35 protein-coding genes, 1 pseudogene and 1 riboswitch (1 of these 37 running past the window's edge) are annotated in these 54,044 nt (G+C 71.1%); of the genes and pseudogenes, 15 read left to right on the top strand and 21 right to left on the bottom strand.

The window, feature by feature from the left end:
- Positions 1 to 173: 173 nt before the first annotated feature.
- Together J2Z30_RS37890 and J2Z30_RS37885 are read right to left on the bottom strand one after the other, a co-directional pair.
- Positions 174 to 10,586, bottom strand: coding sequence for a non-ribosomal peptide synthetase (locus J2Z30_RS37890; RefSeq protein ID WP_209469006.1), 10,413 nt, complete (start codon positions 10,584 to 10,586; stop codon positions 174 to 176).
- Positions 10,583 to 15,286, bottom strand: a complete 4,704-nt coding sequence (locus J2Z30_RS37885; protein ID WP_245388883.1) for a non-ribosomal peptide synthetase — start codon at positions 15,284 to 15,286, stop codon at positions 10,583 to 10,585. The genes J2Z30_RS37890 and J2Z30_RS37885 overlap by 4 nt, the downstream gene beginning before the upstream one ends.
- Before the next feature lie 242 nt (positions 15,287 to 15,528).
- Between J2Z30_RS37885 and J2Z30_RS37880 the strand changes: the two genes are divergently transcribed.
- Complete coding sequence (locus tag J2Z30_RS37880) at positions 15,529 to 16,731, top strand: cytochrome P450 (protein ID WP_044568471.1); 1,203 nt, start codon at positions 15,529 to 15,531, stop codon at positions 16,729 to 16,731.
- Positions 16,732 to 16,893: 162 nt separating this feature from the next.
- Positions 16,894 to 17,250 (top strand): DUF779 domain-containing protein, encoded by a 357-nt coding sequence (locus J2Z30_RS37875; protein ID WP_020866974.1) that lies wholly within the window; start codon positions 16,894 to 16,896, stop codon positions 17,248 to 17,250.
- A gap of 54 nt (positions 17,251 to 17,304) precedes the next feature.
- Here the strand turns inward: J2Z30_RS37875 and J2Z30_RS37870 are convergent, their stop codons facing one another.
- Positions 17,305 to 19,605, bottom strand: a complete 2,301-nt coding sequence (locus J2Z30_RS37870; protein ID WP_044568472.1) for a putative bifunctional diguanylate cyclase/phosphodiesterase — start codon at positions 19,603 to 19,605, stop codon at positions 17,305 to 17,307.
- 702 nt (positions 19,606 to 20,307) lie between these two features.
- Here J2Z30_RS37870 and J2Z30_RS37865 point away from each other — a divergent pair.
- Together J2Z30_RS37865 and J2Z30_RS37860 are read left to right on the top strand one after the other, a co-directional pair.
- The gene (locus J2Z30_RS37865) at positions 20,308 to 22,131 is read left to right on the top strand and encodes a PucR family transcriptional regulator (protein WP_052701276.1); all 1,824 of its coding nucleotides are present in this window, start codon (positions 20,308 to 20,310) and stop codon (positions 22,129 to 22,131) included.
- 63 nt (positions 22,132 to 22,194) lie between these two features.
- Positions 22,195 to 22,827, top strand: coding sequence for an HhH-GDP family DNA glycosylase (locus J2Z30_RS37860; protein ID WP_044568473.1), 633 nt, complete (start codon positions 22,195 to 22,197; stop codon positions 22,825 to 22,827).
- Between the two features lie 19 nt (positions 22,828 to 22,846).
- Here J2Z30_RS37860 and J2Z30_RS37855 read toward each other — a convergent pair whose 3' ends face one another.
- Entirely contained in the window at positions 22,847 to 24,262 is a 1,416-nt protein-coding gene (locus tag J2Z30_RS37855) for a C39 family peptidase (RefSeq protein WP_044568474.1), read from the bottom strand.
- A gap of 172 nt (positions 24,263 to 24,434) precedes the next feature.
- On the opposite strand from J2Z30_RS37855, the gene J2Z30_RS37850 reads away from it, so the two are divergent.
- Together J2Z30_RS37850 and J2Z30_RS37845 are read left to right on the top strand one after the other, a co-directional pair.
- A complete protein-coding gene (locus J2Z30_RS37850; protein WP_044568475.1) occupies positions 24,435 to 25,064 on the top strand; it encodes a uridine kinase family protein in 630 nt (209 codons plus the stop codon).
- 400 nt (positions 25,065 to 25,464) lie between these two features.
- Positions 25,465 to 27,354 (top strand): AAA family ATPase, encoded by a 1,890-nt coding sequence (locus J2Z30_RS37845; protein ID WP_044568476.1) that lies wholly within the window; start codon positions 25,465 to 25,467, stop codon positions 27,352 to 27,354.
- Between the two features lie 273 nt (positions 27,355 to 27,627).
- On the opposite strand, the gene J2Z30_RS37840 is transcribed toward J2Z30_RS37845, so the two are convergent.
- The 11 genes from J2Z30_RS37840 to J2Z30_RS37790 form a co-directional block, all read right to left on the bottom strand.
- Positions 27,628 to 28,740 carry a hemolysin family protein gene (locus J2Z30_RS37840; protein ID WP_044568477.1) on the bottom strand — a complete coding sequence of 371 codons (1,113 nt, stop codon included), beginning with the start codon at positions 28,738 to 28,740 and terminating at the stop codon, positions 27,628 to 27,630.
- Entirely contained in the window at positions 28,737 to 30,101 is a 1,365-nt protein-coding gene (locus tag J2Z30_RS37835; protein ID WP_044581110.1) for a hemolysin family protein, read from the bottom strand. The genes J2Z30_RS37840 and J2Z30_RS37835 overlap by 4 nt, the downstream gene beginning before the upstream one ends.
- A 321-nt stretch (positions 30,102 to 30,422) precedes the next feature.
- Positions 30,423 to 30,878: a PH domain-containing protein gene (locus J2Z30_RS37830; protein ID WP_044568478.1), complete on the bottom strand. Its 456-nt coding sequence runs from the start codon at positions 30,876 to 30,878 to the stop codon at positions 30,423 to 30,425.
- A 74-nt stretch (positions 30,879 to 30,952) separates the two neighbouring features.
- Positions 30,953 to 31,801 carry an ATP phosphoribosyltransferase gene (gene hisG / locus J2Z30_RS37825; RefSeq protein ID WP_044568480.1) on the bottom strand — a complete coding sequence of 283 codons (849 nt, stop codon included), beginning with the start codon at positions 31,799 to 31,801 and terminating at the stop codon, positions 30,953 to 30,955.
- A 108-nt stretch (positions 31,802 to 31,909) separates the two neighbouring features.
- Positions 31,910 to 32,182 (bottom strand): phosphoribosyl-ATP diphosphatase, encoded by a 273-nt coding sequence (locus tag J2Z30_RS37820; RefSeq protein WP_044568481.1) that lies wholly within the window; start codon positions 32,180 to 32,182, stop codon positions 31,910 to 31,912.
- Positions 32,183 to 32,218: 36 nt separating this feature from the next.
- A complete protein-coding gene (gene ribH, locus J2Z30_RS37815; protein ID WP_020867014.1) occupies positions 32,219 to 32,704 on the bottom strand; it encodes a 6,7-dimethyl-8-ribityllumazine synthase in 486 nt (161 codons plus the stop codon).
- A gap of 66 nt (positions 32,705 to 32,770) precedes the next feature.
- Positions 32,771 to 34,108, bottom strand: a complete 1,338-nt coding sequence (locus tag J2Z30_RS37810) for a bifunctional 3,4-dihydroxy-2-butanone-4-phosphate synthase/GTP cyclohydrolase II (protein ID WP_245388881.1) — start codon at positions 34,106 to 34,108, stop codon at positions 32,771 to 32,773.
- Positions 34,105 to 34,737 carry a riboflavin synthase gene (locus tag J2Z30_RS37805; protein ID WP_044568483.1) on the bottom strand — a complete coding sequence of 211 codons (633 nt, stop codon included), beginning with the start codon at positions 34,735 to 34,737 and terminating at the stop codon, positions 34,105 to 34,107. The genes J2Z30_RS37810 and J2Z30_RS37805 overlap by 4 nt, the downstream gene beginning before the upstream one ends.
- A gap of 1 nt (position 34,738) precedes the next feature.
- Positions 34,739 to 35,863 (bottom strand): bifunctional diaminohydroxyphosphoribosylaminopyrimidine deaminase/5-amino-6-(5-phosphoribosylamino)uracil reductase RibD, encoded by a 1,125-nt coding sequence (gene ribD, locus J2Z30_RS37800; RefSeq protein ID WP_044568484.1) that lies wholly within the window; start codon positions 35,861 to 35,863, stop codon positions 34,739 to 34,741.
- A gap of 155 nt (positions 35,864 to 36,018) precedes the next feature.
- Positions 36,019 to 36,149, bottom strand: a riboswitch (FMN riboswitch).
- Positions 36,150 to 36,745: 596 nt separating this feature from the next.
- Positions 36,746 to 38,050: an alginate lyase family protein gene (locus J2Z30_RS37795; protein WP_044568485.1), complete on the bottom strand. Its 1,305-nt coding sequence runs from the start codon at positions 38,048 to 38,050 to the stop codon at positions 36,746 to 36,748.
- A gap of 140 nt (positions 38,051 to 38,190) precedes the next feature.
- Positions 38,191 to 39,417, bottom strand: a complete 1,227-nt coding sequence (locus tag J2Z30_RS37790; RefSeq protein WP_044568486.1) for an ROK family transcriptional regulator — start codon at positions 39,415 to 39,417, stop codon at positions 38,191 to 38,193.
- A gap of 193 nt (positions 39,418 to 39,610) precedes the next feature.
- On the opposite strand from J2Z30_RS37790, the gene J2Z30_RS37785 reads away from it, so the two are divergent.
- From J2Z30_RS37785 to J2Z30_RS37775, 3 genes are all read left to right on the top strand, one after another.
- On the top strand, positions 39,611 to 40,843 hold the full coding sequence (locus tag J2Z30_RS37785) for an MFS transporter (protein WP_044568487.1): 1,233 nt from the start codon (positions 39,611 to 39,613) through the stop codon (positions 40,841 to 40,843).
- Between the two features lie 90 nt (positions 40,844 to 40,933).
- On the top strand, positions 40,934 to 41,797 hold the full coding sequence (locus tag J2Z30_RS37780; protein ID WP_044568488.1) for an isocitrate lyase/PEP mutase family protein: 864 nt from the start codon (positions 40,934 to 40,936) through the stop codon (positions 41,795 to 41,797).
- Between the two features lie 69 nt (positions 41,798 to 41,866).
- On the top strand, positions 41,867 to 43,249 hold the full coding sequence (locus tag J2Z30_RS37775; protein ID WP_020867022.1) for a uracil-xanthine permease family protein: 1,383 nt from the start codon (positions 41,867 to 41,869) through the stop codon (positions 43,247 to 43,249).
- 185 nt (positions 43,250 to 43,434) lie between these two features.
- Here J2Z30_RS37775 and J2Z30_RS37770 read toward each other — a convergent pair whose 3' ends face one another.
- Positions 43,435 to 44,295 carry a helix-turn-helix transcriptional regulator gene (locus J2Z30_RS37770; protein WP_044568489.1) on the bottom strand — a complete coding sequence of 287 codons (861 nt, stop codon included), beginning with the start codon at positions 44,293 to 44,295 and terminating at the stop codon, positions 43,435 to 43,437.
- A gap of 128 nt (positions 44,296 to 44,423) precedes the next feature.
- On the opposite strand from J2Z30_RS37770, the gene J2Z30_RS37765 reads away from it, so the two are divergent.
- Both J2Z30_RS37765 and J2Z30_RS37760 read left to right on the top strand, forming a co-directional pair.
- A complete protein-coding gene (locus J2Z30_RS37765; protein WP_044581112.1) occupies positions 44,424 to 45,308 on the top strand; it encodes an NAD-dependent epimerase/dehydratase family protein in 885 nt (294 codons plus the stop codon).
- A gap of 88 nt (positions 45,309 to 45,396) precedes the next feature.
- Positions 45,397 to 46,110: a DUF5995 family protein gene (locus J2Z30_RS37760; protein WP_245388880.1), complete on the top strand. Its 714-nt coding sequence runs from the start codon at positions 45,397 to 45,399 to the stop codon at positions 46,108 to 46,110.
- A 40-nt stretch (positions 46,111 to 46,150) separates the two neighbouring features.
- On the opposite strand, the gene J2Z30_RS37755 is transcribed toward J2Z30_RS37760, so the two are convergent.
- The 3 genes from J2Z30_RS37755 to J2Z30_RS37745 form a co-directional block, all read right to left on the bottom strand.
- The gene (locus J2Z30_RS37755; protein ID WP_044568491.1) at positions 46,151 to 47,860 is read right to left on the bottom strand and encodes a flavin monoamine oxidase family protein; all 1,710 of its coding nucleotides are present in this window, start codon (positions 47,858 to 47,860) and stop codon (positions 46,151 to 46,153) included.
- Between the two features lie 66 nt (positions 47,861 to 47,926).
- Positions 47,927 to 48,724 (bottom strand): carbon-nitrogen hydrolase family protein, encoded by a 798-nt coding sequence (locus J2Z30_RS37750; RefSeq protein ID WP_044568492.1) that lies wholly within the window; start codon positions 48,722 to 48,724, stop codon positions 47,927 to 47,929.
- Between the two features lie 123 nt (positions 48,725 to 48,847).
- Positions 48,848 to 49,426: a TetR/AcrR family transcriptional regulator gene (locus J2Z30_RS37745; RefSeq protein ID WP_044568493.1), complete on the bottom strand. Its 579-nt coding sequence runs from the start codon at positions 49,424 to 49,426 to the stop codon at positions 48,848 to 48,850.
- 121 nt (positions 49,427 to 49,547) lie between these two features.
- Between J2Z30_RS37745 and J2Z30_RS37740 the strand changes: the two genes are divergently transcribed.
- The gene (locus tag J2Z30_RS37740) at positions 49,548 to 50,501 is read left to right on the top strand and encodes an alcohol dehydrogenase catalytic domain-containing protein (RefSeq protein ID WP_044581114.1); all 954 of its coding nucleotides are present in this window, start codon (positions 49,548 to 49,550) and stop codon (positions 50,499 to 50,501) included.
- Positions 50,502 to 50,611: 110 nt separating this feature from the next.
- Positions 50,612 to 50,921: pseudogene (locus J2Z30_RS37735) on the top strand (transposase); the annotation flags it as partial.
- 122 nt (positions 50,922 to 51,043) lie between these two features.
- On the opposite strand, the gene J2Z30_RS37730 reads toward J2Z30_RS37735, so the two are convergent.
- The gene (locus J2Z30_RS37730; RefSeq protein WP_044568494.1) at positions 51,044 to 51,499 is read right to left on the bottom strand and encodes an Lrp/AsnC family transcriptional regulator; all 456 of its coding nucleotides are present in this window, start codon (positions 51,497 to 51,499) and stop codon (positions 51,044 to 51,046) included.
- 10 nt (positions 51,500 to 51,509) lie between these two features.
- Positions 51,510 to 52,982 carry an amino acid permease gene (locus J2Z30_RS37725; protein WP_044568495.1) on the bottom strand — a complete coding sequence of 491 codons (1,473 nt, stop codon included), beginning with the start codon at positions 52,980 to 52,982 and terminating at the stop codon, positions 51,510 to 51,512.
- 300 nt (positions 52,983 to 53,282) lie between these two features.
- Here J2Z30_RS37725 and J2Z30_RS37720 point away from each other — a divergent pair, with 300 nt between their 5' ends.
- Positions 53,283 to 53,489, top strand: a complete 207-nt coding sequence (locus J2Z30_RS37720) for a hypothetical protein (RefSeq protein WP_044568497.1) — start codon at positions 53,283 to 53,285, stop codon at positions 53,487 to 53,489.
- A 107-nt stretch (positions 53,490 to 53,596) separates the two neighbouring features.
- A protein-coding gene (locus J2Z30_RS37715; protein WP_372453372.1) for a DUF2637 domain-containing protein crosses the window boundary here: on the top strand, positions 53,597 to 54,044 show its 5' portion. It continues 215 nt past the right edge of the window; only the first 448 of its 663 coding nucleotides appear in the window; the start codon lies at positions 53,597 to 53,599; the stop codon falls past the right edge of the window.

Here is a 54,044-nt window from a genome sequence, read left to right as displayed (position 1 = left end):
GCCCTCACCACCCACACCCAACACCACACCGGCGGCCGAACCCCCTCCGACCTCCCCCTCCTCACCCTCACCCAACACGACATCACCAACCTCGAGAGCGATCTCGAAGCCGAGTGGGCGGACCTGGAGGAGTGAGAGCCGCTCCGGGCCGGGGCGCCACGCCCCGGCCCGCGCTACGGCCGCGCGAGCCCCCGGGCGACAACGGGGCCGATGTGATTCAGTGCCCGCTGCGTCATCAGGTGGTCGTGCGTACTGGGCACATCGTGGGTCCGGATGTCTCCCTCGACGTACGGTGCCCAGGAATCAGCCGTACGCCATGCGGCGGTCCGGTGGTCGGTGGGTTCCTCCGTCGCGATGAAGAGGTCCATCTCCCCGTGGAACCGCCGAGGCCGGTGTTCCTTGGCGGCTCGCTCATGCTGGGCGTGGCTGTGGCACAGTGCCGTCAGGATCTCCTCGTCCAGGGAGTACGCCCCGTCCGCCAGGACGTCGAGGAACATTCCCCGGATATCGCGGTCTCCCGCCTCTGGCAGCGATTCCTCCGCAGGCACGGCCGCCAGGGGGTAGGTGTCGAGCACGGCCAGCAAGGCCACCTCCTCACCCTCCTCCTGGAGCCAGGTCGCGATCGCGTGGGCGACGATGCCGCCAAAGGACCAGCCGAGGAGGTGGTACGGGCCGTGTGGCCGCACGGTACGGATCTGACGCAGATAGTCCGCCGCGATCTCCTCGACCGTGGCGTGGGGTGTCTCCGTACCGGACAGCCCCCGGGCCTGGAGGCCGTAGACGGGGTGGTCGGCGTCGATATGGCGCAGCAGCCCGGAATAGGGCCAGCTGATCCCACCGGCCGGGTGGACGCAGAAGAGCGGTGCGCGGCTGCCGCGTGGCCGCAGCGGCAGCAGGACATCGAGGCCCTTCCCACCGTCGCCACTCCCCAGCCTGCTGGCCAGCCCGGCCACCGTCGGCGCCTCGAACACCATCCCGACCGACACCTCGACCCCAAGCTCCGACCGCACTCGCGACACCAACCGCGTCGCCAACAACGAATGCCCACCCAGATCGAAGAAACCCTCCTCCACCCCCACCCGCTCCACACCCAACACCTCAGCAAACAAACGACACAGCGCCCGCTCCACCGCCGTACGCGGCCCACCACCCCAACCAGAACCCCCAACCTCCGGCACCGGCAACCCCCGCCGATCCAACTTCCCATTCACCGTCACCGGCAACCGCTCCAACACCACCCACACACCCGGCACCATGAACTCCGGCAACCGCCCCCGCACAAACTCCCGCACCACCCCCACATCACACCCACCCCCACCCCCAGCAGGCACCACATACGCCACCAACCGCCGATCCCCCGGACGATCCTCACGCACCACCACCGCCACCTGACCCACCGACGGATGCGCACCCAGCACACCCTCCACCTCACCCAACTCAATCCGAAAACCCCGCACCTTCACCTGATCATCCACACGCCCCACAAACTCCAAAGCCCCATCCGACCGCCACCGCACCAAATCCCCCGTCCGATACATCCGCTCCCCCACCCCACCGAACGGATCCGACACAAACCGCTCCGCCGTCAACCCCGCACGCCCCACATAACCCCGCGCCAACCCCACACCCGCCACATACAGTTCGCCCACCACACCCACCGGCACCAAACCCAACCCACCATCCACCACATACACCCGCATACCGGCGACCGGTCCACCGATCGGGGGCACGTCCGGACCGGAGAGCTGGCCCGTGGCCGTGACATACACCGTGGCCTCGGTGGGGCCGTAGGCATTCACCATCCGCCGCCCGACGGACCACCGCTGGACCAGTTCCCCCGGACATGCCTCAATCCCGATGATCAAGGTGCGGAGGTCGGGGAACGCGCCATCGGGAATGCTGCCCAGCACGGTCGGCGACATGACGGTGTGGCTGATGCGTTGATCCCGCAGTACGACGGCCAAGTCCTCGCCCACCAGCGGCCGGGCGGGCGGAACGATCAATGTGGCCCCGGTGGCAACGGCCATGACCACCTCCATCATGGACACATCGAAACCGGGTGAGGCCAGTTGCAGGACCCGGCTCCCCTCGCCCACGTCGAACCGGTCGGCCTGGGTCAGCGCCAGGCTCGCGATTCCGGCATGCGGCACGGCGACCCCCTTGGGGGTGCCGGTGGAACCGGAGGTGTAGATGAGATAGGCCGGGTGCATGGGATGCAGAGGGTGCACACGATCCGCATCGGTGACATCGGAGCCGGACAGGGCTGCGATCGTGTCAGCGGTGAGCGAATCGTCGAGCACCACCCTAGGAACGTCGTCGCAACCCAGATCGCCGGGGGTGCGGCTGGTCGTCACCACCGCGAGAGGGCGCGCGTCGCGCAGCATGAAGCCGATACGGGACGGCGGGTACGCCATGTCGATCGGCAGATAGATGGCGCCCGACTTGAGGACCGCCACAACCGCGATAACCATGTCGAGCGAGCGGGACACCGCCACGGCCACCACCGCTTCCGGCCCGGCTCCACGCCCGATCAGATACCGGGCCAGCCGATTCGCCCGTACGTCGACTTCCTCGTAAGTGAGGCACTCGTCTCCCCATGCCAGGGCGGGTGCGTGGGGAGTGTGGACGGCTTGGGCGGTCAGCAAGGCGGGGAGGGTGGTGGTGGCGGCGGGTGAAGGGTGGGCGGCGGTGGAGTTGCCTTGGCGGAGGAGTGCAGCGCGCTCGTCGGTTTCCAGTAGGTCGATGTCGCTGACCGGCAGGTCGGGGTCGGTCAGGGCTGTCTCCAGCAGGCGACGCCACCGTTGGATGACCGACTCAATCGTCCGCTCGGTGAAGATGTCGGTGTTGTACTCCACCGTGATGTCCAGCCCAGCGGGCGCGCCATCGTCCGCATGACGCTCACCAACGCTGATCAGCAGATCCATCCGGGAAGTGTCCGCACCGACCTGCTCCACCCTGCCCTGCGCGCCCGGCAGGTCAAAACCGCTGTGTGCGGTGTTCTGCAGCGCCAGCATCACCTGGAACAAAGGATGATGCGCCAACGTCCGCGCCGGATTCAACGCCTCCACCAGATACTCAAACGGCACATCCTGATGCGCATACGCCTCCAGATCCACCGCCCGCACCCGCCCCAACAACTCCCGAAACCCAGGACGCCCCGACGTATCCACCCGCAACACCAACGTATTCACAAAAAACCCGACCAAATCCTCCAGCGCCTCATCCCCACGCCCGGCAATCACCGACCCCACCACCACATCCTCACCCGCACCCAACCGCGTCAACACCCCCGCAAGCCCCGCATGCAACGCCATGAACAACGTCGCACCCTCCACACCCGCCACCCCCACCAACCCACCATGCAACCACCCCGGCCACACAAACCCCACCGTCCCACCCCGATGACTCGCCACCACAGGACGCCGCCAATCACTGGGCAACGGAAGCCGCTCAGGCACACCCTCCAACTTGACACGCCAATAATCCAATTGCTCGGCCAACACACTGCCCGGCACATCAGCCGCACCGAGCACCTGGCGCTGCCAGAGCGCGTAGTCGGCATACTGCACCGGCAACGGCTCCCACCCCGGTGCCCGGCCCTCCCGCCGCGCGCCATAAGCGCGAACCACATCCCGCCACAAAGGCCCCAGCGACCACCCATCCGCGGCGATGTGATGCATCACCAACGCCAGCGTGCATCCAGACCCCGCCGAGGCAGACTCCCGCACCATCACCGCCCGCAGTGGCAGTTCCTCCCCCAGGTCGAAGGCGTGCCGCACCACCTCGGCAACCGCCCGCTCAGCCTCGGCCCGGCCGCCCGCAGTGGTCGTCTCCAGCCCCGGCCACCGCCGGCCCGCCTCCTCCACCGACAGCACCCGCTGACAGACCACCCCATCCACCTCGGTGAAGAGCGTCCGCAAGCTCTCATGCCGACCCACCACATCCCGCAACGCCCACCCCAGCGCCTCACCATCCACCTCACCCGACAACCGCACCACCAACGGAATGTTGTACGTAGCCGACCGGCCCTCCAACCGATACAGAAACCACAAACGACTCTGCGCGAACGACACCGGCAACCGCTCCGGCCGCCGATCACACCGCACCAACCCCGGCAGATCCCGATCCACCTGACCCACCGCACCCCCGGCCAGCCGACGCGCCAGCCCGGCCACCGTCGGGTCCTCGAACACCGCCCCTACGGGGAGCTCCATTCCCAGCTCCGACCGCACTCGCGACACCAACCGCGTAGCCAACAACGAATGCCCACCCAGATCGAAGAAACCCTCCTCCACCCCCACCCGCTCCACACCCAACACCTCAGCAAACAAACGACACAGCGCCCGCTCCACCGCCGTACACGGCCCACCACCCGAACCAGAACCCCCAACCTCCGGCACCGGCAACCCCCGCCGATCCAGCTTGCCGTTCACCGTCACCGGCAACCGCTCCAACACCACCCACACACCCGGCACCATGAACTCCGGCAACCGCCCCCGCACAAACTCCCGCACCACCCCCACATCACACCCCAGCCCACCCTCGGCAGGCACCACGTACGCAACCAACCGCCGATCCCCGGGACGGTCCTCACGCACCACCACCGCCACCTGACCCACCGACGGATGCGCACCCAGCACACCCTCCACCTCACCCAACTCAATCCGAAAACCCCGCACCTTCACCTGATCATCCACACGCCCCACAAACTCCAAAGCCCCATCCGACCGCCATCGGCCGAGGTCCCCGCTGCGGTACATCCGCGTTCCGGACCCGGACCCGCACCCGGACCCGCCCCCGCACCCGGGCCCGGCGAAGGGGCTCGCCACGAACCGCCCGGCCGTCAGCCCGGGACGGCCCAGATATCCCCTGGCCAGGCCCGCCCCGGCCAGGTAGATCTCCCCCGCCACTCCGGTCGGCAGCGGTCGCAGCCACGCGTCCAGGACATACACCTGGGCACCAACGACCGGTACGCCGATGGTGGGCGCGCCACCCGCCGACGCATGGCGTCCGGCTTCCAGGACACCTGCCGTGGCCCACACCGTCGCCTCGGTGGGGCCGTAGGCGTTCACCATCCGCCGCTCGGGCGCCCACCGTGCCACGAGTTCGGGGCCGCATGCCTCGCCGCCGACCAACAGCGTTCGCAGCGACGGGAGTTCGGATGTCGGCATACCGGCCAGAACGGTCGGCGAGATCAACGCATGGGTGATCCCACATCGCCGGATCATCCCGGCGAGCTCCTCACCCGCCAGGACCCCCGACCGCTCCGGAATGACCAGCGCACCCCCTGAGGCGCATGCCATCAGGAACTCCATCACGGAGGCGTCGAAGCTCGGCGACGCCAACTGCAGGATCCGCGCGGACGAGTCCAGAGCGAACCGTTCCACCTGGGCCGTTGCCAGCCCCGCGATGCCGGAGTGGGTGACCACCACGCCCTTGGGACGCCCGGTCGACCCCGATGTGTAGATCACGTAGGCCGCGGCGGTCAGGGGCACGGGCACTGCCGGGAAGGTGGTCGGCTGCCGGCGGATGTCGGACATCGTCTCCGCCGTGTCCGTCACCATGGTGGAGACGGCCGCACTCGGCAGTGAGTCCGCGAACGCGCTCCGCGTGACCACCGCGCTCACCGCGCTGTCTGCCAGGACGAAGGCGATCCACTCCGCCGGATAGGCGGGGTCGACCGGCAGGTATGCCGCGCCGGTCTTCAGCACGGCGAGTGCCCCGACCACCATGTCCACGGAACGGCCGAAGGCCAGGGCCACGCGCGATTCCGGCCCGATATCGCGCTGGGTGAGATGGTGGGCGAGTTGGCTGGCTCGGGCGTCGAGGTCCGCGTACGACAGGCGGAGCGCTCCGCACTCCACGGCGAGGGCGTCCGGGGACCTGCGCACCCGGTCCTCGAAGAGCGCACCGAACGACAGCCGTGGCAGATCCGGCTGTCCCGTGTCGTTCCATGCCACCAGGGTCCGGTGTCGCTCGGCGGCGTCCAGTATGTCGATGCGGCTGATCGGTGCGTCCGGGCGCGCCACCACCGCGTCCAGCACCCGCAGAAAGCGCTCGGCGAGCCCAGCGGCGGTCTCCCGGTCGAAGAGATCGACGGCGTACTCCAGCACCCCGTCGAGTCCGGTGTGCGTCCCACCGTGGCCCTGGCGTGCGTTGACCATGAAGGCCAGGTCGAACTTGGCCGTCCGCGCCTCCGGCCATTCCAACGTGGCCGTGGTGCCCGGAAGTGCGAAGTCCTGATCCCACGCGGTCTGCAACGCCAAGGACACCTGGAACAGCGGGTGGCGGGCGAGCGTGCGCTCCGGATTGAGCGCTTCGACCAGCTGCTCGAACGGCAGCTCCTGATGCGCGTAGGCCGCGAGGACGGTGTCGCGGACCCGTTCGAGGAGCGTCCGGAAGGATGGGTCGCCGGAGGTGTCCGCACGCAGCACCAGCGTGTTGACGAAGAAGCCGACGACGTCGTCCAGCGCATCGTCGGGACGTCCGGCGACGGGGCTGCCGATCGGAACGTCCGTGCCCGCCCCCAGACGGGTCAGCAGGGCCGCCACGGCCGCCTGAAGCACCATGAACACACTCGCGTCGGCCTCACGGGCCAGAGCCGCCAGTTCGCCGTGCGTCTCGGGGCCGACCTCGAACGCGACCCAGCGCCCTTGGTGGCTGGCCACCGGGGGGCGGGGCCGGTCAGTGGGCAGGGGAAGCTGTTCGGGAATGCCCGCGAGATGGGTGCGCCAGTAGGCCAGTTGGTCGGTCAGCACACTGCCCGGCGCATCAGCCGCACCGAGCACCTGGCGCTGCCAGAGCGTGTAGTCGGCGTACTGCACCGCAATCGGCTCCCACCCCGGTGCCCGGTCCTCCCGCCGCACCGCATACGCCCCGGCCACGTCCTGCCACAACGGCCCCAGCGACCACCCATCCGCCGCGATGTGATGCACGACCAGCGCCAGTGTGCATATGGGCTCCGGCGCGGACTCCCGCACCAGGACGGCCCGCAGCGGCAGTTCCTTCTCCAGGTCGAAGGCGTGCCGTACTACCTCGGCAACCGCCCGCTCGGCCTCGGCCCGGTCGCCCACCGTGACCGTCTCCAGGCCCGGCCACCGCCGGCCCGCCTCCTCCACCGACAGCACCCGCTGGCACGCCACCCCATCCACCTCGGTGAAGAGCGTCCGCAGGCTCTCATGCCGACCCACCACATCCCACAGCGCCCACCCCAGCGCCTCACCATCCACCTCACCCGACAAGCGCACCACCAGCGGAATGTTGTACGTAGCCGACCGGCCCTCCAACCGATACAGAAACCACAAACGGCCCTGGGCGAACGACACCGGCAACCGCTCCGGCCGCCGATCACACCGCACGAGCTCAGGCCGCTCCCGGCCCGCCTGACCCGCGCCCCTGGCCACCCGACGAGCCAGCCCGGCCACCGTCGGCGCCTCGAACACCATCCCGACCGGCACCTCGACCCCAAGCTCTGACCGCACTCGCGACACCAACCGCGTCGCCAGCAGCGAATGCCCACCCAGATCGAAGAAACCCTCCTCGATCCCCACCCGCTCCACACCCAACACCTCGGCAAACAAACGACACAGCACTTCCTCGGGCCCATCCCTGGGCGCGACGTACTCCGATCCACCACCACCCCGCGGAGCAGGCAGAGCCCGCCGGTCCAGCTTCCCGTTCGCCGTCACCGGCAGCCGGTCCAACACCACCCACACACCCGGCACCATGAACTCCGGCAACCGCCCCCGCACAAACTCCCGCACCACCCCCACATCACACCCACCCCCACCCCCAGCAGGGACCACATACGCCACCAACCGCCGATCCCCCGGACGATCCTCACGCACCACCACCGCCACCTGACCCACCGACGGATGCACACCCACCACACCCTCCACCTCACCCAACTCAATCCGGAAACCCCGCACCTTCACCTGATCATCCGCCCGGCCCACGAACACCAACCGGCCCTGCGCATCCCACCGCACCAGGTCCCCGGTCCGGTACATCCGCTCCCCAGCCGCGCCGAACGGATCCGCGACAAACCGCTCCGCTGTCAACCCCGCACGCCCCGCATAACCCCGCGCCAACCCCACACCCGCCACATACAGTTCGCCCACCACACCCACCGGCACCAAACCCAGCCCACCATCCAGCACATACACCCGCGTGCTGTCCGTACCACGGCCGATCGGTACCACCTCGGCGGCCGATCCGCCCCTCACCACCCGGTGGCAGGTGGCGATCATCGTGGTCTCGGTGGGGCCGTAGGCGTTCACCACGGCGGTGTCGGGGCAGGTGTCGGTCACCCGCCGCACCGCCGTGGGGGAAGCGGCCTCGCCACCCGTCCACACCTCCTGGACGTTCGCGAAGAAGTCGGGTGACTCATCGGCGAGGCTGTTGAACAGCGCTGTGGTCGCGAAGACGCCCGTGACGCCATGCTCGGCGATCACCTTGGCCATGGAGACGGTGTCGAGCGGGCCGTCGGGCATCAGGACGAGCTTGCCGCCACGGAGCAAGGGAACCCAGAGCTCATAGGTGGACGCGTCGAAGGCGAGGGGCGAGTGCACCAACACGCAGTCGTGTGCACTGCTGTCGAACGCCCGGTCGCGGGCCAGGGCCACCAGGGCTTGCTGCGTGATCACAACGCCCTTGGGGGTGCCGGTCGAGCCGGAGGTGTACATCACATACGCCGGATGCGATGGATGCAGCGGCGCCGGACGATCCGCGTCGGTCACCTCGCCATCTGGACAACCCACCACCTCACGTTCGGTCTCTGGATCATCCAGCACCACCACCGAAACACCCAACGACGGCAACCGGCCCGCCACCTCACCCGACGCCACCACCAGCACCGGCCCGGCATCCTCCACCATGAACCGCACCCGCTCCGCCGGAAACCCCGGATCCACCGGTACGTACGCGCCACCGGCCTTCAACACCGCCAGCAACACCACCACCAAATCAACCGAACGCGGCATCGCCACCGCCACCAACCGCTCCGGCCCCACCCCACACCCCACCAAAAACCGCGCCAACCGATCCGACCGCGACCCCAACTCCTCGAATGACAAAGCGGCTTCGCCACACACCACCGCGACCCGCTCACCCAGCATCCCCGGCACCGTCCCCGACGGCACCGTCCCGCCCCCGCCACTGCCCCAGCCCAACAACACCCCACGCTCCGCCGCCGACACCAACTCCACGCCACCCACACACCGCCCCGCATCCATCACCACTGCCTCCAACAAGGCGGACAGACGCCGCAGCACGCTCTCGACCGTGGCGCGGTCGAACACATCGGCGCGGTAGTCCAGTCGAAGACGCAGGCTCTCGCCGGGGAAGACGACCAGGCCGAGCGGGTAATGGGTGCCGTCGTGACCGCTGATGTCGGTCACCCGGAGGCCGGTTCCCGGTGGGCAGACGGCGCCCGGGTCCATGGGGTAGTTCTCCACGACGACGAGCGAGTCGAAGAGTCGTGGGTGCCCGGCCAGTTGGCACACCTCGGTGAGGCCGGTGTACTGGCGGTCCAGGAGACGGACATGCTCCTTCTGCACCCGGGCGAGCAGCGTGGCCAGGGTCTCGTCCTGGTCGAGTGTGATCCGCACCGGCACGGTGTTGATGAACAGTCCGACCATGCTCTCGACGCCCGGGAGCTCCGGTGGCCTCCCGGCCGTGGTGATACCGAAGACGACGTCGTCACGGCCGGTCAGGCGGTGCAGCATGATGGCCCAGGCGCCCTGGATGACGGTGCCGAGGGTCAACCCGTGGTCGCGTGCCCAGCCTTCCAGCCGCGCGGTGAGGTCACCGGGGAGTTCCAGTGCGACCCGGTCCCGCCGGGCCGAGCGTGCCGGGTTGGCGGCCGGGGCCAACAGAGTGGGTTCCTCGATCCCGGCCAGGGCCTGCCGCCACCCTTCCTCGGCGGCCCCCCGGTCCCGCGCCGCGAGCCAGGTGAGATAGTCCCGGTACGGGGTCACCGGCGGCAGGTGGCTGTCGTCGCCTTCGCGGGCGTAGAGCTCGAACAGTTCGTGGAGCAGGACGGGATAGGACCAGCCGTCGAGCAGGATGTGATGGTTGGTGAGCGCCAGAAGGTGGCGGTCGGTGCCGATACGGATCAGGGTGAAGCGGAGCAACGGGGGGTCGGTGGGGTCGAACCGATGGTTTCGCACGCCGTCCAGGACACGCTCGCATGCGGCGTGGCGCTCGGCATCGGCATCGGCATCGGCATGGGCTTCGGCTTCGGCGGTTTCGGTGAGGTCGATCTCCTCCCACGGCAGCTCGATCTCGCGGGGGATAACCTGGACGGGCTGGTCCATCCCTTCGTGCAGAAAAGCGGCGCGGAGGTTCTGGTGGCGGTCCAGGAGCGTTTCTGCCGCCGCCCGCAGCGCGGCGGGGCGCAGATGCCCGTCCAGCCGGAGGACGACCTGGACCGTGTACCCGTCGCCACCGCTCCCGTCATGGACACCGTGGACGCCGTGGACGGTTTTGACGTCATGGGCGGCGTGGACGTCATGCACGGCGTGGAAGAGCAGCCCTTCTTGCAGGGGCGACAGCGGCAAGACATCGAGCAGTCCTGACTGTGTCATCGCTTCTTCCTCCACGCTGCTTCGAGTCGGTCGATCTGGTCCTGGTCGAGATTCACCAGGGGGAGGTCGGAGGGTGTGCGGCCACCCGCCTCCGGGCGTTCGGCATGCGCCGTGATGGCCTTCAGCACCGTGAACCAGGTCTGTGCGAGGTCGCTCACCTCCTCCTCGGTGAGCAGCCCACGGGCCCAGGACCAGTGCGCCACGAGGTACGGGCCATCGGGGCCGTCGTACGTGACGGCGTTCAGCTCCAGGACGTAGGGCAGCGGGGCGTCGGCGTCCGCGCCCGCCATGAGCGGCCCGCTCGTACCGTCCCCGGCGGCGCTCGTACCGTCCCCCGCGGGTGTCCACGGTGCCGCGCCGCGCGGTGCGGCGATGCGGCCGAGGTAGTTGAAGCGGATGTCGGGGGTGGGGAGCGCGGCGAGGCGGGGCCGGGTGCAGGGGTTGAGGTAGCGCAGCAGCCCGTAGCCGAGCCCCTCGCCGGGGAGGGCCCGCAACTGCTCCTTGACGCGCTTGACCGCACGGCCGAGCACGGGGCCGCCACGCCGGACCTCCTCCTGGTCCACCTGGCCCGGCTCCAGCCGGACGGGATAGAGGGCGGTGAACCATCCGACGGTGCGCGAGAGGTCCACCTCCTCCGCCAGGAGGTGTGACCGGCCATGTCCTTCCACGTCCACCACCACGGGCCCGCCGGCGGCGCCCCGGCCGTGGCGCTCCCGCCATGTGTCGAGGGCCACGGCGAACGCGGCGAGCAGCACATCGTGCACACCGGCGTGGAACGCCCCGGGCACTCGGGTCAGCAGCGGCTCGGTGTCCTCACCGGGCATGGGCAACGCCATGTTTCCTGCGGTCCCGAAGGTGTCGCGGCCGCCGCCGGTCCGCCCCGCCACCACGGGCCGTACGTCGGCCAGGGCCTCCTCCCAGTGGCGCAGCTCCCTCTCCCGGACCTCCGTGTCCGCCTCGGCCGCGAGCAGTGCGGCCCATCGGCGGAACGACGTGCCGACCGGTTGCCACTCCACCGGCCGTTCCGCCGCCATCGCCGCCCAGACGGCGGCCAGGTCCGGCAGCAGGATGCGCCATGAGACGCCGTCGACCGCCAGGTGGTGGATGACCAGCAGGAGCCGCCCCGATTGCCGCGGCCCGGCGTCGAAGTGCACCGCCTGCCACATCACCCCCGCCCTCGGGTCGAGGCGGCCACGGGCGGCGGTGAACTGCTCGGCCAGCAGACTTTCCGGGGGCCGGCCGTCCGTGGTCTCGATACGGCGCACTCGCTGCGCGGCCCGTATGGTTCCCGCCGCTGTCACCTCGGGCGACCATGTCCCGTCGGGGCGGTCCGCCAACCGGAGCCGCAGCGCGTCGTGGTGGTCGGTCACGGCCTGCAGGACGTCCGCGAGCCGCGGGGTACCGGCTCCGGTGGGTGTGGCCATCAGCATCGCCTGGCAGAACCCGCCGACCGGGCCGCCCTGCTCACGGAGCCACTCCATGATGGGGGTCGGTGTCGCCTCGCCGATCGGGACATCGACCGCCTGGTCACGAGCCGAACCGGTCACGGGCGTCGCCGTGTGCGCCAGCCGGGCCACCGTCTTGTGGGCGAACACATCGGCCGGAGTGATGACCAGCCCAGCCGCTCTGGCCCGGCTGACCAGTTGGATGGTGGAGATGCTGTCGCCGCCGAGGTCGTAGAAGCCGTCCTCGGCCCCCGCCCGCTCCAGGCCCAGCACCTCGGCGTACAAACGGCACAGCGTCCGTTCCACGGCCGTACGTGGCTGACGGCCCGAACCAGACCCCCGGACCTCCGGCACCGGCAGGGCCCGCCGGTCCAGCTTGCCGTTCGCCGTCACCGGCAGCCGGTCCAGCACCACCCACGCCCCCGGCACCATGAACTCCGGCAACCGCCCCCGCACAAACTCCCGCACCACCCCCGCATCACACCCCGGCCCACCCTCAGCAGGGACCACGTACGCCACCAACCGCCGATCCCCGGGACGGTCCTCCCGCACCACCACCGCCACCTGACCCACCGACGGATGCGCGGCCGCCGCACCCTCCACCTCACCCAACTCAATCCGAAAACCCCGCACCTTCACCTGATCGTCCACACGCCCCACGAACACCAACCGGCCCTGCGCATCCCACCGCACCAGATCTCCGGTGCGATACATCCGCTCCCCGGGCCCACCGAACGGATCCGCCACAAACCGCTCCGCCGTCAGCCCCGCCCGCCCCGCATACCCCCGTGCCAACCCCACACCCGCCACATACAACTCACCCACCACACCCACCGGCACCAAACCCAGCCCACCATCCACCACATACACCCGCATACCGGCGATCGGCCCGCCGATCGGTGCGGCGCCCTCGGCCTCGGCTTCGTACCACCCCGCCGTCGCGTAGACCGTGGCCTCCGTCGGGCCGTAGGCGTTGAGCACCCGGCAGCCGGGCAGGGCGTCACCGATGGTGCGGGCCGCCGGGCCCGACAGGGCCTCCCCGGCGCAGACCACGACGCCCGGAAAGTCCCGTGGTCCGATGGCCTTCGCGACCTGGACCAGGGCCGAGGGGACGCCGCTCACCAGGCTGGCTTCCGGCCGGTGGGGTAACCGCCCCACCAGGGCCACGGCGTCGTCCACGATCTCCACACGCCCACCGCACGCGAGCGGAGCGAACAGTTCGAAGGCGGATACGTCGAAACTCGCCGAGGTGGACATCATCACGTGGGAGAGGGCTCGCGTCCCAAGGGTTTCGACGGCCCAGGCGATCGTGTTGACCAGGCTCTGGTGGGACACCACGACGCCCTTGGGGGTGCCGGTCGAGCCGGAGGTGTACATCACATACGCCGGATGCGATGGATACAGCGGTGCCAGACGATCCGCATCCGTCAGCGCCGTACCCGGACACTCATCCACCTCTCGCGCCGTCTCCGGATCATCCAGCACCACCACCGGAACACCCAACGACGGCAGCCGCCCCGCCACCTCACCCGACGCCACCACCAGCACCGGCCCGGCATCCTCCACCATGAACCGCACCCGCTCCGCCGGATACCCGGGGTCCACCGGTACGTACGCGCCACCGGCCTTCAACACCGCCAGCAACACCACCACCAAATCAACCGAACGCGGCATCGCCACCGCCACCAACCGCTCCGCCCCCACCCCACACCCCACCAAAAACCGCGCCAACCGATCCGACCGCGACCCCAACTCCCCGTAGGACAAGGCAACTTCGTCACACCGCACCGCAACCGCATCACCACCCGCCACCACCCGCTCGCCCAGCACCCCCGGCGCCGTCCCCGCACCACCGCTCCCCCGGTCCAACAACGCCGCACGCTCCGCCACCGACACCAACTCCACGCCACCCACACACCGCCCCGCATCCACCACCACCGCCTCCAACAAGGCGAAGAGGCGCCGCTGGTGGTCGGCCAGATCCTGGGGGCCGTAGAGGTCGGCGTTGCCGTTCAGGTCGATGCGGATTCCGCCGTCGGGCTGTTCGTAGGCCATGACCGACACATCGGGGACCGGGCCGTTGGCCAGGTTGTGGTGGGTGGCCCGGCACTCGCCGAACTCCAGGTCCCAGTCGAACGACATGACGTTGACCTCGGGCCCCACCAGGGCCGGAACACCTCCGGTGAGATGGAGGTCGCGAGCCAGGTCCTCACCGCGGTAGCGCTGATGCGACAAGGCCATGCGGACTTCCCGGGAAAGGCGTCGCAGGACATCGGTCCAGGTCGTCGCGGCGCTCAATTCCACGCGGAGCGGAAGTATGTTGGCCAGCGTTCCGGGAGTACGGCGGGAAATCGGGTCCTTTCGCGCCGAAACAGCGAAGCCGAGCGTGATGTCCTGGGTCCCGGTCAAGCGGTGCAGGTAAACCGCGACAACAGCGGTCAACACCACCGACCAGTGAGTCCGGGCGGCGCGCGCGGCTTCTCTGAGGCGGTCGGCCTCATCTGCTCCGATCAGGGTGGTATGGCGCAGGAAATCGCTGGGTTCGATGCCGGGTTCGGTGGTGAGACGCGCGGCCTGGGGCGGGGAGGCAAAACGCTCCAGCCAGTACCGGCGGTCACGCTCGAATTCCTCGGATTTCCGGTACTCGGCTTCCTGGTCGAGCAGGGCGGCCAGTGAAGAGAATGGGGACTCCCCGGCGGGTTCGCCTTTGTGAAATGCCGTGTAGAGTTCGGCGACCCGGCGGGCGAAGAGCGTGCTGCCCGCCCCGTCGGTCACGATGTGGTGATATCCCTGGTACCAGACGAACCGATCCGCCGCCGTCTTGATCAGGACGAAGGAGAACAGCGGACCGTGCACCAGGTCCATCGGCGTCCTGAGTTCCTCGCGCATCCACTGTTCGGCGGCGGCCCGGGGATCGGGGCCGTGGCTCAGGTCGAGGGTCCGCAGGGCCCAGTCGCCGGGCGGGCCGAGCACCTGATGGGGCACGCCGTCGATGTCGCCGTCGCCGTCGCCGTCGCCGACGATGCCCGGGAAGCGCGCGTGCAAGGTGTCGGCCTCGGCGACGGCCCGGCGCAGCGCCGATTCGAAAAGGGCAGGGTTGAGGGGCCCGTGGATCTCAACATACTGACCTACTTGGAATTGCAGGCCGTCCGGATTGATGCGCTGCGCCACCCAGATCTCCCGCTGGGCAGCGGATAGCGGGTAGCGAGCCCCCTGAGGATAGCGGAACCCCTGAGGATAGCGAGACCCATTCATTCCCCCGTCTTGCACGAGCACCACCCATTGCCTAATATCGGGTCACTTCCCGGGCAGCAGCGCCGAATTACTTTCGAAATACTCAGGTCATTTTGCATCGGGAGTCTAACCCCGCCGCTATATCGCTACAAGAGTCGTCGGCAGGCCTGGGGGGCCGTATGGCACCATCCTGCCACTCAGAAATTTCCCTTCCCGCGAACAAGGTCACGAAGACTCGTGATCCGGACATAGAGGAAGATACGATGACGGACGCTCTTCCGATTCCCACCGGTGTGCCCACCACGCGTCGGTGTCCGTTCGAACTGCCCACCGAACTCCTGCGGCTCGGCGAACAAGGCCCGTTGAGTCGCATGCACTATTCCGACGGCCATCTGGGATGGCTGGTCACCGGATATTCGGCCGCTCGGCTGGTGCTCGGCGACAGCCGATTCAGCAACCGGGCCGACCTGGCCCGTATGCCGGTGGCGATTTCTTCCGAGGCCGAGCAGTCGCGGCGTGCGGTGCCGCCCGGTGTCTTCCACCGCATGGACCCGCCCGAGCACACGCGCTACCGGCGGCTGCTCACCCGCCACTTCACCGTGCGCCGCATGGACCGGCTGGTCCCGAGGGTCGAGCAGCTGGCCGACGGGCGGCTGGCGGCGATGGAGCGGCAGGGGCCACCGTCCGACCTCGTGGCCGACTTCGCCATGCCGATGTCACTCGACCTCCTCACGGAGTTGCTGGGCGTGCCGGACGTGACCCGTGAGCGGTTCCGGAAGGAATCGGCCGCGCTGTTCGAACTCGACTCCGGCGCCGATGAGATCACCCGCGCCACGCAGGCGATCCACGAGCGGTTCCGCGAGCTGATCAGGCAGAAGAAGACCAGGGCGGCGGAGGATCTCCTGGGGCATCTGGCCGCCGAGCCCGATCTGCCGGAGGACGAGGCCGCGACGATCGGCATGGTCATCCTCACCGCCGGCTTCGAGTCGACCGGCAACACCCTGGCCCTCGGCGCCCTCGCGCTGATGCGGAACCCCGGGCAGCTGGACGCGGTGCGGGCCGACCCGGCCGTGATGGACTCAGCCGTGGAGGAGTTGCTGCGGTATGTCACCGTCACCCACTTCGGGCCCATCCGCACCGCCCTGGAGGATGTCCAGGTCGGCGACGACCTGATCAGGGCCGGGGACTCGGTCACCCTCGCGCTGCCCGCGGTCAACCGCGATCCGGAGCACTTCGTGGCGCCCGACACCCTGGACGTCACCCGCCCGGCGGCCCACCACGCCGCGTTCGGCTACGGCATTCACCAGTGCCTCGGGCAGCAGCTCGCCCGCTCGCTGATGCGCTGCTCGTACGCCAGGCTCTTCGACCGGTTCCCCGCCCTGCGGCCGGCCGTTCCGTTCGACGAAATCCACGTCCGTACGGACAAGAACACCTATGGGCTGCGCGAGCTGCCGGTGACATGGTGATGGCAGCGCCATGATGGCAACGTGGTGAGGGGAGCGTGGCGAAGAGAGCTTGGTGAAGGGAGCTTGGTGAGGGCAACGTTCTCGCAACGTGGCAGGGGGTTCGCTGGGCCGGGCCTCTGACCGCTCGGTGAGCATGTCCAGCATGACGGAGAGGGAACGCCCATGGACCGTATCGCGCTGACACCGGCCGCGGCCGAGCTGATCCGCAAGCTGCGGGCGGATCACGGGCCGCTGATGTTCCACCAGTCGGGCGGCTGCTGCGACGGCAGCGCGCCGATGTGCTATCCGCTCGGGGAGTTCCGTACCGGTGGATCGGATGTGCTGCTCGGGGAGCTGGAGGTGGACGGGGTCGAGGAGCCGGTGGGCTTCTGGATGTCGGCCTCGCAGTTCGAGCTGTGGGCCCATACGCATCTCACGGTGGACGTGGTGCCGGGCCGCGGCAGCGGCTTCTCCCTGGAGGCGCCGGAGGGTGTGCGCTTCCTGATCCGCTCACGGTTGCTGGACGACACGGCGAGCTGAGCACGGCACGCCGTCGGATGGGCGGGGGCGGGGGAACCCCACATCCTCGCGCCCTCAGCTTGCGTCGGCCAGCGCCAGGGTGTGCAGCCGCTCGGGCGGGCCCGGCCGTGCGTAGTACCAGCCCTGCGCGGTGTCGCAGCCCAGCCCCCGCAGATGCTCGGCCTGTACGGCCGTCTCCACGCCCTCGACCGTCACCGCGAGGTCCAGCGTGTGCGCGAGCGAGACGATCCCCTCGACGATCTTGACGTCGACCGGATCGGCGGGGGCCCGCTGCATGCCCCGGGTGAAGGAACGGTCCAGCTTGAGCTGGGAGACCGGGAGCCGGCGCAGATACGACAGGTTGGAGTAGCCGGTGCCGAAGTCGTCCAGGGCGATGTCCACGCCGAGGTCGGCGAGTTGCCGCAGCGGCCGCAGGGCGGACTCGTCGGCGCCGATGAGGTCGTTCTCGGTGACCTCCAGGCACAGCGCGCTGGGGCACAGCCCGGCGTTCTCCAGGACCGCCACCGTGTCGGAGACCAGCGTGGGATGGCTCAGCTGGCACGGCGAGAGGTTGACGTTGACGCGCAGCGACGCGTCGTCCTCGGCGGCGTCGCGCCACTCACGCGCCTGCCGGGCGGCCTGCTCCAGGACCCAGCGGCCGAGCGGGACGATCAGCCCGGTGTCCTCGGCGAGCGGGATGAACTGGTCGGGGCCGAGCACTCCGTGCAGCGGGTGCAGCCAGCGTACGAGCGCCTCGGCGCCGCGCACGGTGCCGTCGGTGAGCCGCACCAGCGGCTGGTACTCGATGAAGAACTCGCCCTTCTCCAGGGCGGAGGGCAGCCCGTTGGTGAGGCTGTGACGGGCGATCACCCGGGCGTTGGAGTCGGCGTCGGCGATCTCGAAGCGGTTGCCGCCCGCGGCCTTGGCCCGGTACATGGTGATGTCGGCGCTGCGCAGCACCTCGGCCCGGCCGATCTCCCCGGCCCGGCCGTCGACCACGCCGATGCTGGCCCGTACCCGCAGCTCACGGCCCTCGATCCGGACGGGTTCGGCGAGCGCGGCGAGCATCCGGCGGGCCAGCCCGGCGCCGTCGGCCTGCGCGGCGGGGCCGGTGACCAGGGCGAGGAACTCATCGCCGCCGACCCGGGCGAGCAGCTCGGCGGGAGCCTTCACACAGCGCTGGAGGCGTTCGGCCACGGTCTTGAGCATCCGGTCGCCGACGACGTGCCCGAGGCTGTCGTTGACGGCCTTGAAGCCGTCCAGGTCCAGGTAGCACACGCCGAACCGCTCGGCGTCGGCGTCGGCGGCCAGCACCTGGTCCAGCCGCTCCAGGAACAGGGTGCGGTTGGGCAGTCCGGTCAGCTCGTCGTGGGTGGCCTCGTAGCGCAGCCGCTCCCGCAGCAGCCGGTGCTCGGTGATGTCCTCGGCGAGTGCGAGCTGGTACTGCGGGGCGCCGCTGGAGTCGCGCAGCAGGGTGACCGTCAGATTGGTCCACAGCTCGCTGCCGTCGTCGCGGTAGTGCGGCTTCTCGATACGGAAGTGGTCGCGCTCCCCGTTGACCAGCTCGCGGTAGAGCTCATGGGCGCCGGGGACGTCGTCGGGGTGGACGAACTCGGTGACGTTGCGGCCGGGGCGGAAGAAGTCCATCCCGCCGAACATCCGGGCCATGGCGTCGTTGACGACGAGCACCTGGCCGTCGAGTCCGGCGATGCCCACGCCGATGACGGCGCCCTCGAAGACTGCCTGGAACTTGGCCTCGCTCGCGTGCAGCGCCTTCTCGGCCTCGGTCCGAGCGGCCATCGCGGCCCGCGAGATGGCCTCCTGCTCATCGCGCTCGCGCTCGCGCAGCTCGCGGACGAATCCGGCGGCGAGGGCGTGCTGGAGCCGCACACAGCGGGCGCGCGCCTCCTCGTCGGCCAGGGGCTCGTGGGAGGGCTCGTCGGACGGGTCCGGGAACGATTCGCTGGATGGCCCGGGGATCGATTCGCTGGATGTCCCGGGGAACGACTCACCGGACGGCGGGGAGAGTGTCACCCCGGGGGACGAGCAGGACACCAGATGTGCGTCGATGACGCCCAGGATGGCGGGCAGCGCGTCGGGCTCGGTGCACTGGGCGTCCACCAGCGCGGCCCCGACCTCGTACGCGGCCTCGGTGTCGAAGGGGGAGGAGCGCAGGGCGGCGCTCAACCGGTGGGCCAGCGGCAGCAGATACCCCTCGAACTCCTCGGGGGTCATCGTGGTGGCGGCCAGCGGGTGGACGGCCCGGCACCAGATGCCCGCGAATCGCCTCAGCGGCTCGTTCTCCCTGGGGGCGGGGTGTCCGGCGGCGTCCCCGGCGCCGCGGTCACATCTCGGCCCGCCCGATTCGGAAGTCATATCGTGCGCTCCCCGGGGCAGCCGCCATGGGCTGTGTCCCTGTAGCCTGCCGCGCCCTCGCCTGTGGCGTCGATGCCCTCCGGCCGCCAGTCCACGTCCTGCACTTCCTTCGCCCTCTTCCGGCTTCCGGGGCCGCCCTCGGGTCGTCCGCGTCCTCGGGGAAGTGGAGCACGACGAAGAGCGGCACGGCAACCCGCTGCTGAGGCGAGATTACTGATCAACCGTTCGATGAGGAAAGGAAAAACGGAAAACTTCAGTCCGGATCTGATCATGGAGACGGGCGCCGCCGGGGGCTGTCGAGCACCTGTCAGAGTCATCTGCCAGCGGCCCAAACCCCGCGCTGACCTCGGCCCTCCACAGGGCGGGCCTTTGAAAGCGCCTCGGCGAAACCCGTTCGGGAGCCCCGTTCTGGCAGTGCGCCAACCCCGGGCGTGAGCAGTCGAATTAGGAAATCCATCACGTCCACCGCGCCTGAACGTCACACCGGGATCTCCGCGTCCGAGGCAGCGGAGACCCCGGCCCGTACGGCCGCCCCGCACCCCACGGATCGAAATCCGTGCAGCCTTTTCGCCCTCATGCGGTGAATTGCCATGAATAGGGGTACTCGGCCGCTGGATCTCCACAAGGAGGCGCAAGGAGGTTACGTCACCTCAAGGAGGCACGACGACGCACGGGACACATAAGGACGCACGGAGTGACCCCATGGCCCCACCAGGTGTCGCCCAGGATCTGCTGCTGCGCCGCTGTCTTACCCTGTTCACCGGCTTCGACGGGATCGACGGCGAGGACGAGGCGGAGATACTGCGCCGGGCGATGGCCCAGGTCAGCGCGGTCGGCACCGGCCGCGCCGAGGCGGGCTACCTACGGCTCGGCAAGGGTCTGGTCCGCTGTCCGTACGACGGTCAGCGGGCCACCGAGGCCCTGGACACGCAGGTGAGGGAGCTGGCCGGACGGGACGGGCCGGTGCGGTTCCCCCGGCGGGCCTGGGGCTGGGCCTTCGGACTGCGCGAGCGGGATGGCCTGCGCGGGCCGCATGAACCGGACCGGCCCCACAAGCCGCATGCGCCGGACGGGCTGTACGGTGCCCTGGTCGTGAGCTACCGCGACCGGCCGGGCGAGGACGAACGGCTGCTGCTCACCCTGCTCGTACGACAGACGGCCGCGGCGCTGTCCACCGCCGCCGCACACCGCCGCGCCCGCGACCAGGCCCTGGAGCTGCGCCGGGCGTGGGACGAGCGGGAGGCGATACGGCGGCGGCTGGACTCCTCGCTGACCGACCTCTGCCATCTGCGGGAGGTGCATGACGCCCTGGCCCGCTCGGCCGCCCGTGGCGACGGCGAGGAGGGGATCGTCCGGACACTGCACCGGATCACCGGGCTCGCGGCCGCCGCCGAGGACCGGTTCGGCAACCTCAGGGCCTGGGCGGGGCCGGGCCGCCCCGACCCCTACCCCAAGCCCGATCCGGAGCGGCGCGAGGAACTGCTGCGGGAGGCCGCCCGCCGGCCGCGTCCGGTGCGGGTGCGGGACCGGCTGGTCGCGGTGGCCGATCCGCGCGGTGAGGTGCTGGGCGCGCTGTCCCTGGTGGATCCGGAGGGCAGGGCCGATGAGCGGGCCGTTCGCGCTTTGGACCACGCCGCGACCTCGCTGGGCCTGGAGCTGGCCCACGTGCGCGAGCTGGCCGAGGTGGAGCTGCGGCTGCGGCGGGAGCTGGTGGACGATCTGCTCTCGGGCATGGGCGAAACCGGTGCGGCGGGCGACGGCAGTGCGGCGGGCGACACCAGCGTGGCGGGCAGCGGCAGTGCGGCGGCCAACACCCGTGCGGCGGAGGACACCAGTGCGTACGCCCGCGCGGAGGCGGTCGGCCACGATCTGCACGGTCCGCACCATGTGATCGTGGTGCGCTGGACGGACCGCCCGGCCGACGATGTCTTCCTCAAGGCCGTGAGCCGGGCGGCCAACGGTCTCGGCCTGCGGATCCTGCCCGCCCTGCGCGCGGACACGGCCGTCCTGGTGGCCCAGAGCGCACCGGGCGAGCGGTCGCTGCATTCGGCGCTGAGCCGTGAGCTCGGCACCTGCAGCGGGGCGATCGGGGTGGGCGCGTCCTGCGACACCCCGCACGAGGTGCCCCGCTCGTACCAGGAGGCGCTGCGGGCGCTGGAGGTGCGCCGCCGTTCGCACAGCCCGTACGGCATGACGTGCTACGACGATCTGGGGCTTTACCGGATCCTGCCCACCGGGGACGACCACCGGGAGGTCGAGCGGTTCGTCCGGGAGTGGCTGGGCCCGCTGCTGGACTACGACGCCCGGCACCACACGGACCTGGTGGAGACCCTCTGCGAGTACTTCGACCGCGGCGGCAACTACAGCGAGACGGCCGCGGCGCTGGTGATCCACCGCTCGACGCTGCGCTACCGGCTCCAGCGCATCCGCGAGATCGGCGGATGCGATCTCACGGACGTGGACAGCAGGCTCAACCTCCAGGTCGCCACCCGCATTTGGAAGATCATGCGGAGCGGCCCCGAGTGATCGGGGCCCCGCCGGGCACCCGTGACCGACGCAACGGCACCACACCACGAGGCGGGATGGGCAATGAGCGACAAGGACAAGAGTGTGGCGCGCGCTCTGCTCGACCAGCAGGGCACGACCTTCGCCGCCGAGGCCGGGATCAAACTCCGCGACACCCCCGGCCCGCTCTACCAGCTGCTGGTGCTCGCGCATCTGCTGTCCGCGCGGATCAGTTCCGACATCGCCGTCGCCGCCGCCCGCGCCCTCTTCGACGCCGGGATGCGCGACCCGCGGCGGATGGCGGAGGCCACCTGGCAGCAGCGGGTCGACGCACTGGGCGAGGGCGGCTACCGGCGTTACGACGAGCGGACCTCCAGCCAGCTGGGCGAGGCGGCCGAGCTGGTGAACCGGGAGTACGGCGGCGATCTGCGGCGGCTGCGCGAGGCCGGGGACGTGAAGAAGCTGCTCCAGGGGGTCAAGGGCATCGGGCCGGCCGGGGTGAACATCTTCCTGCGCGAGGTGCAGGGCGTCTGGCCCGAGTTCGCCCCGTACTTCGACAGCAAGGCGCTGGACGGCGCCGAGCGGGTCGGGCTGCCGAAGAGCGCGCGGTCGCTGGAGGGGCTGGTGCCCGAGAAGGACCTTCCCCGGCTGGCCGCCGCCCTGGTCCGGGTCGCGCTCCACGCGGACGCCGCGCGGGAGGTACGCGCCGCGGCGTAACGCGGCCTCCTGAGCCCCGTCAGCGGATGCCGAGCTCCTTCAGCACCCGCCGCTGGGCGGCGGTGGGCTTGGCCGGGAAGTAGAGGTAGCAGACGCCGCCGGTGCCCGAGACCACCTTGCCGTCGGCGTTGTACCGCTTCGTCCGCAGCCAGATGTTCTCCCACTGCCGCCGCTTGTAGATATGGCGGACCGCCTCGTTGTCGGCCGAGGCCGGGTCGTTGGCGATGACGTCGCCGTCCGCCGTGAAGCCGATGACGGTCATCAGATGGCCCGAGGTGCCGTACCCCGCGCCGTCCAGCTCGGTCTTGAGGAAGGACTGCGAGGTGATCAGCGGAATGCCGACCTCGATCAGCTTCTCGGCGTCGGTGAGCGAGCCGAGCCGGGTGACCACGCCCTGGAGATCGCGGTAGGTGGCGGCGTAGGCGGCGTTGAACGGCCAGTTGCCGCAGCCCTCGTACTGGTAGTCGAAGGTCGACCGGGCGGCGTGGCAGACCTGCGGATCGGCGTAGTCCGGGTTGACCCAGGCGAGGTCCTTCGCGGAGGGCTTGCGGCCCCAGTACTCGATGATCATCTGCGAGGAGGTGGGGCTGCACCACGCCTCGCCGCCGTTGTCGTACTCCGGGTACTGGCCCTTGTGGATCTCCTGCGAATAGCGCGGTACGACGAGTTCGCGCCCCTTGGCCAGACCCGGCGTGGAGGCGGGCACCTCGAACCGGTCGGGGACGTCCGAGCCCATCGCGCCGACCCGCCACACCGTGGGGGTGAGCGTGGTGCCGGGCTTGCGGTGGAGGGTGAGCCGCACCTGGTACTTCGCGAGCCGCAGCCCGGTCGCCGGGTCGTCGATGGAGAAGGTGTCGGTCCACACCGAGCTCTTGTCGTCGCTCTGGTCGTCCACCGAGGTGCGCCGGATGGAGGAGGCCCCGTCGTCGGAGGCCCAGCGGCCCATCACGTACCAGGGGGTCGCGGAGCCGTCGGTGTACGTGCCCCTGAGCTCGATCTGGACCCAGGTGCCGGCCGGGGTGCGGGCGTTCCAGGAGACGATGGCCTCGGTCGCGGGCACGGAGAGGGTGCGCACCGGTGAGGTCCAGGTGGCGTACTCCCAGGCGGCCTTGGTGCCGGTGTGCGGATCGGTGTAGTCCACGCTGCCCAGCGGGCGGGAGACGACGATGCCGGGGCGGGCGCCGGACTCGGCTCGGACGCCCTTGGCGGCACCGGCCAGCCAGTCGGCGTGGCTGGTCCAGCCGTGGTACTCCGCGATCCGCTTGGCCTTCGAGCCCGCCGGGGCCGCGGCGTCCCCGGCGGCTCGTTTCGCGGCGGGGGCCGGGCGGGCCGTTCCGGCGGCCGCGGCGGCTGTCGTGGTGACGGCGGCGGCGCCCGCGACGCCGAGGGCGGCGGCGAGCACGGAGCGGCGGGGCGTGGATCCAGATCTGGTCATGCGGGGTTCCCCCAGTCGTCGTCCGGTCCAGTGGGCGGCGGGTGCGCGACAGTCGCACAACTATGGCCGCTGCGAGTGGTCTCAGGCCAGTGATTCCCCCAGCGCCCGCTCCATCAATATTGGTGTGAACCAATGGAGTGAACGAGCCCGAAGGGCCGTATGGTGGTCCCCGATGCGAACTTACCGACCGGTTGGCAGCCTGGACGCACTGGCGCGGCGCCTGTGTGCGCTGCCGCCGTCCTGCGGGCCGGTCCGGTTGGTCGCGGTGGACGGCCATGCGGGCTCCGGGAAGACCACCTTCGCCGGGCAGCTGGCCGAGGCGCTCGGCGGTGCCCCCGTGCTGCACACGGACGACTTCGCCACCCATGAGGAGCTCTTCGGCTGGGCCGGGCGGCTGCACACCCACGTCCTCGCCCCGCTGGCCCGGGGCACGGCCGCGCGGTACGCCCCGTACGACTGGGTGGAGCGCCGCTTCGCCACCGCCCGGCGGCGGCTGGACCCCGCGCCGGTCGTGCTGCTGGAGGGCGTCGGCAGCGGCCGCCGCGCGACGCGCCCGCGGCTGGCGCAGCTGTTGTGGATGGATCTGCCCGAGCGGGACTCCTGGCGGCGCGGTCAGCTGCGGGACGGCCCGGGGATGTCCGCATTCTGGGACGGATGGCTGCCCGCCGAGCGTGCGCATTTCGCCGCCGACCCGTCCCGTCCGTACGCAGGAGCCTTGGTACAGCAGCGGAAGGAGGGGTATGAGGTGCTACCGGGACCCGCGGCTACCGACGGAAACACCCCCTGGCCTCACACAGCGTGAGCCGATGCCCCCGACCGGACCTGACGCCGCCGCCCGAGGCATGACGCGTACTCCAACTCGGCTTGACCTGGGGCCCATACAGGTCTTACGTTCTCAATGTGCGACTCGTACGAGTCGTCCCACAACGCGAAGCCCCCGGTTGTTCCCCCGTGATCGGGGGCTTCGTCCTGTCTGGCGCCGGTTTTCCGCTGCTTTGCGCGGCCGCTCCGTCACTCTGGGTGACGACTCGTCCCAGACCTTTGTGCGCCCCCTACACGCCCCCGCGCACACCCGCCCGACCTTGTGTGATTGCGACGAACATCAGTGCGGCACCCTCGGCCCATGCGAGTTGCGCAGGTACGATGCGAAAGGGGCAGTCGCCCCTGCGGCATCCACGGGGGCAGCGGTTGTGGGGGACGTGATGAATTTCGGCACGCAGGGTTCGCACGCCCCGGCCGACCTCGCCTGGCTGCGAGCCGTCGATGCCTACACGATGGGCGCGTACGCACAGGCCGAGGAGGAGTTCCGGGCCGCCACCCGGCTCGATCCGGGAATGGCCGACGCCTGGCTCGGACTGCACGCGCTGCGGGCCGACACGGCGGCGGCGCTGCTGCGGATGTACCGGCACCGCGACCGCTTCGGCGAGCAGCGCGCCCGGCACCGCCGCACCATCAACTCCTGGTACTGGCTGGGCTGGTGGGTCCAGCCCGTGCTGGAGACCAGCCGGGACCTGCTGCTCGCCCACGCCTCCCACTGGCTCGACGGCCGCCATGTGCCCGAGCTGGACCGGGCGCTGGCCGGCTGCCCTCCGGTGGAGGCCGATCCGCAGGCTCGCTTCCTGCACGCCTGCCGCGCCTATCTGGTCAAGGACTGGGAGCAGCTGGTGCGCCACACCGAGCCGCTGCTGGACGATCCGTTCCTGGGCATCGAGGCCGGTCTGTTCGCCGGGATGGCGCGGGTCCGGCTGGAGATGTACAGCCAGGCCGAACCGCTGCTCGCCGCCGCCTTAATGCGCTGTCGCAGCGAACAGCCCCAGCGCAAGGAGCTGCGCTACTGGCTCGCCCGCGCCCATGAGGGCACCGGGCGCAGCGCCGCCGCGCTCCCCCTCTACCGCGCGGTGCACCGCATCGACTCCACCTTCATGGACACCTCGGCGCGGCTGGCGGCGATAGCCGAGTCCGACGGTCTTGACGAGCCCGCGGACCTCGCCGCCGTATCGCTGGCCGGGGCCGGTGGCCAGGACACCACCGACGGCCGGGACGCCACCGCCACCGACCCCGCCGACACGCTGTCCGACGGCCGCGATCCGCGCGCCGCGGGCGAGGGGCCCGATGGACCGCCGCTGATGGGCCCCGCCGTGATGGGCGCGGGCGGCACGCGCGACCGGGCCGGACTGCCGTCCCAGCCCGGCCCCTCCGATCCGGTGCTGCTGGAGAGCGCGCTCCAGGAGCTGGAGCGCATGGTCGGCCTGGAGCCGGTCAAGCGGCAGGTCCGGGCGCTGTCGGCGCAGCTCCACATGGCGCGGCTGCGCGCCGGGCAGGGCCTGCCGGTCCAGCCGCCCAAGCGGCACTTCGTCTTCTCCGGGCCCTCAGGCACCGGCAAGACCACCGTGGCCCGCATCCTCGGCCGGGTCTTCTACGCCCTCGGACTGCTCGGCGGAGACCATCTGGTGGAGGCCGGGCGCGCCGACCTGGTCGGCGAGTATCTGGGCCAGACGGCGGTGAAGGCCAATGAGCTGATCGACTCCGCGCTCGGCGGGGTGCTCTTCGTCGACGAGGCGTACAGCCTGTCCAACTCGGGCTACAGCAAGGGCGACGCGTACGGCGACGAGGCGCTTCAGGTGCTGCTCAAGCGGGCCGAGGACAACCGCGACCGGCTCGTGGTGATCCTCGCCGGCTACCCCGAGGGCATGGACCGGCTGCTGGCCGCCAACCCCGGTCTCGGCTCGCGCTTCACCACCCGCGTCGACTTCCCCAGCTACCGCCCGCTGGAGCTCACCCGGATCGGTGAGGTGCTGGCGGCGGAGAACGGGGACGTGTGGGACGAGGAGTCGGTGGAGGAGCTGCGCAGCATCAGCGGCCATGTGGTGGACCAGGGCTGGATCGACGAGCTGGGGAACGGGCGGTTTCTGCGCACGCTGTACGAGAAGAGCTGCGCGTACCGGGATCTGCGGCTGTCCGGGTGGAGTGGCACTCCGACCCGGGACGACCTCGCCACGTTGCGGCTGCCGGATCTGATGCAGGCGTACGGGGAGGTCCTGTCGGGCCGCGGTCCGATGTACCGCGACCCCCAGGACCCGCCCCTGGGGTAGCGCGCCTGCGGTTGCGCCTGCGGCGGGCCTTCCCCTACCCGCCCTTCCCACAACCGGGGCTCCGCCCCGGACCCCGCTCCTCAAGCGCCGGAGGGGCTGATTTTCAGCCCGTCCGGCGCTTGAGGACACGCCCGAAGGGCGTCCGGGGTCCAGGGGGCGGAGCCCCATGGTTCGGGAAGGGGCGGGTAGGGGAACGGCCCGCCGCAGGCGCAACCGCAACCGCAACTGCAACCGCAACTGCAACCGCAACCGCGACCGCGACCGCGACCGCGGTCAGCCGACCATCGCCCGCTCCTCCCCGGAGGGCACGGCGGGCGCCGCCTCACCCCTGGGCTCGGCCACCCGGTCCCGGGTCCCGTCCCGGTGGGCGGGGTCGTGGACCTCGCCGACCAGCTTCTCCAGGACGTCCTCCAGGGCCACCAGCCCCAGCACCGTGCCCGACGCGTCGGCGACGGCCGCCAGATGGGAGGCGGCCCGGCGCATCGCGGTGAGGGCGTCGTCCAGCGGAAGCTCCGCCCGGAGCGTCTCGATCGGATGCCAGACCCGCTGCGGCACGGCCCGCTCCGGGAACTCCAGCTCCAGGACGTCCTTCACATGCAGATAGCCCATGAAGGCGCCGCCGGGGCCGCGCACCGGGAAGCGCGAGTAGCCGGTGCGCACGGTCAGCTCCTCGATCTGCCGGGGGGTGACCGAGGGATCCACGGTGACCAGGCCCGCCGGGTCCAGGAGGACGTCGGTGATCGGGCGGCTGCCCAGCTCCAGGGCGTCCGCCAGCCGCGCCTGCTCCCCGGGGTCGAGCAGCCCGGCCTGCCGGGAGTCCTCGACCAGATGGGTCAGCTGCTCGCTGGTGAAGACGGCTTCGACCTCGTCCTTGGGCTCCACCCGGAACAGCCGAAGCACCAGCCGGGCGCACGCCCCCAGCAGCGCGGTGACCGGCCGGCACAGCCGCGCGAAGGCGACCAGCCCGGGGCCCAGCCACAGCGCGGTCTTGTCCGGCGCCGCCATGGCCAGGTTCTTCGGCACCATCTCGCCGATGACCAGATGGAGGAAGACCACCAGGGCGAGCGCGATGGCGTAGCCGAGCGGATGGATCAGCTGCTCGGGCAGATGGACGGCGTGGAAGACCGGCTCCAGCAGTTCGGCGACGGTCGGCTCGGCGACCGCGCCGAGGGTCAGCGAGCAGATGGTGATGCCGAATTGGGCGGCCGCCATCATCTGCGGCAGGTTCTCCAGGCCCGTGAGCACCGTACGGGCGCGCCCGGAGCCCTCGGCCGCGCGCGGCTCGATCTGGCTGCGGCGCACCGAGACCAGGGCGAACTCGGCGCCCACGAAGAAGCCGTTGGCCAGGACCAGCAGAACGGCGAAGAGAAGCTGTACCAGACTCATCGTCCGACCGCCTTCCCGGCCACGGCAGGGGCACTCGGCTGCACGGGCGGCGTACTCGTACGGACGATGCGCACCAGTTCCGCCCGGTGGTGGCCGACCTGCCGGACGGCCAGCTTCCAGCCGGGCAGCTCGGCGATGTCGCCGGGGACGGGGATCCGCGCCAGCAGATCGGCCACCAGCCCGGCCACGGTCTCGTACGGCCCGTCGGGCGCGTCGAGGCCGATCCGGCGCAGGGTGTCGACGCGGCAGCCGCCGTCGGCGTCCCATACGGTGCGGCCGTCCTCGGTGAGGGTCTGCACCAGGTCGGGGGTCTCCGCGGCCTCGTCGTCGTGCTCGTCGCGCACCTCGCCGACCAGCTCCTCGACGATGTCCTCCAGCGTGACCACACCGGCCGTGCCGCCGTACTCGTCGACGACCACGGCTATCGGCTGCTCGCTGCGCAGCCGCTCCAGCAGCGGCTGGACCGGCAGCGTCTCGGGGACCAGCACCGGGGACTGGGCGATCCGGCTGACGGGTGTGCGCAGCCGGTCGTCGGACGGCACCGCGAGGGCGTCCTTGAGGTGCACCATCCCGATGACCTCGTCCAGCCGGTCGCGGTAGACGGGAAAGCGGGACAGCCCGGTGGCCCGGGTGAGATTGAGCACATCCACAGCGGTCGCCGTGGAGTGCAGCGCGCTCACCCGCACCCGCGGGGTCATCACGTGCTGGGCGGTCAGCTCGCCCAGCGAGAGGGTACGGACGAACAGATCGGCGGTGTCCTGTTCGAGCGCGCCGGCCCGCGCCGAGTGGCGGGCGAGCGAGACCAGCTCACCGGGGGTGCGGGCGGAGGCCAGCTCTTCGGTGGGCTCCACGCCCAGCGCCCGCACCAGCCGGTTGGCCACGGTGTTGAGCAGGGCGATCACGGGCCGGAAGAAGCGGGCGAAGGCGTACTGCGGGCCCGCGACGAAGCGGGCGACCTGCAGCGGCCGGGAGACCGCCCAGTTCTTGGGCACCAGCTCGCCGATGACCATCTGGACGGCGGACGCCAGCAGCATGCCGAGCACGATGGCGACACCGGACACGGCGCCGTGCGGCAGCCCGGCCGCCTCCAGCGGCGCGGTTAGCAGATGGCCGAGCGCGGGCTCGGCCAGCATGCCGACGATCAGCGAGGTGATGGTGATGCCGAGCTGGGTGCCGGAGAGCTGGAAGGACAGCTCGCGCAGCGCCTCGACGACGGTACGGGCGCGCTTGTCGCCCTCGTCGGCGGCTCGCTCGGCGTCCGGCCGCTCGACGGTGACCAGGCCGAATTCGGCGGCCACGAAGAAGCCGTTGGCGAGGATCAGGACGAGTGCCGCGGACAGCAGCAGGAGGGAAAGGGTGATGCTCATGCCGCCGCCTCGTGGTCGGCGGCGGCGCAGGTACTACAGGACGATCCGTCCATCTGCTGAGGGAGTCACTCCTCGGGTCGCAGGGGAGCCCGCCGGGGGCGCCACGCGGGCGTGCGCGCTGGAGAGGCGGGGCGGGGCACCGTTCGGCCCCGGCAACAGAGTAATCAAGGATGGGGCATGACGGGCAGGCCCCTCACGCCGTTGGAGTGCCGATCCGCTCGTCGGCCGGTTCGTGGGGCCCGCCCGGCAGGGGGCGGAAGCGGACGTAAAGGGGCTGCTCAACACCGCCGGGGCCGGGCGGTACGGCCGGGTGGCTCAGTCCGCGGCACGGCCCGTCCCGTGCCGCTCGGCGAGGGCGCGCAGGGCCCGCGCGTCGCTGATGGCGTGCGCCTTGGCGATGCCCGGCTGAATGCCCATCGCGGGCAGGCTGGTGCCGTCGGCGAGGTCCAGATAGACCCAGGGGTCGCCGGGGCGCAGATTGACCCGGAGCACCTCCGCCCACTCCAGCCGGCGCTTGGTGGTGAGGTTGACCACCGTCACACCGCCCTCCTCGGCCACCACCTTGGGGCGGCTGAGCAGCGTCAGCACCCCGAAGAAGAGCAGTCCGGTGAGGACGAAGCTGGCCCGCTCCCCCGGCCCCAGCCGCTCCAACAGCAGGGCTACGGCCGTGAGGACGACCAGGACGGCGACACCGACGGTCATCAGGACGGCCCGGGTCCTGGTCGGCCGGAAGGTGACGGGGAGGGCGGGGGCGGGCGCGGCGGCGGACACCTGGTCGGCCTCTCGGATGGCAGGGATGGGAGGGATGGGAGGGAACGGGATGGGGGCAGGGACGGGGCGGGCCGTCAGAGGCGGCAGGCGTGGATGCCGGTGGTGAGGATGGCCCGTGCCCCCAGCTCGTAGAGCTCGTCCATGATCCGCTGGGCGTCCTTGGTGGGGACCATCGAGCGGACCGCGACCCAGCCCTCGTGGTGCAGCGGGGAGACGGTGGGCGACTCCAGGCCCGGGGTGAGCGCCACGGCGCGCTCCACCTGCTCCACCCGGATGTCGTAGTCCATCATCACGTAGCGCCGGGCCACCAGGACGCCCTGCATCCGGCGGAGGAACTGCTGGACCTTGGGGTCGTCGCTGGGGTCGCCGGTGCGGCGGATGACGACCGCCTCGGACTCCAGGATGGGCTCGCCGATGATCTCCAGCCCGGCGTTGCGCAGGGTGGTGCCGGTCTCGACCACATCCGCGATGACCTCGGCGACACCGAGCTGGATGGCGGTCTCGACGGCGCCGTCGAGGTGGACCACGGCGGCGTCCACACCGTTGTCGGCGAGGTGCTTGGTGACCAGTCCGGCGAAGGAGGTGGCCACGGTCATCCCGCCGAACTCGCTGACGTCCTTGGCCGTGCCGGGACGGGTGGCGTAGCGGAAGGTGGACCCGGCGAAGCCGAGCTGCATGATCTCCTCGGCCTGGGAACCGGAGTCCAGCAGCAGATCGCGGCCGGTGATGCCGATGTCGAGCCGGCCGGAGCCCACGTAGACGGCGATGTCGCGGGGGCGGAGGAAGAAGAACTCCACCTCGTTCTCCGCGTCGACCAGGACCAGCTCCTTGCGGTCCTTGCGCTGCCGGTAGCCCGCCTCATGGAGCATCGCCGACGCAGGCTCGGACAGTGAACCCTTGTTGGGGACGGCGATGCGCAGCATGAGTGCTCTTTCCTTCGGTGGCTCGGTTGGCTCGGTGGCTCGGTTGGCTCGGCCAGCTCAGTGGCTCGGCCAGCTCGATAGCGGGGGTGCGGGTGTCCGACGGGGTGTTCAGAGGTGGGCGTAGACGTCGTCGAGGGTCAGCCCCTTGGCGACCATCATCACCTGAAGGTGGTACAGGAGCTGGGAGATCTCCTCGGCGGTCGCCTCGTCGCTCTCGTACTCGGCGGCCATCCACACCTCGGCGGCCTCCTCCACGACCTTCTTGCCGATGGCGTGCACACCGGAGTGGACCAGCTCGGCGGTGCGGGAAGTGGCGGGGTCGGCCGTGGCGGCCTTCTGCTGGAGCTCGGCGAAGAGCTCCTCGAACGTCTTCTTGGGCATCGTGTCCGTCATCCTACTTGGGTCGTGTGACGCCCCTCAGCGCCAGGGTTCGGCGACCGAGCGCAGGGTGGTGGCGGTGGCGACGGCCGCGGTGACCGCCTCGTGGCCCTTGTCCTCGCTGGAGCCCGCGAGCCCGGCCCGGTCCAGGGCCTGCTCGTCGGTGTCGCAGGTCAGCACGCCGAAGCCGATGGGCACACCGGTGTCCACGCTGACCTGGGTCAGCCCCTGGGTGACGCCCTGGCACACATAGTCGAAATGCGGGGTGCCGCCGCGGATGACGACGCCCAGGGCCACGATCGCGTCATAGCCGCGGCCCGCGAGCACCTTGGCGACCACCGGCAGTTCGAAGCTGCCCGGCACCCGCAGCACGGTGGGCTCGTCGATGCCGAGCTCGCCCAGCGCGCGCAGGGCGCCGTCGAGCAGCCCGTCCATCACCTTCTCGTGCCACTGTGCGGCGATGACGGCGACGCGCAGGTCCCCGCAGTTCTTCACGGACAGTTCGGGGGCGCCCTTACCGCTCACGTCTCTCCTCGGTGTTTCTCGTGCTTCTGGTGTTTCTGGTGCTTCTGTGGTGGTGCGTTGGTGTGGCTACTGGTTGCCGCAGGCCGATACGGGCTCGGCGCGGTCGCCATCCAGCCAGGGCAGGTCATGCCCCATCCGGTCCCGCTTGGTGCGGAGGTAGCGGAGGTTGTGCTCCCCGGCCTGGACGGGCATCGGCTCCCGGCCGGTGACCCGCAGCCCGTGCCGGACCAGCGCCATGGTCTTCTCGGGGTTGTTGGTCATCAGCCGCAGCGAGCGCACGCCGAGGTCGGCGAGGATCTCCGCGCCCGCGGCGTAGTCCCGCGCGTCGGCGGGCAGGCCGAGCTCCAGATTGGCGTCCAGGGTGTCCCGGCCCAGCTCCTGCAGCTCGTACGCGCGCAGCTTGGACAGCAGTCCGATCCCGCGCCCCTCATGGCCGCGCAGATACAGGACGATGCCCCGGCCCTCAGCGGTGACCCGCTCCAGCGCGGCGTGCAGCTGGGGGCCGCAGTCGCAGCGCAGCGAGTGGAAGACATCGCCGGTGAGGCATTCGGAGTGGACCCGGACCAGCACGTCCTCGCCGTCCCGGAGGTCGCCCTGGACCAGCGCGATGTGCTCGACGCCGTCGGCCGCGCGGTAGCCGTACGCCCGGAAGTCGCCGAAGGCGGTGGGCAGCCGGGTCTCGGCCTCGCGCCGCACAAGCGGCTCGGCGGGCTTGCGGTACGCGATCAGGTCGGCGATGGAGACGATCGCCAGGTCGTGCTTGTGGGCGAAGGCCACCAGGTCGGGCAGGCGCAGCATGGCACCGTCCTCCCCCGCGATCTCGCAGATCACGGCGGCCGGGCGCAGTCCGGCCAGCCGGGCGAGGTCGACCCCGGCCTCGGTGTGGCCGTCACGCTCGAGCACCCCGCCGGGGCGGGCGCGCAGCGGGAAGATGTGGCCGGGGCGGACGAGGTCGCCGGGGGTGGTGTCCGGGTCGGCCAGCAGCCGCAGGGTGGTGGCCCGGTCGGCGGCGGAGATACCGGTGCTGACCCCGTGTTCGGCGGTGGCGTCGACCGAGACGGTGAAGGCGGTCCGCATGGACTCGGTGTTCTCCTCGACCATCTGCGGAAGCCGCAGCCGGTCGAGTTCGGCGGTCTCCATGGGCGCGCAGATGAGGCCACGGCACTCGTTCATCATGAAGGCGACGATCTCGGGGGTGATCGTCTCGGCGGCGGCGACGAGGTCGCCCTCGTTCTCCCGGTCCTCGTCGTCCACGACCACCACGGGGCGGCCCGCGGCGATGTCGGCGATGGCGCGCTCGATGGGGTCCAGCGCCAGTTCGTCGGGCCAGTGCGCGGTGCGCAGGGAGGCGGCCGGGCCGTTGCTCGGCTGCGGGTCGTCGGTCACCGCGTATGCCTCACTCATGATGTGGCCTCCTTGTCCTGCGTGCCGTTGTCCCGTCCGAGCAGCCGCTCGACGTATTTGGCGAGTACGTCCACCTCGAGGTTGACCGGGTCACCGGCCTGCTTGACCCCGAGCGTGGTGAGCGCGAGGGTCGTCGGGATGAGGCTGACGGTGAAGTAGTCGGGGCCCGCGTCCACGACGGTGAGGCTGATGCCGTCCACCGTGATGGAGCCCTTCTCGACGACATAGCGGCTGAGTTCGGCGGGCAGCGAGATCTTCACGATCTCCCAGTGCTCGGAGAGCTTGCGGTCCACGATGGCGCCGGTGCCGTCCACATGGCCCTGCACGATGTGGCCGCCGAGCCGCCCGCCCAGCGCCATCGGGCGCTCGAGGTTGACCCGGGAGCCGATGTCGAGCGCGCCGAGACCGGAGCGGTTCAGGGTCTCGGCCATCACGTCGGCGCTGAACCGGGTGCCCTCCGCGTCCTCGGTGATGTCGACGACGGTGAGACAGACGCCGTTGACGGCGATGGAGTCGCCGTGCTTCGCCCCTTCGGTGACGACGGGGCCGCGTACCTGGAAGCGGGACGCGTCGCCCAGGTGCTCGATGGCGACGATCTCACCCAGTTCTTCGACAATTCCGGTGAACACTTCAGTTCTCCTCGGCGAGGGGGGCGGGGACGGCAACGGGGACGGCGATGGGGACGGCGGTGACGCGCAGATCGGGACCGAGCCGGGTCACATCGGCCGTCTCGAGGCGCAACGCCTGCGCGATGGTGGTGATTCCGGCGTCGGCGAGGGCGGCGGGGCCCGCGCCGAGCAGGACGGGGGCGAGATAGCCGACGACCTTGTCGACGGCGCCCGCGGCGAGGAACGCCCCGGCGAGGGTGGGCCCGCCCTCCAGCAGGACGGAGCGCACCCCGCGGCCGTGCAGCTCGGCCAGGAGCGCGGGGATCCGGAGGCCGGTTTCCGCGCGCGGCAGCCTTACGGTCTCCACGCCCGGCCGCCGCGGCAGATGCGCGATGCCCGCGTCCTCGGCGACGGCGATCAGCGTGGGCGCGGCGTCGTCCAGAACCCGGGCACCGGGCTTGACGGTGGCGCCCGTGTCCACGACGACCCGCAGCGGCTGGGTGGCGCCCTCCCGGTCCCGTACGGCCAGGTGGGGGTCGTCGGCGCGCAGAGTGCCGGAGCCGACGACGACGGCGTCGGCCTCGGCACGCAGCCGGTGCACATCGGCGCGGGACTCGGCGGAGGTGATCCAGCGGCTGGTGCCGTCGGCGGCGGCGCTGCGGCCGTCCAGGGTCGCGGCGAACTTCCACAGCACGAAGGGGCGGCCGCGGCGCATCGCGGTCAGCCAGGGCTCGTTGACCGCCTCGGCCTCCTCCGCCAGCAGTCCGGCATCGACCTCGACCCCGGCGGCTGCCAGGGTCGCGGCGCCGCCCTTGGCCTGGGCGGTGGGGTCGGCGACGGCGTAGTGGACCCGGGCGATCCCGGCGGCGACCAGGGCCTGCGAGCAAGGGCCGGTGCGGCCGGTGTGGTCGCAGGGTTCGAGGGTGACGACGGCGGTGCCGCCTCGGGCCCGCTCCCCCGCCGCGCGCAGCGCGTGGACCTCGGCGTGCGGTCCGCCGGCCCGCTGGTGCCAGCCCTCGCCGACGACGCGGCCACCGGCGTCGAGGATGACGCAGCCGACGACGGGGTTGGGGCTGGTGTGGCCGAGGCCGCGGGCGGCGAGCGCGACGGCATGGCGCATCGCTTGGGCTTCGGCTGCGGTGGCCACCGGGTCCTCCTGCCTCTTCGGGCACGGACTCCGGGGCTGTCGAGATGACACGGAAGCGGAAACGCCGCCGCCAGCACGCCGGGATCGGCAAAGGTCCGCATCCCTCATACGCGAGGGCGAACCGCCGAGGCGGCGCACCGGTGATGTCGCTACCGCCGCGCACTGCCTCCCATCCGGACTTTCACCGTCGGTCCAGGAATTTCACCTGGTCAACCGGCCGCTGGCGGCGGACGGGTCGCGGACTGTAACCGCCGGTTCGGATTTTCACCGACCCCGGAGTGCGCTGACGTCACTGGTACGCGCCCAGTCTGCCACGACCATCGGCCCAGCTGGGAGGCCACCCCCGTGTGGCCTCCCTCACCCACCCAAGCCCCGGAGGGGCCCCACGCCCCGGTCCGGGCCGGATCCCCCACCCCGGTCGGGAACGGTTTCCCCGCCCGACGGTCAGGACCGGTTCCCGCACCCGAGCCCGGGAGGGATCCCCCACCCCGCCCCTTCCCGAACCGGGGGCAGGCCCCCGAGCCCCCTTCGGGGGCGCCCTCCACACCACGGAACCCCGCCAAGACCCCGACGCCCCACAGGTGACGGGTGGGGATGGGGCCCCCTCCCCGAAACCGGGGGCAGGCCCCGAACCCCGCCCGGGGCGCCCTCCACACCACGGAACCCCGCCAAGACCCCGACGCCCCACAGGTGACGGGTGAGGGTGGGACCCCCTACCGCTCGCAGGGTGCCCGGACCTCGGCGGCCTGAGCCGCGGCGGGGGGCCGGGGGCCTGCCACCGGATCGGGAAGGGGCGGGGCGGGGAGAAACGCGCCCGGCACCGCCGCAACCGGTGACCACCGGCCCGCCCCCGACCCCCGCCGGGGCCTGTCACCGGAGCGGTCAGCCCTGGGCGATGCTGTCGAGCTGTTCCACCGCCGGCCGCAGGGCCCACAGGTCGCCGCCGGGCGGGGTCTGGAGCTTGGGCAGCGCCGCACGGGCCTTGCGGTCACCCGCGTCGGCCGCCGCGTGGACGATGTCGCTCGCCGCGTAGGCGCGGAAGTCGAGCTCCGGGTACGGCCAGGGCGCGGTGCCCGTGGCCGCCGGGAGCAGGACATCGACCGCCTTGAAGAGGTTCGCGCCACCGGGCCCGGTGTAGTGCCACAGGTCCACCCCGACGTGCTTCCCGATGGCGGCCATCCGGGTGTACGCGACCAGGTTGAAGGTCGAGTAGTGGAAGCTCCGGGTGCGCTCCAGCTCCTGCGGCTGCGTGCCGTCGGCCGCGATCTGCGTGTCGATGCGCTTGGTGCGGGCGTCGCGGAGCACCTGGCGGGCGCGGTCCCGGTCGCCCACGGCGGTGGCGATGGCGGCGACCTGCATGTCGTAGAAGGTGCCGTGGTTGTTCTCGGCGGCGCCCTCCTCCTTGCCGAAGTCGCTGTTCACCAGCCAGTCCAGGAACTGCTTGTTCCAGGTGCGGAAGCCCGCGTGGTCGCTGTTGGACCAGCCGGGGGCGCCGGTGTCGAGGAGCGCGGCGGCGTCGAGGAGGCTGGTGAAGGCCTGGGAGAAGTCGATGATCCCGATCGAGCGGCCGTCGTACATGCAGGGGATGAACTGCGCGTGGTTCAGGTTCGGGTTCATCCGGGTCTCCGGGGTGATGAACCAGGTGCGCAGGATGTCCGCGGCGTGCTCGGCGTAGGCCCGCTTACCGGTGTAGTACCAGGCCAGGGAGAGCTCGTAGGCGGACTCGAAGACCTTCCCGACCTCGGGACGGTCCGTCATCTTGTCCACGTCGGGGTTCCGTTGGCCATCCTTCTGAACGTAAGGGCAGCCGTACGGATTGTCCTCGGTCTTGGGTTGACTGGGCCACCAGTAGGGGGCCTGGCTGAAGTAGTCGTGTTTGTCGCCGCTGGGCGGCACCTGGTCCTTGTCGGTGACCGTCCAGGGGCCCTGCTTCATCCACTGGTCGGCCTGGGTGGTCAGATCACGTACGGTCCGCCGCAGATTCCGGTCTCCGAGCTGCAGTTTCAGCTTGGTGAGGGACAGTCGGGGCCCGTCGAGCACCACCGTACGGGGCACCGGGCCGGAATGCCGGACGCGCTCGGCGCCCTGCGCGGAGGGGGCGGCGGGGATCGCCAGGACGGCCAGGAGGGCGGCGGCGACGACGATCGCCCGAGCGATCCGCCCGCGTCCCGCTGGAGGTGCACCCATCGAGCACTCCAATCAGATAGCTGAACGCTATTCAGAATTGAGATCGGGCTCAGAGTAAGACGGCTCCATGGGCACGACAAGAGATCGCACAGGAATCCGCTCTCCCCCACCGGGGCGGCCAACCGCCGGGCCACGGCGGCCTACGGAGCGCCGAACAGCTCGTTCTGCGTCGCGTCCAGCGCCGTCAGCACGGCACCCCGCAGCACCCCGCCGCCGCCCACCACCCCCGCGCGCACCCACGTCCGCAGCGGCGACAGCCGGGCCACATGCTCCTCCACCCGCCGGGCGAGCCCCTCGCCCCCGGCCCGGCCGACCTCGCCGCCGAGCACCGCGCACCCCGGGTCGAGCACCGCGCAGATCGCGGCGACGCCCAGCGCGATACGGGCCGCCAGCGCGTCCAGGAACGTCTCGCCCCGCTCCCCCGCCTCCAGGGCCGCGCGGATCACCGCCTCCGCCGCGCCGGAACCCTCCGCTCCGCCCCCGTGCAAGCCGCCCGCCGCGGCCTCCAGACCATGCTGCTGGGCGAGTTCACAGACCGCGGCGCTGCCCACCAGGGAGTGGAATCCGCCGTCGCAGCCGGTGGCGGAGGGCAGCCCCACGGTGCCCGGCACCGGCAGAAAGCCGATCTCCCCGGTGCCGCCGGACGCACCGCGCCGCAGCACCCGGTCCAGCACCACGGCCGCGCCGATGCCGTGGCCGAGCCACAGCAGTACGAAGGTGTCGCGGTCGCGCACCGCGCCCAGCCGCTGTTCGGCGACGGCGGCGAGATTGACCTCGTTCTCCAGCAGCACCGGTGCCGCGAGACCGCCGTGCAGCGCGGTGGCCAGCTCCCGGTGCCAGGAGGGCAGCCCGCCCGGGGAGTTGAGCTCCCCGGTGGCGGGGTCGATGAGGCCGGGCATCCCGATGCCGATGCGGTGCAGCGGCGCCGCCCCGGCCCGCTCGGCGGCCCGCTCCACCAGGGCCACCACGGCCGCCGCGGTATGCGCCGGATCCACGTCCGGGGCCACCGGAAGCGACTCCTCCGCCACGGTCCGGCCCAGCAGATCGGCCACGCACACGGCGACACCGTCCGTACGGACATCCACCCCGGCCACATGCGCGCTGTCGGCGACGAGCCCGTACACCCGGGCGTTGGGCCCCCGGCGCTCCGCCCCCGACTCCCCCACGACCGCCACCAGTCCGGTCTGCCGCAGCCGCTCGACCAGGTCCGCGATGGTGGGACGGGACAGCCCGGTCAGTGACTTGAGCTCCCCCGCGGTCAACGGCCCCTTGTCCTTGAGCAGGTGCAGGGCGAGGCGGTCGTTGATGGCCCGCGCCGTACTCGGAGAGGCGGTGCGGCCCGCCACGGACGCCTTTGTCGAGGTCATGCCGGGATCCTTCCAGAAGGCCGTGGGAAAAGCTCTATCTATCAGGGAGCCTTCCTGATAGTTTCCGGTGGGCCACGGCACAGGCCGAGCACAAGCACGGGTACGGGTACAGGTACGGGCACGGGCACGGGTGTACGGGCACGCGGGTACGGACGCGGACACGGGTCGGCGCTACGGGGAGGGTGCGACAAGTATGGGCAGGCTCAAGGAGTCCGGGGCGTCCGAGATGCGTCCGGTACGGCGGGCCCGGATCGCCGTGGCGGCGGTGTTCGCCGTGCACGGCGCGGTGACCGGCAACTTCGCCACCCGTATCCCCTGGGTCCAGGAGCGGCTGGACCTGAGCGCCGGTCAACTCGGCCTCGCACTCGCCTTCCCCGCCATCGGGGCCTCGGTCGCGATGCCCCTGGCCGGGCGGATCAGCCATCGCTTCGGCGCCCGCGCGGCACTGCGCGGACTGCTCGCCCTGTGGACCGCCTGGCTGGTGATGCCTCCGCTCGCGCCCGGACTGGTCTGGCTGTGCGGTGCGTTACTCATCTTCGGCGCGACCGCCGGGATGTCCGACGTCGCGATGAACGCCCTCGGTGTGGAGATCGAGAACCGCCTCGGCCGCTCGATCATGTCCGGACTGCACGGCATGTGGAGCGTCGGCGCGCTCACCGGTTCGGCGGCGGGCACGGTCGCCGCGCATGCCGAGGCCGACGCCCGGCTCCACCTCGCCATCGCCGCCGGGATCCTCACGGTGCTCGGCGCGGTGGCCTGCCACTGGGTCCTGGACCTGCGCAGCGCCCCCGAGGAGCATCCGCCGCCCCACTTCGCCCTGCCGCCCCGCTCCGCGCTGATCATCGGCGCGGTGGGATTCTGCGCGGTCTTCGCGGAGGGGGCGAGCCTGGACTGGTCGGCGGTCTATCTGCGCGACGCCCTGGACACCTCTCCCGGCCTCGCCGCCGCCTGCACCACCGTCTTCTCCTGCACGATGGCCGGCGCCCGGCTCGTCGGGGACGCGGTGGTGGGCCGCTTCGGGCCGGTGCGGACCGTACGGGCGGGCGGCGTCCTCGCCACCGCCGGGGGCATCCTCGTGGTCACCGCCTCCGGGCCCGCCCTCGCCATCGCCGGATTCGGCCTGATCGGCCTGGGCATCGCGGTCGTGGTACCGCTGGCCTTCGCCGCCGCCGGGCGCAGCGGCCCGGCCCCGAGCCAGGCCATCGCGGGCGTCGCCACGATCACCTACACCTCGGGGCTGATCGCTCCGGCGGCGATGGGGTCGATCGCGGATCTGACCTCGCTGACGATCTCGTTCTGCCTGGTCACGACGTTGGCGCTGGGGCTGGTGGCGGGGGCCGGGGTGCTGCGGACCCCGGCGGGGACGGACGCCACGGGCTCCGCCCCGCACTCCGACCCGTCGACGTCCCGGGCCACGCTCTCCTGACGGGGGGGCCGCCGGGGCGGGGCACCGACTCCGACTGACACCGCCATTGTTCGGCGAGTGCCGAAGGGATCCGCCCGTACGGTCGGTGATATGAGCGATACGAGCGACGGCCCGGCCCCCGACCGCCACACCGCTTTCCGCCGGCTCCACCACGGCGACCGGCCCCTGCTGCTGCCCAACGCGTGGGACCACGCCTCAGCCGCCGCCCTGGTCCGGCGCGGCTTCCCCGCCATCGGCACCACCAGCCTCGGCGTGGCCGCGGCGGCCGGGCTGCCGGACGCGACCGGAGCCGCCCGCGACGGCACCCTCGCCCTCGCCCGAGGCATCGCCCGGCTCCCGGCGCTGGTGACCGTCGATATCGAGGGCGGGTTCGGCGACCGGCCCGAGGAGGTCGCGGCGGTCGCGGCCGAGCTGGACCGGGCCGGGGTGGTCGGCGTGAACATCGAGGACGGACGCCCCGACGGCACCCTCGCGCCGTCGGCCCGGCAGTGCGCGATGATCGAGGCCGTCAAGGAGCGGGTGCCCCGGTTGTTCGTGAACGCCCGGACCGACACCCACTGGCTCGCCGCGATCGGTGGTGGCACCCTGCCCTCGCTGGCCACCACCGCCGAGCGCATCGAGGCGTATGTGGGGGCGGGCGCGGACGGGATCTTCGTACCCGCGCTCACCGATGAGCAGAACATCGGCGCACTGGCCGACGACCTCGGCGAGACCCCGCTGAACATCCTCTTCACGCCCGGCCGCCACACCTATGAGCGGCTGGCGGAGCTCGGGGTGCGGCGGATCAGCTGCGGTTCGCTGCTCTTCCGGGCCGCGCTGGACCATGCCGTCGAGCTGGCGTGGTCGATCGCCCGACCGGACGCCCCCGCCCATGCCGATCAGGCCGCCGGCCCGCCCGGCTACGCCGAGGCGCAGTCACTGGCCGACGACTTCGCCACGGCCGACCCCACATAGCTGCAAGACGCATATTTTCGGCCAACTAACATTGCTGCGAATCCCCCGTAGCGATGAAGTGGAGCAGTCATGGGCCTGGGCGTGGGCTGGACCCTGCACGGCGATGGGCGCACCCCCGCCCCCGGTGCCGTCGTCAAGCCGGATGAGCGGCTGTCGTGGCCGAGGACGGTGGGGCTCGGCGCACAGCACGTCGTGGCCATGTTCGGGGCCAGCTTCGTCGCCCCGGTGCTGATGGGGCTCGACCCCAACCTCGCGATCATGATGTCCGGGGTCGCGACCGTGCTCTTCCTGCTCGCGACCCGCGGCCGGATCCCCAGCTATCTGGGGTGCAGCCTGTCCTTCGTCGGCGTGGCCGCCGCGATCAGGGCGCAGGGCGGCGGCAGCGCCGCCGTCACCGGGGCGATCCTGGTGGTCGGCGGTGTGCTGCTGCTGAGCGGTCTGGCGGTACGGACGTTCGGCGCCCGGATCATCCACGCGGCGATGCCGCCGGTGGTGACCGGCGCGGTGGTCATGCTGATCGGGTTCAATCTGGCACCGGTGACCGCTGGCACGTACTGGCCCGCCGACCAGTGGACCGCGCTGCTGACGATGCTGCTCACCGGGGCGGCGGTGGTCTGTCTGCGGGGGTTCTGGTCGCGTATCGCGATCTTCCTGGGGCTGGTCTTCGGCTATGCGGTCTCCTGGGTCTTCGACCGCGTCTTCGGCAAGATCCACTCCATCGACGGCAGCGGACGGGTCACCGACCACTGGCGGCTGGATCTCTCCGGCGTGGCCAAGGCGGACTGGATCGGTCTGCCGTCCCTGCACGGGCCCACCTTCCACTGGTCGGCGGTGCTGGTGGCGCTGCCGGTGGTGATCGCGCTGATCGCCGAGAATGCCGGGCATGTGAAGGCGGTCGGCGAGATGATCGGCGATCCGCTCGACGACCAGCTGGGCACGGCGATCGCCGCGGACGGCGCGGCGACCATGATCTCCACCTCGGTCGGCGGCCCGGCCAATACGACGTACTCCGAGAACATCGGGGTCATGGCCGCCACCCGGGTGTACTCCACCGCCGCGTACTGGGCCGCCGCGGGCTTCGCGCTGCTCTTCGGGCTGTGCCCGAAGTTCGGCGCGGTGGTGGCGGCGGTGCCGGGCGGGGTGCTGGGCGGGATCACCGTCATCCTCTACGGCATGATCGGGCTGCTCGGTGCGCAGATCTGGGTGCACAACAAGGTGGACCTGCGCAATCCGCTCAATCTGGTGCCGGTGGCGGCGGGCGTCATCATCGGCGTCGGGGGCGTCAGCCTGAAGATCGGCCACAACTTCGAGCTGGGCGGGATCGCGCTCGGCACGATCGTGGTGCTGCTCGGCTACCACGTGCTGCGTGCCCTGGCCCCGGCGCATCTGAAGCAGCAGGAGCCGCTGCTGGACGCAGGCACCAGCGGATACGACAACGAGCGGCCGGCGTAGGGGGTGTCCGGCGGATCGTGACGCCTGCGGCGGGCTGCTCCCCTCCCCGCCCCTCTCCACAACTGGGGCTCCGCCCCAGACCCCGCTCCTCAAACTCCCCCAGCTACCGCTGGGAGGTGCCCCCTGGAGGGGCTGGAAGGCAGGGGCGAAGCCCCTGAAGCGCCCGGCGAAAACCTCCCGGGGCCTCAGCCTCGCGGGGCGAGGTCCTGGAGGCCCACCACCCGCAGCAGCTCCAGCCGCTCGGCGGACTCGCTGCCGGGGCGGGCGGTGTGGACGATCAGCCGCTGGGCGTGTTCCGAGCTCAGCAGGACCTCGCAGTCCAGCTCCATCGTGCCCACCACCGGGTGGGTGAACCGCTTGACCGTGGAGTGCCGTACGGCCACCTCATGGGCCTCCCACAGCGCCGCGAACTCCGCGCTCACCGAGAGCAGTTCGGCCACGAGCCCCGCCGGGCCGGGGTCGTCGGGGCGGGCGGCGAGCACGGCCCGGAGGGTGGCCACATGCAGCCGGGCGTGCTCCTCGATCTCCTCGCTCGGGAAGATCCCGGGGGTGCCGGAGGCATCGTCGCGCCGCCGGGTGAAGAAGCTCCGGACGATATTGCGGTCGCCGGGGGGCCGCCCCATGATGTCGCCGACCAGCGCCGCCGCCATCGCGTTCTGCGCCAGCACCTCGCCCCAGTCGGTGATCACCTGGGCCGGGGTGTCGTACAGCCGGTCCAGCACCCTGAGCAGACCGGGCCGCACATGCTCGGAGGTGCTGCGGTCGCGCGGCGGCTCCTCCCCCACCAGGTGGAAGAGGTAGTCGCGCTCGTCGTCGGTGAGCCGCAGCGCCCGAGCCAGCGCGGTCAGCATCTGGCGGGACGGGCGCGGGCCGCGGGCCTGCTCCAGCCGGGTGTAGTAGTCCGGGGACATGCCCGCGAGCTGGGCCACCTCCTCCCGGCGCAGCCCTGGCGTACGGCGTCGGGGGCCGGGCGTCAGCCCCACCTCGGCGGGGCCGAGGCGGGCGCGGCAGCGGCGCAGGAAATCGGCGAGTTCCGTTCGATGCACGCTCCCATCGTCGCCGTGCCCGCGTCCCGTATCCAGGGTCTGCGGATCCCTGGATGAGGAGGTCTCTCCCGGCCCCGCCCCGCCCGCCGCAGGCTGAGGCCGAGCGACGAGACGAAAGGCGGATGCTCATGCCCTTGATTCTGGTGACGGGTGCGACCGGTCAGGTGGGACGGCGGTTCACCAAGCGGCTGCTGGAGCGGCCCGCGGCCGGCACCGAGGTACGGGTGCTGGTGCGCGACGAGGAGCGCGGCGCCCCCTTCGCGGCCCAGGGCGCGCGGCTCATGGTCGGCGATCTGCGCGAGGAGAAGGATCTGCGGAGGGCCATGGAGGGGGTGCACGCGGTGGTCAACATCGCGGCGGCCTTCCGCGGGGTGCCGGACGAGGAGGCGTGGGCGGTCAACCGGGACGCGGCGGTCGCGCTCGGACGGGCCGCGGTCGAGGCCGGGACGAGCCGGTTCCTCCAGGTCAGCACCAATCTGGTGTACGGCGCATCGCGCGGGCGGCCGTTCACGGAGGACGACGAGAGCAGGCCCGGCGGTCTGCTGTGGGGCGCCTACCCCGCCTCGAAGGCGGAGGCGGAGCGGGAGCTGCTGGCGCTGCACCGCGAGCACGGCCTCGATCTGCGGATCGGCAGCCTGGCCTTTGTGTACGGGGACGGCGATCCGCATGTGGCGAACTTTCTGCCGTACTCACGGGACTGGGCCGGGGACCAGCGGCTCGCCATGGTCCACCACGCGGACGCGACGCAGGCACTGCTGCGGCTGCTGCGCGCACCGGGCGGCACGGCCGGCGGTTCGGTGTCGGGGCGCAAGTACAACATCGTCGATGACGCCCCTGCGACCGTCGTCGAAATCCACCAGCTCATGGGCGCGCCACTGCCCGAGGGCATGACCGAGCGGACGGCCGACGACCCCTGGTTCGGGATCACCTCCAACCTCCGGCTGCGCGACGAGCTGGGCTGGCGGCCGCTGTATCCGTCGACGTGGACGGCGCGCGACGCGGGTGTGCTGTGATACGGCGGTTGACGGGACGTTAGGCCGTCCAGGGGAAGCGGCGGCGTACGGCGGGACCGCGCCCGTCCGGCCTGCCACCCTGGCGTCCATGACGATGCCCATGCCCACGCCCACGCCCGCGCGGCTCGCACCGCGCACCGTGAGAAGCGTCGTGGCGCGCATGAGCGCGCTCGGCGCGGCGCTGCCGCCCGGGGACGGAGTGGCGGTCTTCAACGAGGTGTATCTGTCGGTCACCGAGGAGGTCGGCCGGCGGCTCGCGGACGGGTACTTCCTCGACCCGTCCGCCACCGAGGAGCTGGACGTGTGGTTCGCCGAGCGCTATCTGGCGGCGGTCGACGCGGTGACCACCGGCGGGCGGCCGCCCGCCTGCTGGCGGCCGCTGTTCCAGCTGCGGTGCCATCCGGGGATCCGCCCGGTGCAGTTCGCGCTCGCCGGGATCAACGCCCATATCGGCCATGACCTGGCGCTCGCGCTGCTGGACACCTGCCGGGCCCGGAACCTCGAACCGGACGCCCTGGAGGGCGACTTCGACCGGATCGGCGCCCTGCTCACGGGGATGGAGGAGCGGATCCGGGAGGAGCTGATGCCCGGCCCCGACCTGTTGGACGTGGCCGATCCGCTCACCCATCTCGTGGGCTCCTGGAGCCTGGAGAAGGCGCGGGACGCCGCATGGGCGGCGTTCCGCGCGCTGTGGGGGCTGCGCGCGGTGCCGGAGCTGGCGGAGGAGTTCGCGGAGCGCGTCGACGCCACCGTGGGTCTGGTCGGGCGCTTTCTGCTCACCCCTCTGCCGTCCGCGTCCTGAAGCGGCCCCCGGACCGGGTGCTGAACGGCCCCGGACCGGCTCAGTCCTCGGGGAGCTCGACGGGCGCGATCTCGTCGTACAGATCGCCCGGCCCGGGGTTCTTCGGATCGGTGGAGCCGCCGAACTGGTGCATGACACCCCACACGGCGTTGAGCGCGGTCTGGATGGCGCCCTCGGCCCAGCCCGCCGTCCAGGAGATGTCGTCGCCCGCGAGGAAGACGCCGCGCTTGTCGGCGGGCAGCCGGTCCTGCATGAAGTGGGTGAACAGCCGTCGCTGGTAGCGGTAGTGGCCGGGCAGATTGGCCTTGAACGCGCCCATGAAGTACGGCTCGTTCTCCCAGGACACGGTGACCGGGCTGCCGATGATGTGCTTGCGGATGTCGACGTGTCGATAGATCTCCGAGAGCGACTTGAGCATGACCTCCATCCGCTCGTTCGCGGACAGCGGCAGCCACTTGAGGCTGTCGTCGCACCAGGTGTAGGAGAGGCAGATGACGGCGGGCCGGTCCGGGCCGTTGTCCAGCAGATACGTGCCGCGGGTCATCCGGTCGGTGAGCGTCATGCTCATCGTGTCCCGCCCGGTGACCTCGTCCTTGTCCAGCCAGAACGGCCGGTCCACCGGCACGAAGAGCTTGCTGGACTCCATGTAGTGGGTGCGCTCGATCGCCGTCCAGTGGTCGATCGGGAAGAGCGAGTCATCGCAGTCGATCTGGGAGAGCAGCATCCAGGACTGTGCGGTGAAGACCACCGCGCCGTACGAGCGGATGTCACCGCTCGCGTCCGTCACCACGACGCGGTCGCCCGCGGCCCGGTGCAGCCGGGTCACGGCCGGGCGCGGCGCACCCTCGTGCAGCGAGGCCAGCGAGGTGCCCTGGGACCAGTGGACGATCTTCTCGGGCTCGCGCTCCCACAGCCGCAGCGGAAGCTGCTGGCTGCCGCCGACGATGCCGCGGTGGTGGTCGTCGGCCTCGGTGTAGACGACGCGCAGGATCTCCAGGATGGAGTTGGGGAAGTCGGTGTCCCAGCCGCCGGTGCCGAAGCCGACCTGGCCGAAGATCTCGCGGTGGCGGAAGGAGGTGAAGGCCGAGGAGTCGCAGAGGAAGCCGTAGAAGGTCTGGTTGTCCAGCTTCTCGACCAGCCGTGCCCAGATCTCCCGGATCCGGGGCACGTCCCGCTCGCGGATGGCGCGGTTCATGTCGGAGAAGTCCGCGCCCTCCTCCAGGCAGGCGTTCCAGGCGTCCGCCACCTCGCGGTAGACCGCCGGCAGGTCGTCGATGGAGCGGGCGTAGTGGGACTCGCCCTTGAGGTCGACGACGGTCGAGGGGGTCTCGGGGGCCAGCGGGTTGGGGAACGGCTCGGTCTTCAGCCCCACCAGGTCGATGTAGTGCTGGAGGGCGGTGGAGGACGGCGGGAAGCGCATCGCGCCCAGCTCGGCGGTCAGCGCGTCGTCACAGCCGTCGAAGCCGACGGTGCGCAGCCGTCCGCCGATCCGGTCGGCCTCGTAGACCACGGGCCGCAGTCCCATCTTCATCAGCTCGTACGCGGCGACGACACCGGAGAGACCGCCGCCGACGACCGCGACCTCGGCGCCGTGCTCGGTCGCCGGTATCTGGCCCAGGCCCGCGGGGTGGGCGAGGTAGTCGTCGTAGGCGTAGGGGAAGTCCGGGCCGAACATGGTGATGGGCGGAAGGGCCCCGAGGGCCTGCGTCTCCTGCTCGTCATGGACGGCGGTGGGCACCGTGGACGTCATGGGGTACGGACTCCTTGCTGCTTGGTGCTCAAAAGGGTGGTTCGGGTGCGGCAGGGGCCGGACGGATCAGCTGAGGGAGGTGTAGAGACCGGGGCGGCGGTCGCGCAGATACGGGTTGATCCGGCGCGAGGTCGTCAGCAGTTTGGGGTCGACGTCGCCGAGGAGGAGCTCCTCACCGCGGCCGGCGCGCAGACAGGTGGCGCCGTCGGGCCCGGCCAGACAGCTCAGCCCGACGAAGTCGAACTCGCCCTCGGGGCCGCTGCGGTTGACGTACGCGATGTACATCTGGCTCTCGAAGGCCCGCACCGGAATCAGGGATTCGGCGACGAACTCGAAGGGGTGCATCTGCGCGGTGGGCACCACCAGCAGATCGGTCCCGGCCAGGGCGTGGGCCCGTACGTTCTCGGGGAACTCCACGTCGTAGCAGACCAGGATGCCGACGGTCAGCTCGCCGATGGTGGCCTGGACGACGGGGGCCTCCCCCGGAGTGAACGACTCCCGCTCGAAGCAGCCGTAGAGATGGGTCTTGCGGTAGTTGGCCAGCTCGCTGCCGTCCGCGCCCACCAGCCGCGCGGAGTTGTGGACCGCGCCCGCGTGGCTCTCGGGGTAGCCGTAGAGGATCGCCAACCCGTGCGCCGCGGCGATCTCGGCCACGGCCCGGCCGCTCGGCCCGTCGGCCGGCTCGGCCAGCTCCCGCACACCGCCGCCGATGGCGTAGCCCGTGAGGAACATCTCCGCGGTGACCAGCAGCCCGGCGCCGTCGGCGGCCGCGCGGGCGGCGGCCTCGTCGAGGACCTTGAGGTTACCGGCGGGGTCGCCGGGGTGACCGGAGTTCTGGAGCAGAGCGGTGCGCAGCGGCGGCATGGGCAGACCTTGAGGGGAGGAGTGCGGGCGTAAAAACAGTACGTTGACTCCGGATCGCCCAACAAGACGACTTCATTGCGTCCGGCGTCGATTCATGACGTATGGGGATCCGTACCCGGCGATTCATTGCAAGCACCAACTGATCGTTTCAGTCTCGGGGGATGTGCTGTCGTCCGCTGCCAGCCCGATCAGGAGGAGTTCGACGAGTCGCTGAAGGTCTGTGGCGGAGTGCGCCAGACGGAACGAGGCAATGGCGCCGAGGCATACGCGTACGTCCTCCACTGTGACGTCCGGACGCACTGCACCGGCCTCGCGGGCGCGGTCTACGAGCCGCTCCATTGCCCGTGCCTGTTCGCGGCGGTCGACAGCGAAGGCTGCCGCCGCCGGGTGGGAACCGAACAGAGCCTCATTCAGCCCGCGGTCCTGCAACCGGTGCTCCGCGAATTTATGCACGGCGCCGCTGAGCGCGCGCCAGGGATCGGGCTCGTCCAGAGATGCCTGCATGTCCCCACGGCATTCCGCGACCAGCTCAGCGAGCGCGGCCGTGACGAGGTCGGTGCGTGCCGGGAAGTGCCGATGGACGGTGGCGATGCCCAGACCGGCGCGGCGGGCGATCTCCCGCATCGGCAGGTCGAGCCCTTCGTCGGCGAAGGCGGCGCGGGCGATGGCGATGATACGGCGACGGTTGAGCTCAGCGTCCATGCGTGGTTTCCGAGTCACTTCGATCTCCGCGATTCTCACTTCAGCCTGATACGGAACACCTGCTCCACATCCATGTCTACCGTGTGGCGGCGCCCGGAAATTCCGGGCCGGAGAGGTGATCATGCAAGCAGTACAGTTCGACCGTTTCGGTTCTCCCGACGTACTCGGCGTCCGCTCCGCGCCCGAGCCGCACGCAGGACCGGGCGAGGTGCGCATCGCGGTCCGCACCAGCGCGGTTTCGCCGGTCGACCTCGCGCTGCGGGCCGGTGAATCACCCTCACGCGACAGCCTTGCCCTGCCCCACATCCCTGGCGTGGACGCGGCCGGCGTGATCGACGAGGTCGGCGAGGGCGTCGAAGGCTTTGCCGTCGGGGACGAAGTGTTCGGCGCCGTCGATGTCGCCCGACTGGGCGGGGCGAGCGCGCAGTTCGCCGTCCTGGCGTTCTGGGCGGTGAAGCCGGCCGCTTTGTCCTGGGAGGAGGCAGGTGCCGCCGGGACGGGCGCGGAGACGGCGACCCGTGCTCTGGACCTGCTCGGCGTGCGCGAGGAGATGGACACGACATTGCTGATCGACGGCGCGACGGGTGGTGTCGGGAGCATCGCCCTGCAGCTGGCCGTGGCTCGCGGAGCCCGTGTCGTCGGGACCGGCCGCCCCGGCAGCGAAGAATTCCTCTCCGGTCTCGGCGCGACCCCCCTGCCCTACGGGCCTGGCCTGCCCGAGCGGGTTCGCGCGCTGGGCATCTCACGCGTCGACCGCGCGCTCGACGTGGCCGGAGCCGGCTCGCTCGATGAACTCATCCGTCTCACCAACGGACCTCAGTCGGTGGTCACCCTGGCGGATTTCACCGGCCCCAGCCGTGAGGTGCGCCTCTCCCTCGGCCAGTTCGGCGGCCAGCCCGACGGGCGCCACGGACTCGCCGTCGCTGCGGATCTCGCCGAAAAGGGACTGTTCCACGTACCGGTCCAGGCGGTCTTCCCGGCCGGCCAGGCGGCCGAAGCACACGCGGCGGCGGGGACGGGCCCGCGCCGCGGGAAGACCGTCATCGATCTCACGGCACTCACGCCTGGCCTCTGACGCTGGTCAGGTGAGACCAACACCCCTGATTCCCGCTAGCTACGGAATCTCTGGTGCGCGGGTGCGTGCTGATCTTGTTCCTGACGACCTGTGGGAGTGGGTAGCTCCGCTGGACCGAAGCCGGTGTATGGCCTCGCCTGCACGCCGCCCTGCTCAGCGAGTCGCGCCGCAACGACCTCCTGGACCTGGACGACTGCGCCGTGGACGGCTCGCACGTCCGGGCCCTCAAAGGGGGATCACGTCGGCCCCTCGCCTGTCGACCGGGCCCGCCCCGGCTCGAAACACCATGTGATCGTCGACCGTCGCGGGACCCCGCTCGCCGTCACGCTCACCGGCGGCAACCGGCATGACGGCACCCAGCTTCTGCCGCTGCTGGACGCAGTCCCACCGATCCGGGGCCCGCGGGCACGCCCCGGCCGCGGCGGCGCGGGGCTGTCTCGATGTGCGGCTCCGCCGCGTGGGCGCGCCCGGCCACAACGACGCCGCGGACGCTCACCGGCAGGTCGGGGCACCCCCGTCGATCAGCGCACCCAGCGGAGCGCCTACGTAGGGGCGCCCGAGCTGAATCTCCGCAGCAAGGGCGACAGCACCAGCACAGACTTCGTGCGCTCCACGAACGGCTCCCCCGCAATCCGCTCCAGCACCCGCTCGAAGTGGCGCATATCCGCGGCGAAGACCTGGACGACGGCGTCCGCGTCACCGGTGACGGTGGACGCGGACACCACCTCGGGGTAGCGCGACAGGCCCCGGCGGATGTCGTTCGGCGAGGTGTTGTGGCGGCAGAAGAGCTCGATGAAGCCCTCGGTCTCCCAGCCCAGCGCCACCGGGTCGACCCGCACCGTGAAGCCGGTGATGGCTCCCTCCGCGCGCAGCCGGTCCACCCGCCGTTTGACCGCGGGCGCGGACAGCCCGACGATTTCGCCGATGTCGGCGTAGGAGCGGCGGGCGTCCTCGGCGAGGGCGTGGACGATGCGTTCATCGAGATCGTTCAGTCGCACTGTGGGGCAATCACTTCTCTGCTGTGGCCAGTCGGGATCGGCGCATGCCGTATCCGAAGTACAGCACAAGGCCGACGGCCATCCACACGCCGAAGACCACCCAGGTCACGAACTGCAGGCTGCCCATCATCCACAGGCACAGCGCGAAGCCGATCAGCGGGAAGAGCGGGGACAGCGGCACCCGGAAGGTCCGGGGCATGTCGGGCCGGTTCCGGCGCAGCAGGATCACGGCGATGTTGACCAGGGCGAAGGCGAAGAGCGTGCCGATGCTGGTGGCGTCGGCGAGCTGGCCGAGCGGGATCGCGGCGGCGAGGACACCGCAGAAGAGCGAGACGATGACGGTGTTGGCGCGGGGTACCCCGGTCCGGGCGTGGACCGTGGAGAAGACCTTGGGCACCAGCCCGTCCCGGGACATCGCGAAGAGGATGCGGGTCTGCCCGTAGAGCACGGTCAGCACCACGGAGGCGATCGCGATCACCGCGCCGGCCGCCAGCAGCACGGCCCAGAAGTTCTGTCCGGTGACATCCTTCATGATCGAGGCGAGCGCGGCCTCGGAGCCGGAGAACTTCTTCCACGGCAGGGCGCCCACCGCCACGGCGGCCACCAGGCAGTACAGCGCGGTGACGATGATCAGCGAGAGCATGATCGCGCGGGGCAGGTCGCGCTGGGGGTTCTTGGCCTCCTCACCGGCCGTGGAGGCGGCGTCGAAGCCGATGTAGGAGAAGAAGAGGGTGGCGCCGGCGGCGCTGACGCCCGCCATGCCCAGCGGCATGAACGGGGTGTAGTTACCGGCCCGGATGCCGGTGAAGGCGACGGCGCAGAAGAGGATCAGCGCCGCGATCTTCACTCCCACCATGATCGCGTTGGCACGGGCGCTCTCCTTGGCGCCGCCCAGCAGGAACGCCATGGCCAGCAGCACCACGAGCAGCGCGGGCAGATTGAAGATCCCGCCGTCCCCGGGCGGGGCGGCCAGCGCGTCGGGGATGGTGATCCCGAGGGTGCCGTCGAGCAGTTCGTTGAGGTACTCGCCCCAGCCGACGGCCACGGCCGCCACCGAGACGCCGTACTCCAGGATCAGACACCAGCCGCAGACCCAGGCGATCAGCTCGCCCATGGTGGCGTAGGCGTACGAGTAGGAGGAGCCGGAGACCGGGATGGTGCCCGCCAGCTCGGCGTACGACAGCGCGGAGAACAGCGCGGTAAGCCCGGCTATGACGAACGACACGATGACCGCGGGGCCCGCATCCGGCACCGCCTCGCCGAGCACCACGAAGATGCCGGTGCCCAGGGTGGCGCCGATGCTGATCATGGTGAGCTGCCATACGCCCATCGAGCGCCGGAGGCTTCCGCCCTCGCCCTGGCCGCCCTCGGCGACCAGCCGCTCCACCGGCTTGCGCCGCATCAGCCGGGCGCCCAGCCCGCCGACCGGAGGGTCTGGTTCCGGTTGCGGGGTGGCGGGCGGTGCTGCGCCGTGCTCCAACACTTGGGTGGCTCCTTAATCGCTGCCATCAGGTGGTGGCGACCGGCTGCGGACATACGGGTACCCGGGAAGGAAACCCGCAGGTGGGAATCGCCGAGCAGCCGGTCTCCGCCACTCCACGTCAGCGCAAGACCCTATGAGCCGTCCGCCGACGGCCGTAATGGACCATGGTTGCGCATACGTGTCGCAACGTTGCGCACGGGGGCGCCCGACGGTGAATCGTTGCGAAACACTGAGCTTGTCAGCGCGCGTTTCACCCGAATGCCGCGATACTGCACCATTTTAGCGGTCGTTGGTGGGGACGTGACCACTGACAGTCTGCAACCACCCGATCACTCCCCCCTCGGTGCCGAACCGGTGTTCCGGCCTCGTGACCAGGGGGGTGACAGCGAGCGCTACCCGCTCGAATACTGCGCGAGAGTGTGGGAGGACTTCATCCGGACGCTGGGCCGGATCGAGGCGGACTTCCTCCAGCGCTCCAATACCACAGAACCGGGCGTCAAGGCATGACGTACACCGAGCCGAGGCCGGGCGGCTACGGGCCCCCTCCCACCGGCCACCGGACCGCCCCCGCGCCCCCTCCCGGGGACCGGTTCGAGGTGGCAGCCGATTATGAGATGAATCCTTTCCCCCTGCCCGACCCGGAGACCATCGAGGGTCGCTGGGATCTGGAGGGGGACCTGGCCCGGCTGCTCCAGACGTCCTCCGCCGAGGAGGCGGTGCACACCACCGGCCCCATCGGACCGCCGGTCGCCCCGCTGCGAGCCCCCGCCCCCGCCCCCGCGCATGTGCGGGGGCGCGGCAAGCGCCGCCGGGTCCGCTTCCGGCTGCCGACGATGCCGTGGCTGAATGTGATCAGCCTGATCTTCGCGGCGGTCACCACGATCATCGTCGCCATGCTGAGCGTGCTCGGCGGAATGATCTCCTATCGCCCGCTGCGCTATCTGGCCTCCCCGAGCACCTCGGAGTCCATGGCGGCGTGGTGGCCCCTGCTGGTCTACGGACCCTGGCTGGTCGCCTCGCTGTCGGTGCTGCGGGCCGCCCTGCACCGGCGGGGCGCGGCGC

Source organism: Streptomyces iranensis, assembly GCF_017874715.1.
GTDB lineage: Bacteria > Actinomycetota > Actinomycetes > Streptomycetales > Streptomycetaceae > Streptomyces > Streptomyces iranensis.
Note: the sequence above shows the minus strand (reverse complement) of the source record. Positions and strands in the feature narration are given on the sequence as shown.

Excerpts from the sequence above, each read along its gene's own strand:
- J2Z30_RS37880 (WP_044568471.1), top strand. The coding sequence starts at position 15,529 with ATGACGGACGCTCTTCCGATTCCCACCGGTGTGCCCACCACGCGTCGG.
- J2Z30_RS37840 (WP_044568477.1), bottom strand. The coding sequence starts at position 28,740 with ATGAGTCTGGTACAGCTTCTCTTCGCCGTTCTGCTGGTCCTGGCCAAC.
- J2Z30_RS37755 (WP_044568491.1), bottom strand. The coding sequence starts at position 47,860 with ATGACGTCCACGGTGCCCACCGCCGTCCATGACGAGCAGGAGACGCAG.
- J2Z30_RS37845 (WP_044568476.1), top strand. The coding sequence starts at position 25,465 with ATGAATTTCGGCACGCAGGGTTCGCACGCCCCGGCCGACCTCGCCTGG.
- J2Z30_RS37740 (WP_044581114.1), top strand. The coding sequence starts at position 49,548 with ATGCAAGCAGTACAGTTCGACCGTTTCGGTTCTCCCGACGTACTCGGC.
- J2Z30_RS37775 (WP_020867022.1), top strand. The coding sequence starts at position 41,867 with ATGGGCCTGGGCGTGGGCTGGACCCTGCACGGCGATGGGCGCACCCCC.
- J2Z30_RS37850 (WP_044568475.1), top strand. The coding sequence starts at position 24,435 with ATGCGAACTTACCGACCGGTTGGCAGCCTGGACGCACTGGCGCGGCGC.
- J2Z30_RS37785 (WP_044568487.1), top strand. The coding sequence starts at position 39,611 with ATGGGCAGGCTCAAGGAGTCCGGGGCGTCCGAGATGCGTCCGGTACGG.
- J2Z30_RS37765 (WP_044581112.1), top strand. The coding sequence starts at position 44,424 with ATGCCCTTGATTCTGGTGACGGGTGCGACCGGTCAGGTGGGACGGCGG.
- J2Z30_RS37860 (WP_044568473.1), top strand. The coding sequence starts at position 22,195 with ATGAGCGACAAGGACAAGAGTGTGGCGCGCGCTCTGCTCGACCAGCAG.
- J2Z30_RS37810 (WP_245388881.1), bottom strand. The coding sequence starts at position 34,108 with ATGAGTGAGGCATACGCGGTGACCGACGACCCGCAGCCGAGCAACGGC.
- J2Z30_RS37865 (WP_052701276.1), top strand. The coding sequence starts at position 20,308 with ATGGCCCCACCAGGTGTCGCCCAGGATCTGCTGCTGCGCCGCTGTCTT.
- J2Z30_RS37750 (WP_044568492.1), bottom strand. The coding sequence starts at position 48,724 with ATGCCGCCGCTGCGCACCGCTCTGCTCCAGAACTCCGGTCACCCCGGC.
- J2Z30_RS37795 (WP_044568485.1), bottom strand. The coding sequence starts at position 38,050 with ATGGGTGCACCTCCAGCGGGACGCGGGCGGATCGCTCGGGCGATCGTC.
- J2Z30_RS37870 (WP_044568472.1), bottom strand. The coding sequence starts at position 19,605 with ATGACTTCCGAATCGGGCGGGCCGAGATGTGACCGCGGCGCCGGGGAC.
- J2Z30_RS37745 (WP_044568493.1), bottom strand. The coding sequence starts at position 49,426 with ATGGACGCTGAGCTCAACCGTCGCCGTATCATCGCCATCGCCCGCGCC.
- J2Z30_RS37790 (WP_044568486.1), bottom strand. The coding sequence starts at position 39,417 with ATGACCTCGACAAAGGCGTCCGTGGCGGGCCGCACCGCCTCTCCGAGT.
- J2Z30_RS37875 (WP_020866974.1), top strand. The coding sequence starts at position 16,894 with ATGGACCGTATCGCGCTGACACCGGCCGCGGCCGAGCTGATCCGCAAG.
- J2Z30_RS37890 (WP_209469006.1), bottom strand. The coding sequence starts at position 10,586 with ATGACACAGTCAGGACTGCTCGATGTCTTGCCGCTGTCGCCCCTGCAA.
- J2Z30_RS37760 (WP_245388880.1), top strand. The coding sequence starts at position 45,397 with ATGACGATGCCCATGCCCACGCCCACGCCCGCGCGGCTCGCACCGCGC.
- hisG (WP_044568480.1), bottom strand. The coding sequence starts at position 31,801 with ATGCTGCGCATCGCCGTCCCCAACAAGGGTTCACTGTCCGAGCCTGCG.
- J2Z30_RS37780 (WP_044568488.1), top strand. The coding sequence starts at position 40,934 with ATGAGCGATACGAGCGACGGCCCGGCCCCCGACCGCCACACCGCTTTC.
- J2Z30_RS37820 (WP_044568481.1), bottom strand. The coding sequence starts at position 32,182 with ATGCCCAAGAAGACGTTCGAGGAGCTCTTCGCCGAGCTCCAGCAGAAG.
- J2Z30_RS37855 (WP_044568474.1), bottom strand. The coding sequence starts at position 24,262 with ATGACCAGATCTGGATCCACGCCCCGCCGCTCCGTGCTCGCCGCCGCC.
- J2Z30_RS37885 (WP_245388883.1), bottom strand. The coding sequence starts at position 15,286 with ATGAATGGGTCTCGCTATCCTCAGGGGTTCCGCTATCCTCAGGGGGCT.